This is a genomic window from Streptomyces sp. NPDC093225, assembly GCF_044753805.1.
Lineage (GTDB): Bacteria > Actinomycetota > Actinomycetes > Streptomycetales > Streptomycetaceae > Streptomyces.
The window spans coordinates 1-54,499 of record NZ_JBIVNX010000042.1 but is presented as its reverse complement, the minus strand read 5'-3'; the positions used below and the strand labels follow the sequence as shown (position 1 = coordinate 54,499).

General features: G+C 72.0%; 58 protein-coding genes and 5 pseudogenes (1 of these 63 cut by a window edge). 34 read left to right on the top strand and 29 right to left on the bottom strand.

Annotation, left to right across the window (positions count from 1 at the left end; translation table 11 throughout):
- The 5 genes from ACIQCH_RS29610 to ACIQCH_RS29590 all read right to left on the bottom strand — a co-directional run.
- Positions 1-488 carry the 5' portion of an NmrA family NAD(P)-binding protein gene (locus ACIQCH_RS29610; RefSeq protein WP_402585869.1) on the bottom strand. Its footprint begins 379 nt before the window's first position, so only the first 488 of its 867 coding nucleotides appear in the window; it begins with the start codon at positions 486-488; its stop codon lies beyond the left edge, outside the window.
- Positions 485-976 (bottom strand): hypothetical protein, encoded by a 492-nt coding sequence (locus ACIQCH_RS29605; protein WP_402585868.1) that lies wholly within the window; start codon positions 974-976, stop codon positions 485-487. The genes ACIQCH_RS29610 and ACIQCH_RS29605 overlap by 4 nt, the downstream gene beginning before the upstream one ends.
- 132 nt (positions 977-1,108) lie before the next feature.
- The gene (locus tag ACIQCH_RS29600; RefSeq protein ID WP_402585901.1) at positions 1,109-1,603 is read right to left on the bottom strand and encodes a MarR family winged helix-turn-helix transcriptional regulator; all 495 of its coding nucleotides are present in this window, start codon (positions 1,601-1,603) and stop codon (positions 1,109-1,111) included.
- A gap of 60 nt (positions 1,604-1,663) precedes the next feature.
- Complete coding sequence (locus ACIQCH_RS29595) at positions 1,664-2,122, bottom strand: VOC family protein (protein ID WP_402585867.1); 459 nt, start codon at positions 2,120-2,122, stop codon at positions 1,664-1,666.
- A 75-nt stretch (positions 2,123-2,197) separates the two neighbouring features.
- Positions 2,198-3,115, bottom strand: a complete 918-nt coding sequence (locus tag ACIQCH_RS29590) for an oxidoreductase (protein WP_402585866.1) — start codon at positions 3,113-3,115, stop codon at positions 2,198-2,200.
- Between the two features lie 118 nt (positions 3,116-3,233).
- Between ACIQCH_RS29590 and ACIQCH_RS29585 the strand changes: the two genes are divergently transcribed.
- On the top strand, positions 3,234-4,184 hold the full coding sequence (locus tag ACIQCH_RS29585) for a helix-turn-helix domain-containing protein (protein ID WP_402585899.1): 951 nt from the start codon (positions 3,234-3,236) through the stop codon (positions 4,182-4,184).
- A 59-nt stretch (positions 4,185-4,243) separates the two neighbouring features.
- Positions 4,244-4,678 carry a VOC family protein gene (locus ACIQCH_RS29580; RefSeq protein ID WP_402585864.1) on the top strand — a complete coding sequence of 145 codons (435 nt, stop codon included), beginning with the start codon at positions 4,244-4,246 and terminating at the stop codon, positions 4,676-4,678.
- Between the two features lie 93 nt (positions 4,679-4,771).
- Here ACIQCH_RS29580 and ACIQCH_RS29575 read toward each other — a convergent pair whose 3' ends face one another.
- Positions 4,772-8,389, bottom strand: a complete 3,618-nt coding sequence (locus tag ACIQCH_RS29575) for a hypothetical protein (protein WP_402585862.1) — start codon at positions 8,387-8,389, stop codon at positions 4,772-4,774.
- Positions 8,390-8,657: 268 nt separating this feature from the next.
- Here ACIQCH_RS29575 and ACIQCH_RS29570 point away from each other — a divergent pair, with 268 nt between their 5' ends.
- From ACIQCH_RS29570 to ACIQCH_RS29560, 3 genes and pseudogenes are all read left to right on the top strand, one after another.
- Entirely contained in the window at positions 8,658-8,885 is a 228-nt protein-coding gene (locus tag ACIQCH_RS29570) for a hypothetical protein (protein ID WP_402585860.1), read from the top strand.
- A gap of 76 nt (positions 8,886-8,961) precedes the next feature.
- Entirely contained in the window at positions 8,962-9,612 is a 651-nt protein-coding gene (locus tag ACIQCH_RS29565) for a lysophospholipid acyltransferase family protein (protein WP_402585858.1), read from the top strand.
- Between the two features lie 121 nt (positions 9,613-9,733).
- Positions 9,734-9,991, top strand: a pseudogene (locus ACIQCH_RS29560) (SDR family NAD(P)-dependent oxidoreductase); the annotation flags it as partial.
- 16 nt (positions 9,992-10,007) lie between these two features.
- On the opposite strand, the gene ACIQCH_RS29555 reads toward ACIQCH_RS29560, so the two are convergent.
- The 5 genes from ACIQCH_RS29555 to ACIQCH_RS29535 form a co-directional block, all read right to left on the bottom strand.
- Positions 10,008-10,376, bottom strand: coding sequence for a hypothetical protein (locus ACIQCH_RS29555; protein WP_402585856.1), 369 nt, complete (start codon positions 10,374-10,376; stop codon positions 10,008-10,010).
- Positions 10,339-11,628 (bottom strand): CHAT domain-containing protein, encoded by a 1,290-nt coding sequence (locus ACIQCH_RS29550; protein WP_402585855.1) that lies wholly within the window; start codon positions 11,626-11,628, stop codon positions 10,339-10,341. Before ACIQCH_RS29550 ends, ACIQCH_RS29555 begins: the two co-directional genes overlap by 38 nt.
- Positions 11,625-14,165, bottom strand: coding sequence for a hypothetical protein (locus ACIQCH_RS29545; protein ID WP_402585854.1), 2,541 nt, complete (start codon positions 14,163-14,165; stop codon positions 11,625-11,627). Before ACIQCH_RS29545 ends, ACIQCH_RS29550 begins: the two co-directional genes overlap by 4 nt.
- Positions 14,166-14,327: 162 nt before the next feature.
- Positions 14,328-15,068 (bottom strand): class I SAM-dependent methyltransferase, encoded by a 741-nt coding sequence (locus ACIQCH_RS29540; RefSeq protein ID WP_402585852.1) that lies wholly within the window; start codon positions 15,066-15,068, stop codon positions 14,328-14,330.
- A gap of 189 nt (positions 15,069-15,257) precedes the next feature.
- Positions 15,258-16,118: a peptidoglycan-binding protein gene (locus tag ACIQCH_RS29535; protein ID WP_402585850.1), complete on the bottom strand. Its 861-nt coding sequence runs from the start codon at positions 16,116-16,118 to the stop codon at positions 15,258-15,260.
- Positions 16,119-16,485: 367 nt separating this feature from the next.
- Between ACIQCH_RS29535 and ACIQCH_RS29530 the strand changes: the two genes are divergently transcribed.
- Entirely contained in the window at positions 16,486-17,196 is a 711-nt protein-coding gene (locus ACIQCH_RS29530; protein ID WP_402585848.1) for a ribonuclease H, read from the top strand.
- A 109-nt stretch (positions 17,197-17,305) separates the two neighbouring features.
- Here ACIQCH_RS29530 and ACIQCH_RS29525 read toward each other — a convergent pair whose 3' ends face one another.
- A complete protein-coding gene (locus ACIQCH_RS29525; protein ID WP_158939573.1) occupies positions 17,306-17,473 on the bottom strand; it encodes a hypothetical protein in 168 nt (55 codons plus the stop codon).
- A 201-nt stretch (positions 17,474-17,674) separates the two neighbouring features.
- On the opposite strand from ACIQCH_RS29525, the gene ACIQCH_RS29520 reads away from it, so the two are divergent.
- On the top strand, positions 17,675-19,045 hold the full coding sequence (locus ACIQCH_RS29520; RefSeq protein WP_402585845.1) for a pentapeptide repeat-containing protein: 1,371 nt from the start codon (positions 17,675-17,677) through the stop codon (positions 19,043-19,045).
- A gap of 84 nt (positions 19,046-19,129) precedes the next feature.
- Here ACIQCH_RS29520 and ACIQCH_RS29515 read toward each other — a convergent pair whose 3' ends face one another.
- The gene (locus tag ACIQCH_RS29515; protein WP_402585843.1) at positions 19,130-20,053 is read right to left on the bottom strand and encodes an oxidoreductase; all 924 of its coding nucleotides are present in this window, start codon (positions 20,051-20,053) and stop codon (positions 19,130-19,132) included.
- An 83-nt stretch (positions 20,054-20,136) separates the two neighbouring features.
- Here ACIQCH_RS29515 and ACIQCH_RS29510 point away from each other — a divergent pair, with 83 nt between their 5' ends.
- Complete coding sequence (locus ACIQCH_RS29510) at positions 20,137-20,763, top strand: TetR/AcrR family transcriptional regulator (protein ID WP_402585841.1); 627 nt, start codon at positions 20,137-20,139, stop codon at positions 20,761-20,763.
- 231 nt (positions 20,764-20,994) lie between these two features.
- Here the strand turns inward: ACIQCH_RS29510 and ACIQCH_RS29505 are convergent, their stop codons facing one another.
- The 3 genes from ACIQCH_RS29505 to ACIQCH_RS29495 all read right to left on the bottom strand — a co-directional run bounded on the left by ACIQCH_RS29505 (position 20,995) and on the right by ACIQCH_RS29495 (position 22,103).
- Positions 20,995-21,462: a hypothetical protein gene (locus tag ACIQCH_RS29505; RefSeq protein ID WP_402585839.1), complete on the bottom strand. Its 468-nt coding sequence runs from the start codon at positions 21,460-21,462 to the stop codon at positions 20,995-20,997.
- Positions 21,463-21,480: 18 nt separating this feature from the next.
- Positions 21,481-21,702 carry a hypothetical protein gene (locus tag ACIQCH_RS29500; protein WP_402585837.1) on the bottom strand — a complete coding sequence of 74 codons (222 nt, stop codon included), beginning with the start codon at positions 21,700-21,702 and terminating at the stop codon, positions 21,481-21,483.
- Between the two features lie 95 nt (positions 21,703-21,797).
- A complete protein-coding gene (locus ACIQCH_RS29495) occupies positions 21,798-22,103 on the bottom strand; it encodes a hypothetical protein (RefSeq protein ID WP_402585835.1) in 306 nt (101 codons plus the stop codon).
- 29 nt (positions 22,104-22,132) lie between these two features.
- Here ACIQCH_RS29495 and ACIQCH_RS29490 point away from each other — a divergent pair, with 29 nt between their 5' ends.
- The 6 genes and pseudogenes from ACIQCH_RS29490 to ACIQCH_RS29465 all read left to right on the top strand — a co-directional run bounded on the left by ACIQCH_RS29490 (position 22,133) and on the right by ACIQCH_RS29465 (position 25,383).
- Positions 22,133-22,339: a hypothetical protein gene (locus ACIQCH_RS29490; protein WP_402585833.1), complete on the top strand. Its 207-nt coding sequence runs from the start codon at positions 22,133-22,135 to the stop codon at positions 22,337-22,339.
- 6 nt (positions 22,340-22,345) lie between these two features.
- Positions 22,346-22,546: pseudogene (locus ACIQCH_RS29485) on the top strand (helix-turn-helix domain-containing protein); the annotation flags it as partial.
- Positions 22,547-23,018: 472 nt separating this feature from the next.
- Entirely contained in the window at positions 23,019-23,624 is a 606-nt protein-coding gene (locus ACIQCH_RS29480) for a hypothetical protein (RefSeq protein WP_402585831.1), read from the top strand.
- A gap of 132 nt (positions 23,625-23,756) precedes the next feature.
- On the top strand, positions 23,757-24,449 hold the full coding sequence (locus ACIQCH_RS29475) for a hypothetical protein (RefSeq protein ID WP_402585829.1): 693 nt from the start codon (positions 23,757-23,759) through the stop codon (positions 24,447-24,449).
- Entirely contained in the window at positions 24,446-24,940 is a 495-nt protein-coding gene (locus ACIQCH_RS29470; protein WP_402585827.1) for a MarR family winged helix-turn-helix transcriptional regulator, read from the top strand. The genes ACIQCH_RS29475 and ACIQCH_RS29470 overlap by 4 nt, the downstream gene beginning before the upstream one ends.
- On the top strand, positions 24,937-25,383 hold the full coding sequence (locus ACIQCH_RS29465; RefSeq protein ID WP_402585825.1) for a MarR family transcriptional regulator: 447 nt from the start codon (positions 24,937-24,939) through the stop codon (positions 25,381-25,383). The genes ACIQCH_RS29470 and ACIQCH_RS29465 overlap by 4 nt, the downstream gene beginning before the upstream one ends.
- A 111-nt stretch (positions 25,384-25,494) precedes the next feature.
- Here the strand turns inward: ACIQCH_RS29465 and ACIQCH_RS29460 are convergent, their stop codons facing one another.
- Together ACIQCH_RS29460 and ACIQCH_RS29455 are read right to left on the bottom strand one after the other, a co-directional pair.
- Complete coding sequence (locus ACIQCH_RS29460; RefSeq protein ID WP_402585823.1) at positions 25,495-26,370, bottom strand: alpha/beta fold hydrolase; 876 nt, start codon at positions 26,368-26,370, stop codon at positions 25,495-25,497.
- 1,046 nt (positions 26,371-27,416) lie between these two features.
- Positions 27,417-28,448, bottom strand: coding sequence for a medium chain dehydrogenase/reductase family protein (locus ACIQCH_RS29455; protein WP_402585821.1), 1,032 nt, complete (start codon positions 28,446-28,448; stop codon positions 27,417-27,419).
- 125 nt (positions 28,449-28,573) lie between these two features.
- Here ACIQCH_RS29455 and ACIQCH_RS29450 point away from each other — a divergent pair, with 125 nt between their 5' ends.
- Complete coding sequence (locus ACIQCH_RS29450; RefSeq protein ID WP_402585820.1) at positions 28,574-29,236, top strand: TetR/AcrR family transcriptional regulator; 663 nt, start codon at positions 28,574-28,576, stop codon at positions 29,234-29,236.
- Between the two features lie 223 nt (positions 29,237-29,459).
- The gene (locus ACIQCH_RS29445; RefSeq protein ID WP_402585818.1) at positions 29,460-30,698 is read left to right on the top strand and encodes a cytochrome P450; all 1,239 of its coding nucleotides are present in this window, start codon (positions 29,460-29,462) and stop codon (positions 30,696-30,698) included.
- Positions 30,699-30,799: 101 nt separating this feature from the next.
- Here the strand turns inward: ACIQCH_RS29445 and ACIQCH_RS29440 are convergent, their stop codons facing one another.
- The 4 genes and pseudogenes from ACIQCH_RS29440 to ACIQCH_RS29425 all read right to left on the bottom strand — a co-directional run.
- Positions 30,800-32,203 carry a cytochrome P450 gene (locus ACIQCH_RS29440; protein WP_402585816.1) on the bottom strand — a complete coding sequence of 468 codons (1,404 nt, stop codon included), beginning with the start codon at positions 32,201-32,203 and terminating at the stop codon, positions 30,800-30,802.
- Between the two features lie 346 nt (positions 32,204-32,549).
- Positions 32,550-33,605: a cell division protein ZapE gene (gene zapE, locus ACIQCH_RS29435; protein WP_402585814.1), complete on the bottom strand. Its 1,056-nt coding sequence runs from the start codon at positions 33,603-33,605 to the stop codon at positions 32,550-32,552.
- 358 nt (positions 33,606-33,963) lie between these two features.
- Positions 33,964-34,923 (bottom strand): NAD(P)H-quinone oxidoreductase, encoded by a 960-nt coding sequence (locus tag ACIQCH_RS29430; protein ID WP_402585897.1) that lies wholly within the window; start codon positions 34,921-34,923, stop codon positions 33,964-33,966.
- A 96-nt stretch (positions 34,924-35,019) separates the two neighbouring features.
- Positions 35,020-35,287 (bottom strand): annotated as a pseudogene (locus tag ACIQCH_RS29425) (type 1 glutamine amidotransferase domain-containing protein); the annotation flags it as partial.
- An 11-nt stretch (positions 35,288-35,298) separates the two neighbouring features.
- Between ACIQCH_RS29425 and ACIQCH_RS29420 the strand changes: the two are divergent.
- Together ACIQCH_RS29420 and ACIQCH_RS29415 are read left to right on the top strand one after the other, a co-directional pair.
- Positions 35,299-35,427: pseudogene (locus tag ACIQCH_RS29420) on the top strand (IS110 family transposase); the annotation flags it as partial.
- Between the two features lie 92 nt (positions 35,428-35,519).
- Positions 35,520-36,098, top strand: coding sequence for a TetR/AcrR family transcriptional regulator (locus ACIQCH_RS29415; protein WP_402585812.1), 579 nt, complete (start codon positions 35,520-35,522; stop codon positions 36,096-36,098).
- 294 nt (positions 36,099-36,392) lie between these two features.
- Here ACIQCH_RS29415 and ACIQCH_RS29410 read toward each other — a convergent pair whose 3' ends face one another.
- Positions 36,393-36,530, bottom strand: a complete 138-nt coding sequence (locus tag ACIQCH_RS29410; RefSeq protein WP_402585810.1) for a hypothetical protein — start codon at positions 36,528-36,530, stop codon at positions 36,393-36,395.
- A gap of 449 nt (positions 36,531-36,979) precedes the next feature.
- Here ACIQCH_RS29410 and ACIQCH_RS29405 point away from each other — a divergent pair, with 449 nt between their 5' ends.
- The 7 genes from ACIQCH_RS29405 (at position 36,980) to ACIQCH_RS29375 (ending at position 39,775) form a co-directional block, all read left to right on the top strand.
- On the top strand, positions 36,980-37,216 hold the full coding sequence (locus ACIQCH_RS29405) for an aldo/keto reductase (RefSeq protein ID WP_402585895.1): 237 nt from the start codon (positions 36,980-36,982) through the stop codon (positions 37,214-37,216).
- 493 nt (positions 37,217-37,709) lie between these two features.
- Positions 37,710-38,009, top strand: a complete 300-nt coding sequence (locus tag ACIQCH_RS29400) for an actin-binding ADF family protein (protein WP_402585808.1) — start codon at positions 37,710-37,712, stop codon at positions 38,007-38,009.
- Between the two features lie 264 nt (positions 38,010-38,273).
- A complete protein-coding gene (locus ACIQCH_RS29395; RefSeq protein WP_402585806.1) occupies positions 38,274-38,405 on the top strand; it encodes a hypothetical protein in 132 nt (43 codons plus the stop codon).
- An 84-nt stretch (positions 38,406-38,489) separates the two neighbouring features.
- A complete protein-coding gene (locus ACIQCH_RS29390; RefSeq protein ID WP_402585804.1) occupies positions 38,490-38,687 on the top strand; it encodes a type II toxin-antitoxin system prevent-host-death family antitoxin in 198 nt (65 codons plus the stop codon).
- 35 nt (positions 38,688-38,722) lie between these two features.
- Entirely contained in the window at positions 38,723-39,091 is a 369-nt protein-coding gene (locus ACIQCH_RS29385; RefSeq protein WP_402585802.1) for a DUF6247 family protein, read from the top strand.
- On the top strand, positions 39,088-39,411 hold the full coding sequence (locus tag ACIQCH_RS29380) for a hypothetical protein (RefSeq protein ID WP_402585800.1): 324 nt from the start codon (positions 39,088-39,090) through the stop codon (positions 39,409-39,411). Before ACIQCH_RS29385 ends, ACIQCH_RS29380 begins: the two co-directional genes overlap by 4 nt.
- A 154-nt stretch (positions 39,412-39,565) precedes the next feature.
- Positions 39,566-39,775 (top strand): hypothetical protein, encoded by a 210-nt coding sequence (locus tag ACIQCH_RS29375; protein ID WP_402585798.1) that lies wholly within the window; start codon positions 39,566-39,568, stop codon positions 39,773-39,775.
- Between the two features lie 720 nt (positions 39,776-40,495).
- On the opposite strand, the gene ACIQCH_RS29370 is transcribed toward ACIQCH_RS29375, so the two are convergent.
- Positions 40,496-40,879 carry a hypothetical protein gene (locus ACIQCH_RS29370; protein ID WP_402585796.1) on the bottom strand — a complete coding sequence of 128 codons (384 nt, stop codon included), beginning with the start codon at positions 40,877-40,879 and terminating at the stop codon, positions 40,496-40,498.
- Positions 40,880-41,573: 694 nt separating this feature from the next.
- The gene (locus ACIQCH_RS29365; RefSeq protein ID WP_402585794.1) at positions 41,574-42,002 is read right to left on the bottom strand and encodes a hypothetical protein; all 429 of its coding nucleotides are present in this window, start codon (positions 42,000-42,002) and stop codon (positions 41,574-41,576) included.
- Between the two features lie 543 nt (positions 42,003-42,545).
- Between ACIQCH_RS29365 and ACIQCH_RS29360 the strand changes: the two genes are divergently transcribed.
- The 8 genes from ACIQCH_RS29360 (at position 42,546) to ACIQCH_RS29325 (ending at position 49,903) form a co-directional block, all read left to right on the top strand.
- On the top strand, positions 42,546-43,295 hold the full coding sequence (locus tag ACIQCH_RS29360; RefSeq protein ID WP_402585792.1) for a transposase family protein: 750 nt from the start codon (positions 42,546-42,548) through the stop codon (positions 43,293-43,295).
- 346 nt (positions 43,296-43,641) lie between these two features.
- The gene (locus ACIQCH_RS29355) at positions 43,642-44,286 is read left to right on the top strand and encodes a hypothetical protein (protein ID WP_402585790.1); all 645 of its coding nucleotides are present in this window, start codon (positions 43,642-43,644) and stop codon (positions 44,284-44,286) included.
- Between the two features lie 1,112 nt (positions 44,287-45,398).
- Positions 45,399-45,815 carry a hypothetical protein gene (locus ACIQCH_RS29350; RefSeq protein WP_402585788.1) on the top strand — a complete coding sequence of 139 codons (417 nt, stop codon included), beginning with the start codon at positions 45,399-45,401 and terminating at the stop codon, positions 45,813-45,815.
- 468 nt (positions 45,816-46,283) lie between these two features.
- Positions 46,284-46,505: a hypothetical protein gene (locus ACIQCH_RS29345; protein WP_402585786.1), complete on the top strand. Its 222-nt coding sequence runs from the start codon at positions 46,284-46,286 to the stop codon at positions 46,503-46,505.
- 362 nt (positions 46,506-46,867) lie between these two features.
- On the top strand, positions 46,868-47,065 hold the full coding sequence (locus ACIQCH_RS29340; RefSeq protein WP_402585784.1) for a hypothetical protein: 198 nt from the start codon (positions 46,868-46,870) through the stop codon (positions 47,063-47,065).
- A 920-nt stretch (positions 47,066-47,985) separates the two neighbouring features.
- Entirely contained in the window at positions 47,986-48,267 is a 282-nt protein-coding gene (locus ACIQCH_RS29335) for a hypothetical protein (protein ID WP_402585782.1), read from the top strand.
- Positions 48,267-48,758 (top strand): hypothetical protein, encoded by a 492-nt coding sequence (locus ACIQCH_RS29330; protein WP_402585780.1) that lies wholly within the window; start codon positions 48,267-48,269, stop codon positions 48,756-48,758. The genes ACIQCH_RS29335 and ACIQCH_RS29330 overlap by 1 nt, the downstream gene beginning before the upstream one ends.
- A 926-nt stretch (positions 48,759-49,684) precedes the next feature.
- Positions 49,685-49,903 (top strand): hypothetical protein, encoded by a 219-nt coding sequence (locus ACIQCH_RS29325; RefSeq protein ID WP_402585778.1) that lies wholly within the window; start codon positions 49,685-49,687, stop codon positions 49,901-49,903.
- Between the two features lie 224 nt (positions 49,904-50,127).
- On the opposite strand, the gene ACIQCH_RS29320 is transcribed toward ACIQCH_RS29325, so the two are convergent.
- Positions 50,128-50,280 (bottom strand): hypothetical protein, encoded by a 153-nt coding sequence (locus ACIQCH_RS29320; RefSeq protein ID WP_402585776.1) that lies wholly within the window; start codon positions 50,278-50,280, stop codon positions 50,128-50,130.
- Between the two features lie 163 nt (positions 50,281-50,443).
- Between ACIQCH_RS29320 and ACIQCH_RS29315 the strand changes: the two genes are divergently transcribed.
- Positions 50,444-52,174 (top strand): hypothetical protein, encoded by a 1,731-nt coding sequence (locus ACIQCH_RS29315; RefSeq protein WP_402585774.1) that lies wholly within the window; start codon positions 50,444-50,446, stop codon positions 52,172-52,174.
- 95 nt (positions 52,175-52,269) lie between these two features.
- On the opposite strand, the gene ACIQCH_RS29310 is transcribed toward ACIQCH_RS29315, so the two are convergent.
- The 3 genes and pseudogenes from ACIQCH_RS29310 to ACIQCH_RS29300 all read right to left on the bottom strand — a co-directional run bounded on the left by ACIQCH_RS29310 (position 52,270) and on the right by ACIQCH_RS29300 (position 53,004).
- The gene (locus ACIQCH_RS29310) at positions 52,270-52,506 is read right to left on the bottom strand and encodes a hypothetical protein (RefSeq protein ID WP_402585772.1); all 237 of its coding nucleotides are present in this window, start codon (positions 52,504-52,506) and stop codon (positions 52,270-52,272) included.
- A 254-nt stretch (positions 52,507-52,760) separates the two neighbouring features.
- Positions 52,761-52,850 (bottom strand): annotated as a pseudogene (locus ACIQCH_RS29305) (transcriptional repressor NrdR); the annotation flags it as partial.
- A 67-nt stretch (positions 52,851-52,917) separates the two neighbouring features.
- On the bottom strand, positions 52,918-53,004 hold the full coding sequence (locus ACIQCH_RS29300) for a hypothetical protein (RefSeq protein WP_402585893.1): 87 nt from the start codon (positions 53,002-53,004) through the stop codon (positions 52,918-52,920).
- Between the last annotated feature and the right edge of the window lie 1,495 nt (positions 53,005-54,499).

Here is a 54,499-nt window from a genome sequence, read left to right as displayed (position 1 = left end):
AGCGCGCCGTGCACGACCCCGGCGGCGGCGATGCCGGGCGCCAGGAGCAGCAGCTTCTGCATGAAGGCGTACGGCCGCAGCACGGTGGCGGTGACGCCGCAGGACCGCAGCCGCTCCTCGACCAGGTGGTGGCCGCGCGAGACGGCGACGGGGGAGTCCGGTTCGGCGGCCGGCGCGGAGACCTTGACGATGTGCGCCACGCCGCAGTCGACGGCCGCGTCGATCGCGTCGAGCTCGTACCGGACCTGGTGCGGGCCGTTGGCCATGGTGAGGAAGAGCTGGTGCGCGCCGCGGAAGGCCGCCCGCAGGGACTCCGGATCGGCGGCGTCGGCGGGGAGGGCCGTGGTCCGGGCGAGCGTGTGCGCGTCGAGGGCGGAGGTCAGGCGGGCGGGGTCGCGGCTCAGGGCGCGGCTCGGTACGCCGAGGGCGGCGAGGCTGCGCAGGGTGGCGCCGCCGGTGGCGCCACCGGCGCCCATGATGACGATCATGAAGTTTGCCTTTCGGGTCGGGGCGTGACGGGGAGTCGGTGCTGCGGCGCGCGGGCCGGGCCGCTCCCCCGCCGGCGCCAGGTGGAGATGGCGGTGGCGATCGCCGAGGAGACCGGCAGGTCGACCGGTAGCCGGCGCGGCCACGGGCTGTCGGCGAGGGCCGGGACGTACGGCAGCCAGTGGGCGGCGGCGAGGCCGACGGCCAGGCCGAGCGCCGCGGCGGTCAGGCCCGAGGCGGCGGCCGCGAATGCGCGCGGGGTCCGGGCGGGCCGGGTGCGCAGGGGGCGGCGCCGCAGCGCGGCGCCGAGGGCGGCGGTCACCAGGGCGGAGGTGCCGCCGATGGTGGTGAGCGCCGCGACCACCAGCTGCGGCTGCCCGGTCACGGCGCCGCCGAGACCGGCCGTCGCCGCGGGCATGGCGTACGCGACCAGGACCTCCCTCCACGGACTCGGGGGCGGGGGAGCGCCGGGAGCCTTCCTGCTCGTCATCAGTCGTCCTCTCGAACAAGGTCCTTAGCCACCTCACCATTGATGATTAGGTGCCTAACTATTGGGGGGAAAGAAAGGGCGAGCCGCGGGCGGCCCGCCGGGACGGGGTCGGTCGTCGCGTCGGTCGTCGGGTCAGTCGTCGGTGAGCGCGTCGATGCCCGAGACCACCCGGGCGAGCAGGTCGAGGAACGTGGTGCGCTCCTCGGGAGACAGTCCGCCGACCAGCCCCTGCATCCGGGCGAAGTGCTCGGGCGCCAGCTCGCGCAGCGTGCCGGCCCCGCGCGCGGTGAGGATCACCACGCTGCCGCGCCCGTCCTCCGTGGACGGCCGGCGGGCCACCAGCCCCTCCTGCTCCAGCCCGTTGACCAGGCCCGTCACGGTGGCCCGGGACACGCCGAGGCTCGCCGCGAGCTGGGACGGCGACTTCTCGCCGTCGTGGTCCTCCAGGTCGGCCAGCAGTCGGTAGCGGCCGGTGGAGAGGCCGAAGCGGCCGAAGTGCACCTCGCCGGCCTGCCCGATCCGGGCGCCCGCCGCCATCAGCCGCGCCGCGACCAGCACCGCCTGCGGATCGGCCGTGAGGCCGTAGCGGGCGATCTGGCGGCGAGCCTGGTCGAGCGTGGGCGCCATGGGGTCGGCCTCGGGATGCTGGGTCACGAGGAATAATATGGCGCCTAAGTACATCTCCGGTCAAGGACCGCTGCCGCCGAAGTCGGGGAGGGTGATCGAGCCGTCCTCGTTGAAGGGGATCCCGGGATTGTGCGCGATCTCCCAGGCATGGCCGTCGGGGTCGACGAAGGCGCTCGAGTAGAACCCGACGGTGTTCACCGCCCCGGGCTTGGTGACCGTCCCGCCGGCCCGTGCCACCACCGCCAGCAGGGCGTCCACCTCGGCCTCGGAGCGGACGTTGTGCGACAGGGCGATCCCGCCGAACCCGACCGCCGGCACGGGCCCCGGCCCCGGCCCCGCCTCCAGTCCGCACTCCCGCGCGAGCTTGCCGCGGTCCCACAGCACCAGGCCCAGGCCGCCCGCCTGGAAGAAGACCGTCTCCTCGACCTCCTGCCCCCGCCAACCCAGCGCGCGGTAGAAGTCCTTGGCGCGGGCGAGATCCGAAACCCCCAGCGTGACCAGGGTGATGCGCTGCTCCATGCGGTCACGGTACGCCCCGGCACGAGGCCGGGAGGCGACCGCGGAGGCGTGCCGCGCGGGCGCCGTGCCGGGGCATCAGGCCCGGCCGCGGTGGACCGCCTCGAGCCGGGCGAGTTCGCCGTCGGTGAGGCGCAGGGCGCCGGCGGCGACGTTGGCCTCGAGGTGGGCGGGGTCGCCGGTGCCGGGGATGGCCAGCACGTGCGGCCCCTGGTGCAGCGTCCACGCGATGCGGACCTGGGCCGGCGTCACGCCCCGCGCCAGGGCCACCGCCCGGACCGCCTCGTGCTCGCGCCCGGTCGCCCCGGCCTGCCGGCCGTCGGCCGCGAGCGCGTAGAAGGGCACGAAGGCGATGCCCTGCTCGCCGCAGTGGCGTACGAAGGCGTCCTGGTCGGGGCGGACCCCGAGGCCGTACATGTTCTGCACGCACACCACCGGCGCGGTCTCCCGCGCCTCGGCGAGCTGCTCGGGGGTGACGTTGGACAGGCCCAGGTGCCGGATCAGCCCCGCCTCCCGCAACTCCGCCAGTACGCCGAACCGCTCGGCCACCGAGGCGGACCCGACGACGCGGAGGTTCACCAGGTCCAGGTGGTCGCGGCCCAGCTGGCGCAGGTTCTCCTCGACCAGCCCGCGCAGCTCACGCGGTCCGGCGTGGGGGAGCCAGGCGCCGGACGGGTCGCGGGGCTGCCCGACCTTGGTCGCGATCACGAGGTCGTCCGGGTAGGGCGCCAGCGCCCGGTTGATCAGCTCGTTCGCGGAGCGCAGCGGGGAGAAGTAGAAGGCGGCGGTGTCGATGTGGTCGACGCCGAGTTCCACGGCGCGGCGCAGGACGCCGATCGCCTCGTCGCGGTCGCGCGGCGTCGCACCGGGCACGAGTGCCGTGCCGGTCTGCGGCAGGCGCATGGCGCCGAAGCCGATCCGACGGACCGTGAGGTCACCCAGCGTCCACGTGCCCGATGCCGCTGCGGCGGCGGTGTTCGTCTCCAGGACAGTCATGCCGGAAGGATCTTCAGACGGTACGCTCGGCGCCATCGATTCAGGTGGACGCGAATCCTCGACCGAGCGGACGGACCCGGTGGCGGAGCTCTCCTTCTCGGCGGGGGACCTCGCACGGATGCGGTTCGTCGTCTCCCCGATGTGGCAGGTCGGGACGAGCTTCCGGCTGCTCCGCACCGGGGCCGCGGACCCGGTGCACCGCCGCTGGCTCGAGCAGGTACGGCACCGGCTCGCGGTCGCCGGGCTGGACCGGGGATGGCTGTCGGAGCTGATACCGCCCTCCGGCTACGTCCCCGACTTCCTCAACCCCGCACCGCCCGGCCCGGCCCCGACACCGGCCGACGAACTGGCGACGATCACGGCGACCCCGCCCGAGCGGCTACGGCGGGACCTCGACCACCTGCGCCACCACCGGGGCGCCCTCGGCGACCGGCTCCGCGCGCTCCACGCCGACCCGCGCCGCCTGGAGCAACTCGCCGAGGAGATCCAGGCGTACTGGGAGCTGGCCCTCGCACCGTACTGGGCCCGCATCCGGGCGCTGCTCGACGCCGACGTCCGCCACCGCGCCCGGCAGGTCGCCGAGCAGGGAGCCGGCCACCTGTTCGACGACCTGCACCCGCTGGCCAGCTGGCACGAGGACGTCCTGCGCCTGGTCCGCCGCCCGCACACCCTGTCCCGGGCGACCGCGGGCAGCGGACTGCTGCTGGTCCCGTGCGCCTTCAAGGGCCCGGGCCTGTCGACCCGGGTCGCGCCCCCGGACCCGCCCCAACTCGCCTACCGCGCCCGCGGCACCGGAACCCTGTGGGAACCCCGGCCGGCCACCGGCACCGCCGCCCTGGCAGCCGTGCTGGGCCGCACCCGCACGCTGCTCCTCACCACGCTCGACGCACCGGCCACGACCACCGAACTGGCCGCCCGTACCGGCGCCTCCATGGCGGCCGTCTCCCAGAACCTGTCCGCCCTGCGCGACGCCGGCTTCGTGACCGCCCACCGCACCGGCCGCACCGTCCTGTACGCCCGTACGAAGACCGCTGATGCCGTCCTCGCCGCGCAGGCCGCCCCCTCCTGAACCGTCGACGCGACGAGCGGGCGAACGAGCGGCCGGATCACCCTTGTTAGGGTGCGCGGATGGCATCGATCAAGCAGTTCCAGGTCACCTTCGACTGCGCAGTGCCCGAGCGCGTGGCCCGCTTCTGGTGCGAGGTGTTGGGGTACGTCGTACCGCCGCCACCGAAGGGCTTCGCCACGTGGGACGACTTCGACCGCGCGCTGCCGGCCGAGCGCCAGGGGTCGGCGTTCGCCTGTGTGGATCCCTCGGGCGTCGGCCCGCGGCTGTTCTTCCAGCGCGTTCCCGAGGGCAAGTCCGTCAAGAACCGGGTGCACCTCGACGTGCGGGTCGGCACCGGACTCGTGGGCGAGGAGCGCCTGGCCGCGCTCGAGGCCGAATGCGCGCGCCTGGTCGCGCTCGGCGCCGTGCAGGTACGCCTGCTCCGGGCCGACGGCGTCAACGAGTCGTGCATCGTCATGCAGGACGTCGAGGGCAACGAGTTCTGCCTCGACTGAGCATCCTCCGGAAGACGCGGGCGCGGACGCCGACGGGTACCCGGAACGCGGGACGGCGAGCACTCTCGCCGTCCCACCCCCCGGCACGCCCCGTCAGGCCAGGAGCGCCGTCACCGGGGACATCGCGTCCCACCCCGGGTCGCGGCCGGTCAGCCGCCGTACGACCCGCTCCCACGCCTGCGGATCCCTGCCGAGGCGGCGCTCGACCAGGTCCGCCAGGGCCTCCAGAGCGGCGGCGGCTTCCGGCGGGGCGTCCGCGCGGAGCCGCGCCGAGCTCAGGTAGGACAGGACCAGCACGGCCGGGGCCGCCACCTCCAGCAGGTCGCGGGCGCGGAGGTGGCCCGAGGCGAGCAGCCCGTCGAACTGCACGACCAGCGGGGCACGGGAGAGCCCTCCCAGGCCGAAACGGCTGCGGGCCCGCGTGAATTCGGGCCCCTCGGGCAGTCCGTCGGGTCCGGGCTCCGGCGCCAGCTCGGGATGGCGGAGCCGGAGCTCGAGGGGCGCGTCCGGGCTACGGACCAGCCACTCCCACTGCGGCAGCGGATCCTTCGCGTGCTCGGTGGCGAGGACGTCCCAGTCGGGGGCGTGCGGGAAGATGCGACGGTACGGGTCGGCCCCGGTCCCGGAGGCGGCACGCAGCTTCGCGGCGAGCTTGACCGGGTCGATCTCGAGGGCGAGGCGGGCCCGCACGACGGCGGCCGGGTCCGCGGACGCCAGGGCCTTCGCGCAGAGTTTCGTGGCCGCCCGGCCGAGCACCCCGCGCGCCACGAGCGCGGCCAGCCGGTCCCGGCCACCGAGCTCGACCAGGTGCAGGCAGCCGGTGAGCTGCTGGACGAGGTTCAGCTCGGGCGAGCGGGTGAGCACCACCTCGATCAGGTCGGGCTCGGCCGAGGCCAGCCAGCGCAGCGACCCGGCCGGCTGCCCCCACGGACCGTCCGGCATCCGTTCCAGGACCAGCTTTCCCAGCTGCTCCGAACGCTCCGCGCCACCGGCCCGGGAGCGGCCCACGATCCGCCGGCGGACCGGCTCGGGGGCGTTCTCGGCGAGCAGGAAGTGGTCGACCTCGGGATCGCCCAGGTCGGCCAGCCGGTCCGCGGTACCGGCGGGCAGGCGCCTGGTGCCGGCGGCGAGGACGTACATGGCCTTGGGGTCGCGCCCGGCCAGCAGCCGGTCCAGCACGGTCCGCGGGGTCCGCTCGTGGCGCAGCAGGTACGCCGCCAGCAACCAGGGCCCGTCCGGGCCCAGGCGGGGCAGGACCGCGTCGACGGTGTCGGCGTCCGCCATGCACAACATCGTGCCGATGGGCCACAGCCACAGGTGGCTGCCGCGCCCGCTCTGCCGGACCGCCTCCTCGGGCGTGGCCGGCAGCGGCGTGGGCTGCCCGTACTTCCACCGCCCCAGCGGCCGCCGCGCCGTGGTGGCCGGCGCCCCGGCCCCGGCGGTGCGCGCCTCGCCGGTCCCGGCCCGTGCCCCGATGCCGTCCGTCTCATCGGTCCCGGTGCCGTCCGACTCCCGGCACCGGGCCAGCCGCACCAGCTCGGGCCAGGTGAGTCCACCACGGCCCGTGTCCCAGTCGCCGCCGCCCGCGGCGGCCACCGTCCCCGCGAGCCGCAGCCAGGCGTCCGGGTCGGCGCCCAGCTCGGTGCGCAGCAGGCGGGCGACGCCGGCCCGCCAGGCAGTGGCGAAGGCCTGCCGCCGCCAGTCGCCCGGCAGTGGGAGCAGGCACTGCGCCGGCAGCCCGTCGAGCAGGTCCGCCACCGTCAGGATCCCTTGCTCGTACGCGACGGCGACGGACCGGGCGGTGGAGGGCGTGAGACCGGGGAACTCCGCCCGCGCCCCTTCCCGGGTGGGCGCGACCGACCACCCGCGCGTGTAGGGCGGCCGCACCCCGTGGTCCGCGCACGCCTGCGACAGCCACCGCGGGGTGGCGAGGCCGGGCGCGTCCTCGTCCCCGTGGGCGGCGAGGAAGAAGAGCACGCCGGGATCGGTGGGAGCCGGGGCCCCGCCGCCGGCGAGGCAGCGGCGCAGGACGTCGAGGGCGGCCAGCGCGGCCCGCTCGTACGGGGTGCGCGGCCGCTCGGGCGCCTCGGCGGCCGCAGCCGTACCCCCGTCGTCCGGGGCGGCGGACGCGATGCCGCCGTCCGGGGCGGCCTCGGCCTTCCCGGCCTCGGTGATCACCTCGTGCAGGGTGCCCCCGTGCCGGGGGAGCAGGGCCTCGAACGCCGCCCACGCCTCCGGGCGTTCCCCGAGCGCGCCCTCGGCCAGCTCGGCGAGTCCGGCCAGGACCGCTCCGCCCAGCAGCTTCCGCCGGGCCAGCGCCTGCAGTGCGCCCACGGCGTGCACGGCGGGGCGGGCGGTGGAGACCAGGTCGGCCGGGTCGAGCAGGCCGGCCGCCGCCATGCCCTCCGCCCACAGCGACGCCCTGTCGTCGAGCGTCTCGTCGGCGAGGCGTCGCGCGGGCGGGGTGGTGTTGCCGGTGCGTCGTCCGCCGCCCTGCCACGGGTCGTTGAGCGTGCTCAGGCGGAAGGCGAGGCGCTGGGCGTCGTCGGCGTCCTCGTGGCGGGCCAGCTCGACGGTCGCCTTCGGCATGAAGGGGGTCTTCGCGTGCGCCTCGGACAGGGCCCGGAGGTCGTACGCGTACGGCTCGGCCAGCAGCACGCGCAGCGTGCTCGTGCGCCGCGTGGCCGCCAGCAGCGCGGGCAGCCGCGCGGGGTCCCCGTACGGTTCGCAGCGGGCGCGCAGGGCCGCGAGCGCCGCCCCCGTACCGTCCTCGGCCGCAAGGGACTTGGTGACGCGCGAGCGGACCGGCGGGGTCAGGTGCGCGCGCACCGCCGGGTCGTCCACCAGGGCCCGCACCGCGTCCGGGCCGGTGCGCTCCCAGACCCTGACCAACGCGTACTGCTGCGCGACGCCGCGGGCCCCGGCCACGGCCCGGGCCGTGAGACCCGGGTCGCCGGACACCAGCAGCGGCGCGAGCCAGGTGCTCGGCAGCTCGCCCGCCGGGTCGGTGAGTTCGGCGTACAGGCCCTCGTCCATGGGGAGCTCGTCCAAGCGGCCCGCCAGGGTGCGGCGCAGCGTCTGGGTGGCGCGCGGGTTGCGGTAGACCGCGGCCCCGACCCGCGGGTCCCCCGTACCCAGCAGCCGGGCCAGCACGCGGGCGTCGAGCCGGGTGTGGCGGGCGAGCGCGGTCCTGGTCCGGGTGTCGCCGTGCCCCGTGACGGCGTCGGTGAGCACCGGCCCGGGGACGGGCCCGGTGGCGAGCAGCAGCTCCAGGGTGTCGTCGGGGAACACGGCGAGGGCCGCGGCCGCGTCCTGCGGCACCGCGTGCTCCAGCAGCAGGGCGAGGGTGGCCTGGACGCTGCGCGGCGCCGGCGCGCGTATGACGTCCGGGGCGGCGGGCGGCGCGGGCGGCGGTACGTCCGCCAGCAGTTCGGGCAGGGTCGTGCGGTGGGCGGCGAGCGCGTCGTGAACGCCGAGCCACCGCCCGGGGGAGCCCGCGAGGTGGTCCCGTACCAGGGCGGCCAGCCGCCGGGCGGCGTCCTCGTCCGGTCCGCCCGCGGCGGCGACGGCGGCCGCGACGGTCCGGGCGGGGCGCGCCTGCGCGACCGCCCGCGCCGCGGCGCCCGCGGCCACCGGGCGGGGCTCCTCACGGGGCAGGGCGAGGAGGTCCCGCAACGTCCGCGCGGTCGAACTGCTGTGCGTGGTGCTCATGGACGCCATGGTAGGAACCGGGTCGGACATCACCCTCCGACGACCGGCGCGGCCGCGATGCGGCGGTGAACTCCCGCCACCCCGAACCGGTGTGACGGCACGGCGGGCCCCGCACTCCCCGGTACCGGCCACCGCGTTCCCCGAAACCCGTCCGGGTGGTCGCACGCACCGAACACCGCCGCACGGGAGTGTCATCGTCCCGCCCCACCCACCCGGCTCGATCATGTCGTGCCATGTCACCTCGTGAACTCCGCCGGACACGGTCCTCGTGGCGCCCCTGGGCACGTACTACTGGCTGGAGACACAGGCTCCGCCCGGGTACGACCTCCCGGTGAACCCGGAGTTCGGCCCGCTCACGCTGTCCGCGGAGAACGTCGAGGACGGCGTGACGCTCACCGCCGAGAACTGGCCCGAAACCGCTCCGCCCTCCCCCGGTGACGACCCGTCCGGTCGGACGCCCCCGCTGCCGGCTGAGCACATGAGCCCCCAGGAATGAGTACGCCGCCCCACGACCCGGTGCCGGCCGGCCGGCGACGATGACGGCGACCACACCATCAGTTCGGGAGCCGTCCATGCTCAGCCGCTTCGCCCACACCGTCGTGCCCGTCTTCGGCCGTCTGTCGACGAGCACGGACACCGGCTCCGCACCGGCACCGGGCAGCATCCTCGCCGCCAACCACACCTCCCTCGCGGACCCCGCCGTCGTGCTCGCCGCCCTGCGCCGCCTCGGCATCCAGCCGGTCGTCATGGCGGCCGCCGGCCTGTGGCGGATCCCCGTGCTCGGACGCGCCCTCGCCCGAGAGGGTCACGTCCCCGTGCACCGCGGCAGCCGGGACGCCGCAGCCGCCCTGGACGTGGCGGCCCGAGCCCTGCAGGAGGGACGCCACGTCCTCATCTACGCCGAAGGAGGCCTGCCCCGTCGTCAGGACGCCGGCGAAGCCGCCCCGGGCACCTTCCACACCGGCCTGGCCCGGCTCGCCCTGCGCACCGGAGCACCCGTCGTGCCGGTCGGTCAGGCCGGGGCCCGCCGACTGACCTCGGGCAGCGGGCCCAAGCAGCTCGCCGGCCTCGTGACGGCCCCCGTACGCCGCCCCAGGCTGCACGTGCACGTCGGCAGGCCGCTCGTCCTGACGGACGACCTCACCACCAGCACGGCGCGCGCCCGTTCCGCGGTGACCGCCGCATGGCGGACGGCGGCCGTGCAGGTGGACTGCCGGCCCTGACGGCGCGTGCCCTCACGGCCGGACCGCGAGGCCGTCCAGGGTGAGGTCGAGCAGGCGCTCCGCCTGCTGCCGGTGTTCGGCACCGCCCGAGGCTGCGCGCACCCCACGAGGAGGGCTGATCATGTCGGGTATCCGGGGCAAGGTCGTCGCGATCACCGGCGCCAGCAGCGGCATCGGCGCGGCGACCGCGACCCACCTCGCCGAGCAGGGCGCCCGCCTCGTGCTCGGAGCCCGCCGCGAGGACCGGTTGAACGCCGTCGTCGACACCATCACCGCACGGGGCGGCACCGCCACCGGCGTCCTCGTCGACGTCACGCGCCGCGAGGACCTCCGGCGTCTGACGGACACGGCCCTCGACCGGTACGGCCGCCTCGACGTCCACGAGTGGTCATGTGCTACTCGGGGGCCCGGCGGGTGAACGTGAAGGTCAGGCTCGACGAGCCGGCGAGTTCCCCGCCGGAGCCCAGGAGGGAGATCTGGCCCTTCGCGCTGACCTCGGCGCTGATGGTGACCTCGTTGAGCTCGAAGTCCCCGCAGTGGGCGGGCAGCGACCCGATGACCGACCGCATCGAGTCGAGGAAGCCGGTGACCCGCTCCTGGAACACCTCGAGCGGGACCTCGGCCCGGCCCAGCCGCCATTCCTGAGAACGCCGGAACAGGGAGCGGTCGTCGCCGTCCTCCAGGCCGATGACGCGGATCACCGCGGGCTCGTCGGGCTTGGGCCGGTCAGGGAGCGGGGACTCGGTTCGCTGGGAGATCGACATCTGCATCCTCCGTCGGTTCGGTGCGGACATGGAGCTGTGGATCCGCGTAGGCCGCGTACGCGATGCCGAGCGGATTCCCGTACGTGTGCAGCAGGCTGTTGCGGGCCTCGAACACCGAGCGGCCCAGGGGCAGGCGACGGAGCAGGAACCGCTCGTACAGCGCCTGCGAGAAGGCCGCCGCCACCTCGTCCGGCACCTCGATCTCACTGCCGATGAAGCCCCGGTTCCCGTTGGTCAGGAAGAGGTGCGGGAAGGAGAGGGAACTGGTCGCGTGCATGCGCGCCGACCCGCAGGCGTTCATGACCACGAGCGGCATCTCGCCGCCCTCGTGCCCGGGCCGGGACTTCAGCGCGACCAGGTCCTCCGCGATGGTGCCGAGCTTCACCCGGAGGTCCCGGCCGCCGCCGTGCAGCTCGATCTCGTTGTCGAGGGGGCTGTCGAGCGTGGCGTAGCAGTGGCAGGCGAAGTGCTGGATCTGGTCGGGCACGGCCCGGACCTCGCCGGCGAGCGAGCGCCGGGGGTCGAAGATCTGCTCGGCCAGGGTGGCGGCCCCGGTGGCGGCCCCGGTGTCGTCGCCGGGGTACGGACCGTCGACCTCGACCCGGTCCGCCACCGCCGCCGAGGTCAGCCAGTCGAGTTCCCGCCGGGCCCCGGAGAGCAGTTCGTGCCGCAGGAAGCGCAGCGGCAGCCGTCCTCCCGACGCCGGCCGCAGCGAGAGCCCCGTGGGTACCGGGGCGGGCAGCAGCGTCCGCTTGACCACGCAGGAGAAGCCGACCAGGTTGCGGCACTGCGCGACGAGCTCCGCACGGTCGGCCGGCACGGTCGGGTACATCTGGTGGAGGGGCAGCAGCTCGAGGGGGAGGAAGCAGTCGCGGTCGCCGACGCACTCCACGAGCGGAGGGGGCAGCACCGGGTTGCGCCCGACGGGCAACGCGGCGTTCCAGAAGGCCTGGAGGCCCTGGATCACCCCGGTCTCGAGGCCGAACAGGAGGAAGACGAGCCCACGGCCGATGCGGTGCAGCACGTCGAACACCTCGGGGACGTCCCCGTCGTCCACCGCCAGGCCCGGCAGCACGTCCTTGAGTCCCAGCAGACCGGCGTCGAGGCGGCGCCGGGCCACGTCCATGACCCCCGGCTGGGGCAGGGTCATCCGCAGCGGCGGTGTCCCGTTGCGGGCCTGGAAGACGACCTGGGTGGTCCGAGCGGTACGCCGCACCCGGACGGTGACGTCCGCCGGCTGGCTCCCCGTCATCCGGAGTCCTGCCCGCGAACGTCGCCCCCGGACCGCGCCTCGGAGGCCTCGCCAGGACGGACCCCTCCGGGACGGACCTCTCCGGACAGGCCCCCCGACGGTCCGCCGGACAGCTCGCCGCCGGCCCCCGCGGCACCGGCGCCGGGGCCGGCGGCCCGGACCGCGATCGAGACGGCGATCACCTGGACGAGCCGGCCGGCCTGGTAGAGCTGGAACCACACCTCGTGCAGCCCCTCCTCCTCCGGCAGGGGGAAGCGGAACACCGTCTGCGCCTCCCGCTCGGTCCGCAGGGTCCGCCGGTGGGGGCTGGGAGCGAGCGTCGGGCTGTCGACCAGCGCGTCGAACTCGGCCTCGGGCACGTCCCGGCCGCCCTCGATGTGCACCGGCTCCAGGACGAAGAACTGCCGTTCGGGCGCGATCTGCTGGGCGGATCCCGCATCCCGGCCCCGCGGGTCGCGCACCACGAACAGCACCAGGCCCAGGCGCTGCCCGGGGGACGCCACGACGGTCGTGCCGTGCGCGAGCCCGCCGGACGCACCGCCGGCCGCGGCCCCGCCGCCGACGACCTCCTGGCCGGCGTCGAGCTGGAGGGCGAAGTAGCCGGTGAAGTTCGCCAACGGCGGCCCGGTGACGGCCTCCTCGATGCCCGCCCGCAGCACCTGCTGGAGCTCCCGGGCCGCGTTCCGGTGCAGGTCGGCCACCTCGCGCCCGAGACGTTGGCCGACCGCCGCCGACGTGCGCCGGGCGACCTCCTCGGCGAGCCGGGCCAGGTCGGTCGCGCCGAGCAGGCCGGGGCCGCCCCGCCGGGCCGGCGCCTCGTGCTCGTCCCGCAGTGCGGCGCGCACCCCGCGCACCACCTCGGCCGACACCTCGGACACCAGCGCCTCGCGGTCGGCGCCCGACACACCGGCGGACACCGCGTTCTCCGGAGGCCCGGGCGCGGCGGTCCGTACGGCGCCGGTCCGGGCGAGCGGCCGGTCGTACTCCCCGACTCCCAGCAGCGCGGCGCTCTGCCCGAGGAAGTCGGCGTGGTTGTCCGGCAAGGGCAGCCGCAGGGCCTCGGCCAGGTCGAAGCGGTACACGTCGACCGCGTCCGCGCGGTGCTCGTACGCCGCCACGACCCGCCGACGGCCCGCCACCACCGCGGCCAGGGCGATCAGGAGCGGACCGAGGACCAGTACCACCAAGGAGCCGCTCGCCGGCCGGGGCCGCACGAGGACCTCCGCCGCGAACACCCACGCCACAGCGGTGCAGACGGCGCCGGCGGCGGTGGCGCGCAGCAGCGCGACGGCCCGGCCGAGGCGGCGGGCCTCGTGCCGTACCCGGGGCGGGGCCACCAGCGCGATCCGGGGCCACACCCGGTCGACGGCCAGACCGGTGGCGAACGCCGTCTCCACGACGGCGGTGTCACCGGCAGCGGGGCGCAGCGGACGCACCAGGAGCCCGGACGTCCGGACCGCGGCGCGGTCGTGGCCGAACTCCGTCCTGGCCGCGGCCTCGATGCGGCGCGCGCGTGCCCGGTCACCCTCCCGGTACGCCCGCTCCCGCCCGTACCCGTCCCACCCCGCGCGCCGGACCACGTCCCGCAGGGCCCACTCGCGCTCCTCGAGCCACTGCGCCTCACGCCCCCTCGGCGTCCGTCCGGACGGGTCGTCGTCGTGGTGCGCCACCACATGGCGCCGCAGGTACGCGGCGGCCTTCTCCGCGATCCCGGGTGTGCACCCCGGACGCAGCCAGCCGAGCAGCAGCGCCTGGAGCACCCCCAGCACGGCGGCGGCGACCGCGAGTTCCCCCGCCCCCACCAGCAGTGCGGTCGGACCGGTGCCCGGCCGGTGCTGCGTGCCGTCGAGCGCCGCCCAGCCGAGGGACCCCAGGGGTACGACGAGACCCGCGGCCTGCGCCCACAGCGGGACCACCGCTCCCGGCGGAGGCGGCCCGGACGGCTCCGGGAGCGTCCTGCGCGGGACGGAGAGCCGGACGTGCGGGACCGACCAGTCGTTCACGACCCACAGGGCGCCGAGCGTCCCGGCCAGCCCGAGCCCGCCCACGAGCCAGGCGGCGAGGACACGGCCCTCGCCGGCGAGGGCGGCCACCACCAGGGCCAGCGGCACCGCGAAGACCAGCGCCAGCAACCAGCCGGGACGTCCGTACAGGTCGTCCTCGACGCCCAGCCAGAAGGTGACCGCGAACAGGGCGGCGGCGGGTACGGCCACCCACCCGGCCCGCTGCGGGGCCTCGCCCGTCGTCACGTGGAGGGCGAGCCAGCCGAGCAGGACACCGGACAGGACGACACCCGCCACGACCAGGTGCCTCTCCTGGTCGTCCATGGAGTTGTGCCGGATGACCAGTCTCACCAGGGGCACCAGCAGCACCGCCGCGCCCGCCCCGGCGAGCCACGCCCACCCCGTCCGGCCGTCGAGGGCGAGGACGAACGCGAGCCGAACGAGGCCGGCCTCCGACAGCACCGCCAGGGCCCCGACCAGCACGCCCTTGGCCAGGGTCGAGGCAGGCCCTCGCCTCTTCGGGCCCGAAGCCATGCCGTCCCCCGTCCCCGCCGGGCGTCGCCCGACCGCCCGGCCAACCGTGCTGCCAGTATGGGTGGTTGACGGACGGCCGGTGGCGGGATCGGTGGAGGTCCACCCGACGTGACGACGGGCGGGCCCGCCCCCGAGGGGCCGGGCCCGCCCGCAACCCGTCGCTCAGGCGGTGCAGCGGATCATGGTCAGCGGTCGGTTCGCGGCGTACTGCTCCCAGTACTCCGCGCCGAACTCCGCCACGCCGGCCTCCGAGACGTCCAGCCGGACCCACTCGATCCCGGTGAACCCGGCCGCCTTCAGCGTCTGCTCGTACGTCTCCTTCGACGGCACCGTGGCCTCGAACGAGACCGGCGGCTCCAGCAGGGCCGTGAGCCGGATGCCCCGGCCGATCTCGTTGTCCTTGCCGGTGGACTCGCACAGGAACCCGTACTTGGCCAGCGACGGGCCGTCGAAGTCGAAGTCCGGGTTCTGCACGAACAGGTGGAACGCGCCGCCGGCGACGAGGCTGCGCCGGATGTTGCGCATCATCAGTTCGATCTCGGCGACCTCGTTGGCGTAGTTGAACGCCTGGACGGCCACGGCGACGTCGAAGGGCTCGTCGAACGACCGCAGCGTGGCGGTGTCGCCCACCTCGTAGTCGATGCCCAGGGGCTCCGACCGCTCGAGGGCGTCGGCCGCGTCGATCATCGCGCCGGAGATGTCGAACCCGAAGACGCGGGACGCGCCGCGCCGCTTGAGCTCGCGACTGTAGAAGCCGGTACCGCAGGCGATGTCGAGCACGGACTTGCCGGTGACGTCTCCGACCAGGGCGAGGAAGCCCGGCACCTCGGCGTAACGAATGACCGGCAGGGTCTTGAAACCTTCGAAGGCTTCCCCGATGCCGTCGTACAACTGACCACTCATCGTGGTGGTTCCCCCTCGATTTGTGGCGTCGGCCCTCACGATGAGCCGCGGCCCTTGGGGGAAGTCTCTGCCGTCTACGATCGGACTTCGTACTGGCTGAAGATCCAAAAAGTCACTCCCCGCGATGTAGGGAGATCTCCCGGGTCGGGTCCGGACGGTACGGGCGCCGTGGGCCTCGCCCGGGTGCCCCTACACGCGGGGGACCTGGAGCTTGTTCCAGCTGGTGCGGCCCGGGACACCGTCCGCGTCGTCGCCGGAGTAGCCGAGCTTGCGCTGCCACGCGGCGTAGCTGGCCCGGTCGCCGGAGCCCCAGACGTCGACGTTCGTGTGCGTCCGGTACCGGTCGCAGCCGACGGCGACGAGCCGCGCGTGCATGGCGGCGATGACGGGCGAGCGGCGGCCGGGGACGAAGAAGCCGGAGCCCGGGAACGGCTCGTGGGTGGGCCTGCCCGGCGCGGGCACGTCGGCGAAGTCGGGCCAGGACCCGGGATCCGTGTGGTCGTTCTCCGGGACGTGGGCGTGGGCGTACCAGCCGGCCTGCCGCTCCCAGACCGACTCGTCACGGTGACCGGTGAAGGCCGTCGGCTGCCCCATGGGCCAGACGTTCGGCACGCCCCACGAGTGCACCCACTCCCGGAGCGCGGCCCAGCCCGTGCAGGGCGCGTCCCGGAGGCGGGCGTACACCGTGCCGTCGACGCGGCAGTACGGGAAGAAGAGCGCCTCGATCTGGAGGACGACCGAACCGGCCCGGTTGGTGCGCGTCCCCCCGGCCCGGTCGACCAGGCTCTTCGAGCGGGAGTCGGCCGGGTGGAACTGGGTGAGGCGGCCCGTGAACGGGTCCCAGAGCAGGTGCGGCGCGGCGGCCTTCCCGTCCGGGTTGCGGCCGAAGTAGGTGACGAGGTTCTCGTAGGGGACCAGGTCGGCGGGCTCGGCCGCGCTGGCGTTCCTGTCCCACGTCACGTGGGCCACGGCCTTCGCGGGCCCGCCGTCGGTGGGGGCGTGGTCGCCGATGTCGAGCCGGGTCGCCCCGGGCATCCAGAGGTCGGGCAAGGGAGTCTCCTGGGCGTGACCGTGCCACTGGCATACGCCGGGGCCGGGAGGAGCGAGGAACGCCCGCCGATCCGCGGGCGGGCGGCGTGGATGCGGGAGCCGGTGGGGTGGGAGCGGCGGAAGGCGGCCGTCGGAGGCCGCGCGGCAGGGGCCGAGACGCCCGACGACGCGGTCGTCGACTCCGATGCGGATGCCGCTGCGGTCGATCTGCCCCCCGACGGGCCGGCTCATGTCCGCTCGACGAGATCTACGTCACCGACCTGGAGTGCGGAGGGCGCCGGTGTGCGCCGGAGCCTCCGGACGGCCCCGGAGGCGCGGGCCGCCGCTCGGGCGCGGGGCGGTGTGCCGGGTAGGGCATGATCGGGGGATGTCCGATCTCATCATCGCCGCTTGTGACGGGGCGGCCAAGGGAAACCCGGGCCCGGCCGGCTGGGCGTGGGTCATCGCCGATTCCGAGGGCCGCCCCGAGCGCTGGGAGGCCGGCCCGCTCGGCCACGCCACCAACAACATCGGCGAGCTCACCGCCCTGCAGCGCCTGCTGGAGGCCGTCGAACCCGGCACGGCGCTGCAGGTCCGGATGGACTCGCAGTACGCGATGAAGGCCGTCACGCAGTGGCTGCCGAACTGGAAGCGCAACGGCTGGAAGACGGCCGCGGGCAAGCCCGTCGCGAACCGGGAGCTCGTCGAGAGCATCGACGAGCTGCTCTCCGACCGGGACGTCGAGTTCCGCTACGTTCCGGCGCACCGCGAGGACGGCGACCACCTCAACGCGATCGCCGACCAGGCCGCCAGCGACGCCGCCACCAGCCAGGAGGCGGCCGGCACCGCACTGGGCACCTCCGAGATCCCCGTACCGGCGCCGAACCGCACCGCCCCGCCCGCCCGCCGCAAGCCGGCCGCGGCCGCCCGCCGCACCAGCTCGTCCAACGGCTCCGACGCACCGGTCATCAAGGCCAAGTTCCGCGGCACCTGCCCCTGCGGACGGTCGTACGCCGCCGGCGAGAACATCACCAAGCTGGGCACCCGCTGGGGCCACCCGGAATGCCGCGCCACGCTCCCCGGCGCCGCCCCCGCCTGACACCGGCGCCCCCGGCGCGAGCCGGCCGCCCGGGTCGGGGTCCCGCCCACCGGGGACGGGGCCGGCCGGTCGCCCCCACCGGCCGGCCCCGCCTCACCTCCGCACGGCGTCAGGCAGCGGACTCGGGGTCGGGCTCGGCGTGGCGCAGACGCTCCCCGCACCGCGAGCACCAGCCGGCACGGCTGCGGTTGGAGTTGCCGCAGCCCGCGCAGAGCTTGACGTGCGGATGGATCTCGGTGTGGGTCTCGGTCTCCTGGCCCATCGGGTCGTTCGGCATGGGGAACCCCTTCCGTGATCGGTGCGTGGCGCCAACGTAGGGGATCAAGGCCCCCTGCAGGAGGTGAACGCACGGACCGCCCCCGGAGTCGGCACGATCGCGCCCGTCGTACGGCCCGTGGCCAGGGGGAACGGGCGGGAGTCTCGTGCGCGGCGGCGCGTTGCCGCCGTCGGCGGAGGCCGGTGGTGCTGTGGTGGAGGGGTGAGAGAACCTCGGCCCCGGCGCGGACCGGAACAGCAGCGCGGCCTGCACCTGTGGCCGATCCGCAGGGTCCTCGTGCTGGCCTTCGCCGGCGCCGTCGTCGCGGGCGCCGCGGTCTTCTTCGTCGGATACCGGCTGCTCGACGTCCCGGGACTGGCGTCCGAGCGGCGCACCAGTACCTTGTTCGACCTCGCGAAGCTGTCCTTCGGCGTGGTCGCGGGCGCCGGCGCCCTGGTCGCCCTGGTCGTGGCGTACCGGCGCCAGAAGGTCAGCGAGGACGCGGTCGGGCGCGAGAAGGCGCGCCTGCACAACGAACGCTTCACCCATGCCGTCGATCAGCTCGGCAGCGCGTCCGAAGCCGTGCAGCTCGGCGCCGTGCACGCGCTGGCCGGCCTGGCCGACGACGCCCCCACCCGTGACGTGCGCCAGACCTGCATCGACGTGCTGTGCGCCTACCTGCGTCTGCCCTACACCGCCGAGGCCGACCTCCCGGAGGGCGACGCCCGGGCCCGGCACGGCTACCTGGCCCTGCGGGAGGTCCGGCACACCGTCATCCGCCTCATCCGGAACCACCTCCGGCTCGCCTCCGACCATCCGCACTCGTGGCAGGGCCACCAGTTCGACTTCACCGCCGTCACCTTCGACGGCGGGGACTTCTCCGGCGCCGTCTTCTCCAGCGGTACGGTCAACTTCTTCCGGGCGGAGTTCTCCGGCGGCAAGGTCAACTTCTCCGGAGCGACGTTCTGCGGCGGCAAGGTCGTCTTCCGGGACGCGCGGTTCTCCGGCAGCCTGGTCAACTTCTACGGCGCCGAGTTCTCCGGTAGCCGGGTCGACTTCTGCGACGTGCGGGTTCCCGCCGGCAGGGTCACCTTCCGCAACACGAGGATCTCCGGCGGCATCATCGACTTCCGCGACGCGGAGCTCTCCGGCGGCACCGTCAGCTTCCGTGGCGCGGAGATCTCCGCAGGGCGGGTCAACTTCTCCAGCGCCGGGTTCACCGGCGGCACGATGGACTTCCGCGGCACGAGGTTCGCCGGCGGCACGGTCAACTTCTCCCGAGTGAGGTTCGCCGGCATCCAGGTCGACTTCTGCGAGGCGGAGGTCTCCGCGAGCTCGGTGACCTTCCTCGAGGCGAAGTTCTCCGCCGGCAGGGTCACCTTCCGGTGCACGGACTTCTCCGGTGGCACGGTCAACCTGGGCGCAGTGTTCGACCGGGGCACGGTCACCTTCTCCGGAGCGAACTTCTCCGGCGGCACCGTCGACCTGTCGACGGCGAGCGGCGTCCCGCCCACGGGCCTGCTCCCGGACCACCGGCAGCCCCTCCCCGCCGGCCTCACCCTCCCTCCCGCCTGGTACCCACCGCAGGCCTGACGAGGACCGTCGCCGGTCACCCGATGCGGCCCCTGCCGTGGACGTCGGTACGCCGACCGGGAACGGGTGCCCGCGGACCGGGCGTCACGCCCGCGGCGAGCCGTCGCCCAGGTCGGGGAAGCGGACGCCGGTGAGCTGCTCGGAGAGGTCCCACAGCCGCCGGGCCCGCAGGTCGTCCTGCGCGTGGGCGCTGCGCTGCGCCGGGCCGGGGTGGCCGCGCAGTTCGCCGCGGCCGTCGGGCCCGGTGTAGCTGTCGCCGGGCAGGGGCTGCGTGGCGGCGTAGAGGGTGGGCAGCGCACCCATGGCGTCGGACTGCGCCATCAGACGGTTCGTGACGGCCAGCATCAGGCGCTGGACGGCGCCGGCCGAGCGCCCCTGCAGGTTGGTCGCGGCGTAGCCGGGGTGGACGGCGTGGGCGGTGACCGGGGACCCCGCCTCGGTCAGGCGGCGCTGGAGCTCGCGGGTGAAGAGCAGGTTGGCCAGCTTGGACTGCTGGTAGGCGCGCCAGGGGCGGTAGTCGCGCTCGGAGTTGATGTCGTCGAAGTCGATGTCCACGCCCGGTCGGCGGTGGGCGTTGGAGGCGACGGTGACGATCCGGTCGGTGATGTGCGGCAGCAGCAGGTTCGTCAGGGCGAACGGCCCGAGGTGGTTGGTGCCGAGCTGCATCTCGAAGCGGTCGACGGTGCGCGCCTCGGGGACGGCCATGACGCCGGCGTTGTTGACGAGGACGTCGAGGGGGCGGTCCCAGCTCGCGGCGAAGGCGCGGACGGAGGACAGGTCGGCCAGGTCGAGGTGGCGTACCTCGGTGCTGCCGGCCAGTGTGGCCGCGAGGCGCGCGCCGCGCGCGGTGTCGCGGACGGCGAGGACCACGTGGGCGCCGGCCCGGGCCAGCTCCTTCGCGGTGATCGCGCCGAGGCCGCTGGTGGCCCCGGTGACGACGACGGTTCGGCCGGCCAACGAGGGCAGGTCGGCGGCGGTCCAGGCGGTGGTTTCGGTCGGTGCGCTCATGGATCCAGGCTGACACCGGCACTAGCATGTTGTCAACGACAACATAGTTTCCAGTGGCAACATTGTGGCGGTAGTATTCCGCCATGCAGGAACGCATGCAGGAACGCAGCTACCACCACGGCAACCTGAGGACCGCCCTGCTGGAGGAGGCGGAGCGGTCGGTCATCGCGCACGGCGTCGCGGCGCTGTCGCTGCGCGAGCTCGCCCGCGGGCTCGGGGTCAGCCACGCCGCACCCCGGCGGCACTTCCCGGACCGGGCGGCCCTGCTGGACGCCCTGGCGCAGCGCGGGTTCGACACCCTCGGCGAACGGCTCGCCGGGGCGATGGCGGCCGCCGGCCCGTCCTTCGAGGCCCGGCTCCGCGCGATCGCCCAGACGTACGTCGCGTACACCGCGGGCCGGATGCCGGTCGTGGAGCTGATGTACGCGAGCAAGCACGCCGCGGAGACCGAGACCGCGGCCGCGCCGGCCGCGGCGCGAGCCGCCTACGCCGTCCCGTACGCCGTGATCGAGGAGGCCCACCGCGACGGCGAGCTGGCCGACGGCCAGGACCCGCAGGCCGCAGCCCGCCTGGTCTTCGCCGCGGTGCACGGACTGGCGGTCCTGCTCAACAGCGGCATGATCGCCCCCGCTGACGTCCCGGCCACGGTGGACACCGCGGTCGACGGCCTCCTGTCGGGCCTGGGTTCCCGTACGGGCCGCCCCGCCTGATCCCCACGCCGGCAGACCGTGCGACCGGCGTCCCCCACGCCGCCGCCCCTACACGCATACGGAGCGGAGGCGTCGACGTGGGGGACGGACCCGATCAGGGGCGCGAACGGACCGGCACACGGACGGTCGGCGCCTTCCGGGGTGACCACACCCCGGCTCCGCCGTCGGCCCGCACCCCGGCCCCCGCCCCCGGCCCCGCGTCCGACGCGGAGCGGCCACGCCCGACTCGCCTCACTCGGCCGCGGCCATCCACTCCTCCAACTGCTCCAGGGTGGTGTCCGGATCCGCGACGAGCTCCGCGAGCCGGTCGTCGCGGGGGTTGAGCGTGGAGACGGCCGGGCAGCGGTGGCAGGCGTCCACGCCCGCCTGCCCCCACCACTTGCAGCGCGGACGGAGGTGGCACCGCGGTACGGCTCCGCCGGCCTCGGGCACCGGCAGGGTCTCGATGCGGTCGATCAGCCCGCAGGCGTCGCCGACCCGGTTCGCGCACTCGGACACGCAGTGGGAGGCGAACCGCAGCACCCGGTTGGGGGCGATCCCCTCGGGGATCGTGGCCAGGACGTCCGCCGCCGGAACCGGTTCGGCCAGATAGACGACCTGCCCGTTCTCCCCCGACCTGACGCCCAGGACGACCGACTCCGGACGATGTGCTTCACCGCTGGGGCACCAACTGACCTGCTGCTCCGCGGAGTCGTCCACGGTGTGCGCCTCCACCCGTCAGGCGGACGTGCTGTCGGCGCGCTCGGGGTTGGTGACCGCGCCCAGGATCGGGCCGCCCGTGGTGCCGCTCTCCAGCTGGGCGGCGGCGACCGCCTTCTGGATGTGCGAGGAGAGCTGCTGCGCGTCGATCCTCTGAGCCGCGTGGGCGGTACCACCGACGGCGAGAAGCCCCGTGATCAGCGCCGCCGTGGCCGCAGTCGTCCGCAGGCTCTGGTTCATGCCGTGCCTCCTTGACGTTGTCGTCGCAACTGACAGAGGCGACCGTATGTATCAACTCCCTTCTGCGGAAGGTACTTTGGGACTGATTTTTTTCGTCACGGACCAGCGGCGAGGAGGCGTTCTGCCCCCGCGAACCGGGCGCCGCCGACGAGTCGTGATCGACGGCGAACGGCCGTGCGCCTCCGACCGGTGCCGTCTGCGTGGAGCTCTGGGACGACGAGCAGCCCGTCCAGCGGTGGCCCCTCGTCGATGCGGTCGTGGCGGCCCGTCAGCCCCACCCGGCCGACCCCGCGCGGTACGACGTCGTACTCGGCGCCGGCGTCCGGAACGACGCGCGCCGTGCACCGGCGGACGTCGTGGAGGATCCGGAGGGCCGGCTCTCCTACTTCGAGGAGCCGCATGCACCCGACCGCGTAGGAGTCCGAAACAGGTGGACGAGCCGGTGCGGATCCGCATCGTGGTCGTCGTTCTGGTGCTCATCGCGACCGTCGTGCTCGTCCGCCACGGCTACGAGGCCGGCAGCGCCCTGCCGCTGATCACCCTGGCGGGCGGCACCGCACTGGACCTCGCGCGAGGCCTGCTGGCCCCGGGCTCCCGGCCCGTACGGGTCCGCCGCCGCTCCACGGCCGGGGAGTGAGGAGAAATGTCGCGCGGACGTCCCGAGAAGCCGGTCGACGAGACCGTCCCGGAACTGGCGGAGCTCGCCACCCGTATGCGTGCCGTACGGCACGGAGCCGGGCTGACCCTCCAGCAACTGGCCGGAGTCACCCACTGGAGCAAGGCGATGCTCCGGTCCGCGACCACCGGTACGACCCTCCCCGGCTGGCGCCTGGTCGAGGACTGGGCGAAAGCCTGCGACCCCGAGACCAGCCTGGACCTGTGGCGCGGCCGGTACGCGGCGGCCAGCCGCGCACACCGCGCCCATCACCGCCCCGACCAGGGGCAGGACGCCGCCGCCGGCGAGGTTCTTCATGGACCCGGCACCGCACCGGATGCACCTGGTGAAGCCGGGAAGGGTGCGCCCCCTGCGCTGCGGGTCGCCGCCCGGCACACGCTGGCCTCTGGCCTGCCGTTATGGAACCTGCGCAGCGACGCCGGAGCCCGGGACGGCGTCGGCCCGCTGCCGGTGCGGTTTCTGCCGGCGCCCGTCGACCTGATGGACCGTCCGCCACCCGTCGACTCCGCGGGCGCTTCGGCGACCTGCGGGCCTGTTCACGCTCCTGCCGTCCCGACGCCTGGTCATCCTCGGCTCCAGGGACAGCGGCAAGACCGAACTCGCGGTCGAGCTGGGCAGGTCCCTCCGGAGCGGCACGGCCGTGCCGCTCCGGATGTCCCTGGCCGACTGGGACCCCCGGTACGGGACCCTCCTGGAGTGGATGGCGAGCGCCCTGCCGTACGCCTCCGGGGAACGCCTCACCGCCGAGCGGCTGTCCGGTGTGCTGGACGCGGAATCCACCAACACGCCCTTGGCGCGCAGCAGCGGCATCATGGTGTGCCCGCTGGAACCGGAAGACCTCGAAGCGTGGCTGCCCCGGACCGACCGAAGCGCCGATGCGGCGCTCGTGCGCGGCACATGGGAGCCCGTGCTCGCCGCCGACGACGCGTCGGAGCTCTGGGATGTGCTGTCCACCCCGTCCATGGCCTGTGCCGCCCGGCAGGCGTTCAGCGACGGACGAGCGGACCCGGCAGACCTGCTGGGCAAGCCGCGCCACGCCGTCGAACGCCAGATCATCGAGTCCGGCCACCTCCCCGCCGTCGCCAAGCGCGCATGTGCGGTCGGCTACTCGCCACCCTTCACCGCCGAGCGCTTCCAGGCGTCGTTGGCACTGTTCCTCCGCCAACCCCCGCGCCCCGACGGAAGCCGCACGTTGGGCGGAGTCGGCTGGCAACCCCCCCCAGGCGGCCCTACCTCACCGGACTGATCGCCGCCCTGGCGTTCTTCTACACCTGGGCGACTCTGGCCGAGGAGTCCATCAGCTCGGCGGGGGAGTACCCCGGCGGTCTGCAGGTGCGGGTGGTGCCGTACGCCGTGGTGGCCGCCGTCCTCTCCCTGCTTGCTCTGCTGCCTGATCACCCACTACACCGGTGGGCCCAGCACCGTCGTACTCGGTCCCGTCCTCGGCGTGTACGCGGTGGCCTTCATCGGCCGGGCGGTGCTCACGGACACCAACCCCGGGCGCCACTCGCCGGACCGGTGCCACCGCTGGTTCCGGCGGCGCCACGGCACGGGGATGACCATGGAATCGCTCCTGTCGTTGCCGACGGTCGGCGTGTCGCTGACCTGCCTTCCCTTCACGCTCGAACACGACACCTCCGAAGCCACCGCCCTCGTCGGCACCTCCGCCGTCCTCGCGACGGCCCTGCTGCTGGCGATGGTCGCCGGCACCCTCGCGGCCCCCAGCTGGGCATACGTCTACCTCGACCGCGACCGCGACCGACGCACGGAGCTCACCGACCTCGGTGCCACGCTCAAGGCCGCACCCGAACAGAAGTTCCTGACGGTCGACGACGGGGCGTACCACTTCACCGACCCGGTCCTCGCCCGCCACTACGCCGGGACGCCCCCGCGCCCCGAAGCCGCCCTGGCCAGGGCCTCGTACCGGCGCGGCCAGCGAACCCGATCCCCCTCTCGGTCCTGGCCACCGCACACCGCGGGGGCCAGGACCGAGGCGCGTCCTGCGCTCGCTGCATCGAGCGAGCCAAACAGTAGCCATGTACATAGTAGCCATGTACTCTATTTTCCATGAGCAAGGGCACCCCGGGCCCCACGCCCGGCTTCCTGGTATGGCGGCTCGCCAACAAGTGGCGCGTCGCGGTCGACCGCGCACTGGCCCCACTGGGCCTCACCCACGCGCAGTACTCGCTGGTCGCCTCGCTGCACGGCATGCGGGGCGCCGGTGAGCGGCCCAGTCAGCGCCGGCTCGCCGACCACACCGGCCTGGAGGCGCTGTACGTCTCCAAGCTGGCCCGCGCCCTGGAGTCGGCCGGACTGATCGAGCGCACCCGCGACCCCCGCGACCCGCGCGCCGTACAGCTCGCCCTCACCGAACAGGGCCAGGCCGTCACGCAGCAGGCCGTCGAGGTGGTCCAGCAGCTCCTCGAGCAGCTCCTGGAGCCGCTCGGCGGCCTCGATGCCCCGCGGACGCAGGCGTTCACCGACGAGCTGACCGCCCTGCTCGACGCACCTCTCGTCCCACCCGTACCGAACGACCAGAACACGAAGGGGACATCGCCATGACCACCAACACCGCACCCGTCGCCGATGCACGCGCCCTCGGCCTGGCCCACTACGCCGCCCGCGGCGTCCTGGAACACCTCCTGTCCCAGCACGGCCTCACGTTCCAGCAGCAGGTCGTCCTGCGCGCCGCCGTCACCGCCGACGTCCCGCAGACACCGGACGGCCTCGTCACCCAGGTCCAGGGCTCCCTCAAGACCGATCCCGCCGAGATCCGCACCGTCCTCGACGAGCTGCTGGCCCGGCAACTCCTCGCCGCGGACGGGAAGCACCTGCGCGCCACGGACGCCGGCCGCCACCTGCTCACCTCCGTCGGCGCCGACACCGCCCCCGTCACCGCCCGGATCTGGGGCGGGATCCCCGCCGAGGACCTGGCCGCCGCGGGCCGCGTCCTCGCCCTGGTCACCGAACGCGCGAACACCGAACTCGCGGCCCTCACCAGCTGACCGGACCGCCCGCTCCGCCGAGCGGCCCGCCGACGGCAGCCGTCACCGGGCGCCCTGCGCGTGGCAGGACGGGGCGTCACCGGGGCCCACGACCTGACGCGAGGTGCGGTGTCAGGGGTGGAGTCGGGCCACCTGCTCCAGTTCGTCCGCCAGTAGGGCCGGATCGCGCGGGCCGATGTGCGGGGCCTCGAGCGACCGTACGCGGAACGGGTTGTCCGGGGTGAGCTCGTCGGCCTCGTGGATCATGAGGTCCTGGAGTGCCGGGGGGAGCGTGCGGTCCTCGGTGAAGCGGATGAACGTGCGCGGGATCCTGCCCCACGTGTCCGGGAGGCCGCGGCCGTCGGCGGCTCCGATCGCGGCCGACTCGTCCGGCTCGAGGATGTTGAGCAGGGTCCGGACCTCGGTGTCGGAGTAGCCGGCGGCCATCGCCTCTTTGGCGATCTCGAAGAAGGCCGGGTCGTTGCTCCGCCAGTTGACCCGGGTGACGCCGAGCTCCGGCGGGGTCGGGACGGGAGTCATCTTGAACAAGTGGCTCGTCGCCGCCTCCGGGGTCGCCAGCAGCTCGTTCGACGAGGCCCGCTTGGCCGGACACAGGGCGGAGACGTACACCAGGTGTGAGATCAACTCAGGTACCAGGTTGGCGACCGCGTTGAGGGTGACGCCTCCCATGCTCTGGCCGGCGAGGACGACAGGGCCGTTGCGGTGTGCCCGCCGCACCACGGACGCCACGTGCGCGGCGCAGTCGGCCAGGGTCGTGCCGGCGAGGGGAGAGGGCTCCGTTCGCAGTCTCTCCAGGTCCTGCGGCGCCTGGTACGAGAGGGGGAAGTACGCACCGGGCCCGTGGCCCGGCAGGTCCACCGCGACCACGCGCTGCCCCCGCAGACCCAGTTCGGCCGCCACCGGGGACCATCCGTAGGCGTTGCTGCCGGCTCCGTGGACGAGGACGAAAGTGACCGGGCGCTGACCCGCGTGCATTAAGTTACTCATGAGTAGATCGTATGTTCCCCCTTCGTCGAGCGCCAGATGGTTCCCGTAGCACCCGGCCGACCTGGCCGAACCCCGCTACGACGTGCCCGCCCTGGGCCGAGCCTGTCAAGTCTCGAGATTCCGTGTCGTGACGCCATGGACTTCCCAGGCCCTACTGGGAACTCGGGCGGGCTCGTACCCGGCAGCAGGAAGCGGCTCCTGCCGCACAAGTGCCTTCCGCCGCCGAGCCCGCGAAGCAGCGGGTGCGGCGCCGCTCAGGCGTCCACCCATCCGCCGAAGGAGAGACTTCCATGCTCCGCAGACCCGGTACGCACCGTTTCGTCCTGCTCACCGCTGCGACGGCCCTGGCCGCCGGAACCACCCTGCTGTCCTCCAGTGCATTCGCAGCACCGGTCCGGGCGCCCGCCAGCACCATGCCCACGGCAAAGGCTCACGGTGGTCATGGCGGCCACGACAAGCACAAGCCGCCGAAGCCTCCGGCTCCGGATATGCGGCCGTGTACGACGGCCAGTACGCCGTGTGATCAACCGCCTTCGGACAACACGCCGCCGAAGCCTCCGGCTCCGGATATGCGGCCGTGTACGACGGCGAGCACGCCGTGTGATCAACCGCCTTCGGACAACACGCCACCGAAGCCTCCGGCTCCGGATATGCGGCCGTGTACGACGGCCAGTACGCCGTGCGATCAACCACCCTCGGACAACACGCCACCGAAGGGACTCGACGAAGGCGGGTTCGGCACCACCGCCGGGGACGGCACGACATAGTCCAGACTCCTTCTTTCCGGTAGCAGCAACGGCCCGCTCGAACCGGAGCGGAGCCGACCATGACCCGGCGGAGTGGCTCCCGCCGTCTGTGGACGCGTCGTGCAGCACGGCGCTGACCGGACCGCGACCGAGCTCCGCCGGGTCCTTCCCGTACGCGAGGCCGAGCGGGACCGGCACTCGACGGCGCAGTCGGCCGCGGCGGACGGCGAGTCCGCGCTGATCTCCGCGGTCCGGGCCGCCACGGAGGCCGGGGAACCCGGGAGTCAGGGAGTCAAGGAGTCAAGGGGTCAGGACGACCTTGCCGGTGACGGTGCCGGACTCCGCCAGGTTCAATGCCTCGGCAGCCCTGGCGAGCGGCAGTTGGGCGGCTATCCGGGCGGTGATGTCGCCACGCTGGAGCGCGGCGAAGACCTCGGCGAGGTCGGTCCGCAGCCGGGCGCGGAAGCGGTCCTTGTTGAACGCCCGGCCCGCCCAGATGTTGTAGAAGTACGCCCGGCGGCCGTTGGGCAGGGCGTTCCAGAGCCAGGTGCGGGCGAGGATCTTCAGTACGGGCATCTGCTTGGAGCCGGTGTCGTCGCGCGTGGAGGCACTGCCGTAGGAGACGAGCGTGCCGCCGGGGGCGAGCAGGTGCCAGGAATCGACGACGCTGCGGCCGCCGACGTGGTCGAAGACGGCGTCCACCCCGCCGGGGGCCAGCTCCCGGGTCCGGGCCGCCACGTTTCCGACGCGGTAGTCGATCGGGGTGACGTCCAGCTCCCGCAGCGCCTCGTGGTGGCGGGCGGAGGCCGTACCGATCACCTTCACGCCGGCCGCGCGGGCGAGCTGGACCAGGACGGAGCCCACGCCGCCGCTGGCGCCGTGCACCAGGATGGTCTGCCCGGCGCGCACCCTGGCCGTGCGGTGCAGCATCTGCCAGGCGGTGATGCCGTTGACCACGACGGTCTCCGCCTGCGCCGGGGTCAGGCCGTCCGGCACCTCGACCGCGTCCTTCGAGTCGACGAGCACGTGGCTGGCCCAGCCGCCGACCTTGACCAGCGCGGCCACCCTCCGGCCGGCCAGCTCCGGGGCGACTCCCCGGCCGGTCGACAGGACACGGCCCACCAGGTCGTACCCGGGCACGAACGGGAACGGCGGCTGGTCGTAGTACCGCCCGCGGCGCATCTGCTGCTCGGCGAACGAGACGCCGGTCGCCTCCATGGCGATCACCAGCTGTCCCGGGCCGGGCTCCGGCACGGAAGCGCGGCGGATCTGCAGGTCTTCCGGCTCCACGATGCCCGGAAGGACGATCTGGACGAGGCGTTCGTTGCTCATGTCACTCACTCGTTCCGTAGATGGCTTCTCGTTCGTTAGAAGTTATAACCCACCCACTGCGCGAGAGTCAAGAACCTTCGTGATAGCTTCTAACTAACGGACGGGCGAGAGAGCGGAGACAGGCCGTGACCGAGCAGGACGCGAGGACTCCCAGGGAGCGGTACCGCACCCAGGTGCGGGAGGAGGTCAAACAGCGCGCGTGGGAGCAGATCGCCACGGCCGGGGCCTCCGCGCTGTCCCTCAACGCCATCGCCAAGCAGATCGGCATGAGCGGACCGGCCCTCTACCGGTACTTCGCCAACCGCGACGAGCTGATCAGCGAGCTCATCAGGGACGCCTACCGCAGCCTGGCCGACACCTTCCACGCCCGCGCCGAGGCCGGCGCCGACCTGGGCGACCTCGCGCACGCCCTGCGCGCCTGGGCCCTGGCCGACCCCCAGCGCTACCTGCTCGTCTACGGCACCCCCGTGCCCGGCTACCAGGCCCCCGAGGACACCACCCGGATCACCGCGGAGATCATGGCCGTCCTCCTCGACGCCTGCGCCGCCGAAGAGCCCCCCGCCGGCCCCCCGTCACCGTTGGAGGCACACCTGGAGGCACACCTGGCCGAGCACCGCGACTGGGCCCCGCAACACCCGGGCCCGGCGTCGACCCTGCACCGCGCGCTCATCTTCTGGACGCGCCTCCACGGCCTGCTCTCCCTCGAACTCTCCGGCCACTTCACCGGCATGGGATTCGACCCGGCCCTGCTCTACACCGCGGAGGCGGAGGCCCTCACGGGCCACTGACCGCGCCCCCTCCGCCGACATCCGCGGGCGGGAGACCACCCTCACCCACGCATGCGCGGGCGGGACGGTCAGCCACGTCATGCACCGGTCCCGAACCAACCCGGCAGCCCTTCACCGACGGCCTGTCGAGCAAATGATCATCTGTTGGCACACTGTCCCTGCCGCTCGCCGTGGAGCGGCCCGCAAGAGGCAGAACCACACCCAGATCTGTTGGAGCACACCCGTGGACTTGTCCCGTCCCGTCCTCACCCTGGACCCGTACGCCGACCCCGTCGAAGAGGCTCGCGCACTGCGCTCTCACGGCTGCCCCGTGGTCCCCGTACGACTGCCGGGCAAGCCCGAGGTGGCCGCCTGGGCCGCGGTCGACCACCAAGCGGCCCGCGAGGTCCTCCGCCGCCACGAGGACCTGACCAAGGACCCCTCCGCCTGGCCCGCGTTCACCGCGGGCGAGATACCCGACAGCTGGCCCCTGCTGCCCGTCATCGCCGGTGGCGGCTTCCTGCACGAGGACGGCGAGGCCCACCGCCGCCACCGCGGCCTGGTGACCGCCGCGTTCAAGCGGATGTCCGTCGCCGAGCTCAGGCCCGAGATCGAGCGGATCGCCGACGAGCTCCTCGACTCCCTGGCCGCCCGCCCCGACGGCGCGATCGACCTGCGGGCGGCCTTCGCCGCCCCGCTCCCGATCCGTGTCATCTGCAGCGTCCTCGGGGTGCCCACGGACAGCCTGACCGGGCTGAAGGCCGCCTTCGAACAGCTGGTCACCCCGCCCGAGCACGACGACGCCATCCCGGCCGCCCAAGCCGAGATCGCCCGGGTCCTGGGCCGGCTGATCGCGGACAAGCGCACGAACCCCGGTCCGGACCTGACCACCCGGCTCATCCAGGCCTGCGAGGAGGGCGAGCGCCTCACCGAGGCCGAGCTCGTCCAGACCGTGTTCCTGCTCATGATCGCCGGGCACGAGACGACGATCAACGTCGTCGCCAGCGCCATCCACCGCCTCGCCGAGCAGCCGGCCGTGCTGGCGGCCGTGCGCGCCGGGGAGGTGGGTTGGGACGCCGTGGTGGCCGAGACCCTGCGCCACGACCCGTCGGTGCGCTACGCCCTGATGCGGTACGCCACCCGCCAGGTGGAGATCGGCGGGGTGACCATCGAGCAGGGCGACCCGGTCATCGTGGCGACCCTGGCCGCCGGCCGGGACCCGGAGGTCCACGAGCGCCCGGACGACTTCGACCCGTCCCGCCCGACCGCGGCCGCGCACGTCGCCTTCGGCCACGGGGTGCACCACTGCGTGGGCTCCGCCCTGGCCCAGCAGGAGGCCGCCATCGCCCTGGAGCGCTTCTTCGCCCGCTTCGACGTGCGCCTCGCCGCCCAGCCCGAGCGGATCCCCTCCATCCCGATCCACGGTCCGCAGGCCCTCCCCGCCCACCTGGCGGCCCGCACACCGGGGCACCAGCACGCGTAGCTCGTAGCTCGTAGCTCTGCGGGCGCGGGCGCGGGCGCGGACGTGAGCGGGGCCCGGCCGTCGACGCCGACGGCCCGCGCCCCGTCGCCGTGCGAGCCGGTTCAGCTGCGACGGCCACCCAGCAGGCCGGTCAGCCACCCCCAGCGGCTGCGCCGAGGGCGCGCCGCCACGGGCGGTGCCGTCGGCCGCACCGGGGGTTCGGCGGCGGCCGGTGCCGGGTCGCCCGCTGCGGCCGGTGCGGCCCGGTGGGGGGTGAACTCGACGGGGAGGGACGCGAGGGGGCTCGAGATGAACCCGACCTCGACGGGCAGGTCGGCCCCCGGCACGGCGAGGCGGAGGCCCGACAGCTCGGCCAGCAGGATGTCGATGCCGGTGTCCGCGATGGTGCGGCCGATGTCCATGCCCGGGCACTCGTGCCGACCGCCGCCGAACGCCAGGTGGGAGCGGTTGCCGTGCATGGGGAGGGACAGGTCGGCGCGGACCTGCGGATCCCGGTTGCCCGCGGCCAGGGAGAGCAGGACCATGTCGCCGGGCCGGATGTGCTGGTCGCCCAGCATGACGGGGGCCACCGCCCAGCGGTTCGGGATCAGGGTCAGCGGCGGCGCCTCCCACATGACGTGGTCCAGGGCATCGGGGAGCGTCAGGGAACCGCCGGACAGACTGCCGTGGAAGCGCTGGTCGGTCAGGACCACGCGCAGCGTGTTGGCGATCAGGTTGACGGTGTTCTCGATGCCGGCCACGAGGGCGTGCCGCAGGTGCTCCTCGGCTTCCACGTCGGTGAGCGCGGACTCGTGGGCGAGCAGCCAGCTGGCGAAGTCGTCCCCCGGGGTCCGGCGCTTGGCCCGCACCAGGTCGCGCATGGTCTCCACCACGAAGGTGTTGCTCGCCAGGGCCGTTTCGGTGCCACGCACCATGTCGCGGACGGCTCGCCCGAGCGGGAGTGCCAGTTCGGCGGCGATGCCGAACTGACGGGTGAGGACCATGGCCGGCAGGGGCTCGGCGAAGTCCGCCACCAGGTCCGCACGGCCACGGACGGCGACCTGCTCGATCAGGTCGTTGGCGAACCGGGTCACGTACCGGCGGATGCCGTGCCGGTTGAACCGCTCCAGGCCGTAGACGACGGAGTCCCGCAGCCGCGCGTGCGCCTCCCCGTCAGTGAAAGCGATCAACGGCTGGTACTGCGTGAGCGGCAGCAGCGGGTTGTCCGCGGTCAGACGTCCGTCCTTGGCAGCGGTCCAGTTCCGGGAGTCGCACGAGAACTCGTTCGGGTTGCGGAGCACATGGAGGATCTCGTTGTAACCGACGACCAGCCAGGCCTCCAGGTCCCCGGGAAGGAGGACGGGAACCACGGGACCGTGCGCCGCCCGCAGCTGCTCGTAGAGATCCTGCGGGGCGACATCGGACTCCAGCAGCCGTACGGGTCCGGCGCCGCCGGCATGCGCAGGGCACCCCGGCGGCGGCGCGGCAGCAGACGGGGGCTGTATGGGGTGCGGCGAGGTGGTCAACGAGGCCTCCGGGGGTGCCGGCCCTGACCGCGGTCGTGCACGGAGCGGCTGGTCAGGCCGACGAAGACGGGCAACAGCGGACGCAGCATATCCGCGGCCACGAAGGCTACCTGCAGGCAGGGACCGACTGCGGCCGGTCAACACCACACGGCGTAGCACCCGATGACGCACTATCAAGCCGCCGCCACCTCCGGGAAACCACGGGATTCGGCCAGGCCGACCACCCGATGCCGTTGGTCGTCGAGCGGGCCGCCCCGGCCCGGGGCGGCAGCGGCTGCCCACGTTCCCCCTCGGCATCGAACGGTTCACGGCGACGTACCACCACTCCGTGAGCCACGACCAAGAATCAAACAAATCCTGGGCGGTCGGCCCGCCGGAGCATCGCCAGCCGGCTCGCCGTGCGGTCCAGGTCGCGGGTCAGGGCCCGGCCGGCGGGGAGGGCGGCCAGCGGGTCGGCGCCGATGAGGACCAGCCGCAGGTCCCGGTCGCAGGCGACGTCCACGAGGTTCGCGAACCGCTGCCGCCCGTCCGCGGAAGCCTCGGGCAGCGGGGGTACGCCGTCCAGGACGAGGGTGGCGAACCGTTCGGCGAGGGCCAGGTAGTCGGGGACCGCCGTCGGCGTCTCGCACAGCGCGTCGAAGCCGAGCCAGACGAGGTCGCCGCGCACCGCGCGGGCCGGCAGCTCCCGCAGGGCGGCCCGGACAGCAGTGGCCTCCGCAGGTGCCGGCGCGGTGAGGCCCGCCGTCTCCAGGGCGGTGTCGTCCGGCGGCAGGCACAGGCCCGTCGCGAACCTGCGCCCGCCGTCCGCCGCCCCGGGCGCCGCGAGCCGGCGGAAGTCCACGGGGCCCGTGACGTCCAGGACGTCCATCCGCTCTTCTATGAGCTTGATGGTCGGCTCGAACAGGTGGTGGTAGAGCGGGTCCGGCATCAGCCCGGCGGGCGGGTAGTTGGAGGTGGTGACCAGGGTGATCCTGCGGTCCAGCAGCGTGCGGAAGAGGCGCGCTATCAGCATCGCGTCGCCCGCGTCGTGCGCGTGGAACTCGTCGAAGACCAGCACCCGGCTGTCCCCGATCAGCTTGTCGAGGGCACCGTCGACGGCGCTCTGCCCGTCGTGGCGGGCACCCGGCCCGGCCACCCCGGCGTGCAGCCGCCGGAAGAAGTCGTGGAAGTGCAGACGGCGTTTGCGCGTGTCGAGCAGCCCCTCGTAGAAGGTGTCGACCAGCCAGCTCTTCCCCCGGCCCACCGGGCCCCAGACGTACAGGTCGCGTGGCGGCTTGGGGAAGGTCCAGGCCGGCCGGGCGAGTTCCCCCGCCAGACGGGCCAGCCGCTCGACGGCGGCCTCCTGCGCCGGGGCGACCGAGAATCCGCGCCGCGCCGCAGCCCGATGGAAATGGCTGCGCATGGCCTGGTCATGCTTGTGCACCGGGAAGCCCATCCGTTCGTTGCGCCGCGTTCCGTCCGGGCGTCGGCGAAGAGACCGCGCGAGCGCCCCTGCGTCGGCCTCCGACAGCAGCAGGAAGTCACTGCTACCGTTCCCGACCCGGCAACCGGGAAAGGATCATGATCGCACCGGCAGGGCCACACGAAAAGAGCCTTCCGCCGACGGAGAACGCAGGGGCCGCAGCATCCGCACCGCGTGTTCCGTCGGAAGAGCGGGCCCTCGCGGCGCTGTGCGTACGGAGTTGCTCGCCGAGTCGGGAACCTGGACGGCGCCTGCCCTACCTGTCACCGCGACGTACCCGCACACGAACCAGCCTGACCTAGTCGTTCACCAGCAGGATCTTGCCGATGTGGCCGCCCGCTTCCATGAGCCGGTGGGCCTCGGCGGCCTCGGCCATCGGTACGGTCTGGTCGATGACCAGCTGCACGGCCCCGCTCTCGATCATCGGCCACACCCGGTCCTGGACTTCGGCGACGATGGCGGCCTTCTGCTCCTCGGAACGCGTGCGCAGGGTGGTGCCGTGCACGGAGATCCGCTTGAAGACGACCTCGGCGAGGTTGAGCCGGCCTTCCAGTCCATTCTGCAGGCCGATCACGACCAGGCGGCCGTCGGCGGCCAGGGAGCGGACGTTGCGTTCGAGGTAGTCGCCGCCTACGACGTCGAGGATTACGTCGTAGGGGCCGTACTCGGTGAAGTCCTCCGCGCGGTAGTCGATCGCCACGTCGGCGCCCAGCTGCCGGGCCCGGGCGGCCTTTTCGGGGCCGCCGACCGTGGTGACGACACGGGCTCCGAGGGCTTTGGCCACCTGGACGGCCATGGTGCCGACTCCGCCCGCCCCGCCGTGCACGAGGAGGGTCTCGCCCTTCTTGAGGCCCGCGGTCATCACGAGGTTGGACCACACGGTGGCGGTGGTCTCGGGAAGGGCGGCGGACTCGGCCAGGCCGATCCCCTTGGGCACGGTGAGGAGCTGCCCGGTGGGGACGGCCACCTTCTGCGCATACCCGCCGCCGGTCAGCAGGGCGCAGACCTCCTCGCCCACCTGCCAGCCGCTGACCCCCTCCCCGAGGGCGCTGATGCGTCCCGAAACCTCCAGCCCCGGGTACGGGGAGGTTCCCGGGGCTCGCGGGTAGAGCCCCCACCGCTGCATGACGTCCGCCCGGTTCAGGGCGCTGGCCACGACGTCGATGACCACTTCGCCGGCGGCGGGAGCCGGGTCCTCGACGTCGGTCCATTCCAGGACCTCGGGGCCGCCGGGTTCCTTGATCGATACAGCCTTCACGTCACTCCGTTCACCAGAACAGCCAGGATCGAATGTTTGCAGCACATACATTAGGGGTGGCGTGTGTGCAGTGTCAACATTCTTGTCGTCGCCGGGCAGGCGCTCGGACGATGCCGCGTTCTGGCCGGCGTACAGGTTGCGGTCGGCCACCACGTAGGGCCATCGAGCAAGCGGTGCCGCTCTCCCGCAAGCGGTCCTCCACCAGCCACTTCGCCGTCCTGCCGAAGCTGTTGAGCTTCTCCTCCAGGACCGAGAGCGCCGTCATCCGGCACCCGGCGAACGGCCGTGATCCGCCCTCATCGTCCGACGCGAGCGCCGCCGCCGGCGCATGGCACGGCAGTGCCATCGGCCTGCCGGACGCAAGGGCCCCTCCACCGGACCGTGCCCCAGGGCAAGCGCCACACCCAAGCCCTCGTCCGCCTCGCCCGACGACGAGCCGACGTCCTCTTCGCGATGCTCCGAGACGGCACCTTCCACCGACCCCAGCCCACCCCATCGGCTTGACCGAACGGGGCCCCGTCTCGATCGCCTAGAATGTGCGCATCGTTTACATGACGTGACGACATGCGCGTCCCGAACAGGAGGGAGCGCGACCCGTGCCGTCGCAGCAGACCCACACGTATCACCATGGCGATCTCCGCTCGGCCTGCCTGCGCGCCGCCAGGGAACTCCTCGAGGAAGACGGCGGCGCAGGGCTGTCCCTGCGCGCAGTGGCCCGAAGTGCCGGCGTCTCGGCCACGGCGCCCTACCGCCACTTCACGGACCGTGACGCACTCGTCTCCGCAGTAGCCGCAGAGGGGTACCGCGAGCTCACCGAGCACCTGACCGCGGCCCATCCTGCACCCTCGACGCCCGACGAACTGGCTGCGGTGGCGTCCGCATACGTGCGGTTCGCCCTCGACCACCCCGGACTGTTCCGGGCGATGTTCGCCGAGCCCTGCGACCCGACCAGCGGGGAACGCGCCGCCGCGGCCGCGGCCATCCGCGCGTACGTCCAAGACGTTGCCCAATCGGCCTTCCCCGGGCGGGACCCAGCAGTCCTGTCGGTCACCGTGTGGGCCCTCGTCCACGGCCTGGCGTTCCTGTACCTGGACGGCAAGCTCGACCCCTCCGCCCCTGAAGCGGTCGCCGCACAGGTCGGTGCCGCCATGCACGCACTGAGCAGCGGGCTCTGATCACGTGTGAGTCGGGGGCGTGGTGGCGGGGCTTGGGCGTCATGGGTGCGTGACGGAGTTCCGGCCTGGTGACAGCATGGTTTCTGGCTCTGTGATGGCTGTCATGGCTTGACCAAGGGGCTGCCATGAGCCGATGGCAGGCGCGACCGCGGCGCGAGGAGTTGCTGCGCTGGGCGTTGAGCAGACTCGGCAGCTGGCGGGACCGGTCCTGCGGTCTCGAGACAGCGTGGTGTCGCGGGTCAGTGAAGCTGAGCAGTCGTCATGCTTTTGACCGGGGTTGTGCAACGTGCAGTTTCACCGGGCGCCGACAAGCTGCACAAGCCGACGCTGGCGCAGGGAGTCCTCGTCCTGGCTGGTCAGCAGGCCGTTGCCGAAGAACTCCCGGACTCCCAGGTAGAAGGGGTTGTCCTTGGGTAGTTGGCCGACTCGCATGGCCGCCCCCTCGACTCCGTACCGACGGGTGAATGCTGCCGCCCGGCGCCCCGACCTGCAGGCGTCTACCCGCCATCTGGCCGAACACCGACCCCCGTCAGCCAGTCGGCGACCGCCGCCGCGATGGGCTGCGCCAGGGGAAGGAGAGCATCTCGGTGGGCAGCACGGTGCAGGGCCGTCCTTCGGCGCGGGCCCGCTCGGCGACTCGTCCGCGGCCTGCTGCGACGCTCCCGAGAAGGCCGCGCCGCGCAGGTCGGGGCGCTGTTCCGGCGTGATGAAGCTGCCCAGCCCGGCCAGCCGGGCCTCGACGGCGCTCAGTCGCTGTTCGAGCGAGGAGTGGCCGCCGACGGGGCCGGGAGGACCGACGGGCGGCCTTTCGGGGACGTGGACGTCCACGATGTCCTTCAGCTGCTTGCCGTCCAGGACGAGGTCCTTGCTGAGCTCCTTGCCTGCGCCACCTCGCCATCGAGGCCGGCTGCCCGCCCGCGCAGCTGGCCCTGGCCTGGCTCCTGGCCCGCCCCGAGCAGATCGTCCCGCTCCCCGGAACCCGCCGACGCACCCACCTCGACGACAACCTCGCCGCCCCGTCCGTACGCCTGACCCCCGACCAATGCCGGGCCGTCAGCGAGGCCGTCCCCGAAGCCTTCGGCGCCCGGGTTCCAGACCTGTCCCGGCTGGAGCAGTAGGCACTACGCCGCGGTCGGGCGCCCATGGCCGCCACGCGCGGAGGTTCACGCGCGAGACGTCAAGGACGCGCTGGTGTCCGGGCGGCAGTGCGGGCAGGCGGGCACACCGTCCGCCAACAGTCAACGCACCTCCTCCGCGGCCGCAGGTATACAGCGCTTGCGGGTCACCGATTCGAAGCTGTTCCTCGAACAGCACGGCGACGGCCGTCGCTACCAGCGTCGCGACTACGCTGCCACGCCCACTCTCTGACCCCGGTCGCGGCCTGGGCCGCGTTTCCTGGTGATCAAGGATTCGTTGACTTCTTCGTGCCGAGGGGCCGGGCATGGTCCTGTGGGCGGTTCCATGGCACTGGAATGTCTCATCGACCAGGGAGAACGACTGTGGGCAGCAGCGGTCTGAAGATCGCCGACGATGTCGTGCTGGAATTCAAGAAGCTCAAGGTCAGGAAGATCAATTACCAAGCTGTGCCGCCTGAGTGACGACTACGCCGAGGTGGTCGTCGACAAGAGCGGCACGCTCGACACCTACGACGCGTTCGTGGAGACGCTGCCTGAGAACGAGCCCCGGTACGCGATCCACGACTTCGAGTACCGGGCCGCGGATGGGAGCCAGGCCCGCAAGATCGTGCTGTTCAGCTGGCTTCCCGAATCCGCCCCGATCAAAGCGAAGATGGTGTTCGCCTCCACGAAGGCAATCTTGAAGCAGGCTCTGGACGGCATCGCGGTCGAGATCCAGGCGACCGACTACAGCGACTTGGACGCCGACGAGGTGACGGCCCGCGTGGACCGCTAGGCAGCGCCACCGGCCGCGCGGGGGTGTGGGCCGTCACCCGCGCCGGGTGGCGGCCCACACCCACCGCTCATTGGCGGCAGGTCCGGACAGCCGGCCCACCGCCGCGCCACCGTCACACTGCTGAAAGCGGTTGGCCCTTCCGTGGACCGGGCCGTGCGCATCGCCCGGGCCGGCCTGATCTCCCCGGTCGCCGCCCTCATTCGCCGGGCCGGCGATCGGTTGGGTGAGAGGGCGGCGGTGACGGTGGCGGCGCTGAAGTAGTGGATGCGGGTCGCCGGCGCCGCGTTCGCCCCACCGCTCGGCGGCTATCCCGCCCTGTTCGCGCTGCTCGTCGCGCTGTCCGTCACCGCCGCTGCCACGGCCTTCACCGCCCGCCTCACACGCGGACCTGAGTGATCCCCTGAAGCCGGCGGGCTGCCTGCTCCGGGTCATCGGGCCATGGAACTATTGCAACTATGATAGTTGGGGTAGTTTGGTGGGATGGAGCCGAAGACGTACTCGACGATCGACCTCCGCAAGCAGATGGGCGAGATCCTCGATCGGACGCGGATCGCGGGGGAGCCGGCCGCGATCACCCGCAAGGGCAAGACCCTGGCCTACCTCGTGCCTGCCGAGTGGTTCGAGCAGTACATGGCGCAGCAGACCTCTGCCCCCGGCGCCGGCCAGGACGCGGCCTGAAGTCGCATCGCAGGCAGAGCAGGAGCCCCCTCGACATGACAGCGCAGCCCATCCACTACGACGGCCCCGGCGGCAACCAACCCCGCCGGGTGCCACCGATGCCCGAACGCACCCCGCAGGCGTTGCGCCTGGCGATCCAGGAACACGCACCCCACCTGCTGCCGGACTTCGAGACGCACTGGCGCCGCGCGATCGGCGACGCCTTCAACCTCACCCCGGTACCGGCGTTCATGCGCCTGTGGTGGACCCAGTACGCCATCGCCCGCGACCCCGGCCTGGAAGCACACCTGCGCGATCTCGAAGCCCGCGCCGCGAAGTCCGAAGACCCTGAGGAGTCCGCCCGGCTCCTGGCCGAGTACAGCCGGCTGCGCCGCCAGGCGGCTGCCGTGGAGCCCGGCCGGTGACCGATGAGCTCCCACGCCCGCCCTGGAAGATGGACTGGACGGCTGAGGCGCTCCAGGAATTCGAGACTATGCCCGAAGACGGCAAACAGTTGGTGCTGTCCGCCCGCGCCGAGCTGATCACAGCCGAAGACCCCTACTACCGGGGCATCGACGCCGATGTGTCCCTGCCGCACTGGATCACCGTGCGCCCTCTGGCCTCGACCAGCCCGGGCGGCCCGCACATCGCCGACCTCGCCGGCGGCCGCGGCTGGCTCATCTTCACCTTCATCCGCCGCCGGGCAGACCCTCAGATCACCGTCACCGACGCGTTCTGGGCCTGACAGACCAAGCCCCCACCCCCTCTGCTGCCCAGCCCAGGCGACCCTGTCACGATCCGCGAGTGTGCGGACCGGGACAGCCAGCGCCTGGTCGTTGAGGACGGCCAGATCAAGGTCCAGAGCAACCCTCGACACCTCGGCGCCGAAGTGCGTGGACATGCGTAACCGCGATACCGGCCAGCAGGCCCACATCTGGACCTGCGCGGCGCCGGGGGCCAACGCCAACCAGCAGTTCCGCATCCACAACGGCCAGATCAAGGTCACCGACACCCTCACCACCGCGCAGCCGATGTGTCTGGACTTCGGCACCGCCTTCCACGACGGCGACCCGGTCGCCCGGCTCGGGCTCAGCCCAACCGGAAACTGACCCCAGGACGAACCCGGGTCGGTTCTGGCCCAACTCCTGGGCTGCGCTGCGCGCAGGCAGGCCACCAGCGACGGGCCGCCGGCTCACGGTCGCGGGGCGCGGTGCTCGACCGTGAGCGGCAGGCGCGCGGCGAGGTTGTCGGCATCTACCCCTCCCTGCTCATGGTGCGCTCCTGGACAGCCCCGAGGCGATCATCGGCGCGGTCACCGGCACCTTGGCCTGCCCGCAACTCTCATCCTCGGCCGCCACGACCAGACGGGCTTGCTGTGCGCGATCGGCCGCACGGTCCCGCTGCGACAGGGCCCGCCAGGTCGCCGAGCACCTGGCCGCCGCCGGCCCCGCCCATCCGTGGACGGGGGTGCGGTTCGCGGCGTCGTGGGGATCACATGACGTCCTGGACGTCGTCCTCGTCCGCCCGGAACTGGTTGCGGAGATCAGCGCCGACCGTGCCGTCGACCGGGGCGGGGTCTTTCGACACCCGCTGCGCTTCAAGCGGCTGCGCCTGGCCGTGACGGCTGAGGACGTGCCGCGGTTGGGCCGTGGAGGTTCCACATGCCGCACATTCCCGCTGGTCACAGCCTCTGGTGAACTCCTGCTCGAAGGAGTGGTCCGAGCACCAGGGGTTCGGCCTGAGGGGCTGGAAGGGGCAACGGCAGGTCAGCCAGGACGAACAGGCTTACCCAGAAGATCTGCACCCGAACTAGGTTCACGTCGAGAGCGTCAGCACTTCTCCTTCCGCGCCTGCTGGATCAGCGGCTCGGCCTCGTCCAGCGTGGAGGTGACCTGCCAGGTCTCGGCCGCCCGGTGCAGGATGTCGGCGAACTCCTGGTAGCCATGGTCCTGTTGAGCCGCGTCGGCGGCGCGGTTGGTCGCCGTGTTCAGGTACTGCTCGGCGGTCTGGTAGTAGGGGTCGGTCAGATTTGACGGCCGGGGGCGGGCGAGTTGGTCGGTCAGCTGCTGCAGCGAGGCGCAGGCGGACTTGGCAAACTCGCGCGCCGCCACCGTGGCCTTGGAGGGCGTCGAGCTGCAGGCCGTCAGGGAGAGGGCGGACGCCAGCAGCAGGGGCAGTGACAGGCGAAGTATCAGCTGACGTCGACTGGTCACGAGCCGAGCCTAGTTAGTGCGACACCGCGTGTGAGTGTCACCGGGGTACCGCGGTTGTTGTTGTGGGTGGTTGGCAGTGTGGTTGCTGGTGAGGACGTCTTGATTCATTGGTGGTGACATAGTGGTGCGGTCTGTTCGGTGTCATCGGGGTGAGTGGTCGCTGGACAGTGGTGTGCGGTCCGTGTTGCTGTGGTTAGGGAGCCGGCTCTGGGGCCCCGGGGGTGCCTGGCCCGTGTCGCTGGTCAGTGAAGCTGCGCGGTCGTCATGCTTCTGACGCGGGGTTGTGAAGGTTGGTTGAGCGAGTTGCGGCTGTGCTGACTCACTGAGTCTGCGCAGAGTACGGGTGTGTCGGCCGTTTGGCCTGTGTACTTCCCTGGTCGGGGGTTGGTTGCGCAGATTGGTTGAGCACTGCGCGGTTTCACTGGTCCGCGACAGTGGACAGGCAGGGGGGAGACACTGGCACGCAGGTCGTTTTCCTGTATCTATCTGGAACTGATTTTGATGCAGATCCTGACTGTGGGGTGCGTCTGTCCCTTTGCTGGGCTGGTTGTCCTGTGCGGCCAGGGGTTGGGCTCGTTGGTACTCGTGGCCCTCGATGTGAAGGTTTTGTTTGTTCGATCGATGCGGAGATCGCGCAGGCGCACCTTGTAGTGTTCCGTCGGGCGCCGTGTCCGACCGTACGAGGCCGCAGCTGTCATCGCAGGGGCGCGTCCGGGGGGAGGCCGAAGTGCCGGCGGGCGGCGACGGCGGGGTCAGCCCACTTGGTGTGCATTAGGCGGTGCACCTCGTCTGTGGCCTGCTTCGACCAGTGGTTGTTCCAGGTCTTCAGTTTGTCGTCCTTAGGGTCGTTTTGGATGCTCGACTGGATCCGGTGGCCGTCCAACTCGACGATCCACTGGCCCAACTGGCCGAGGGTCCCCTTTACCAGTTCTGTACCCACGCGCTCAAACGCCGTGCAGTCGGCGAGCACTCCGGCGCGCGATATGCCCTGTGTCGGCATCGGGGTGACCTCGATGATGCGGACGTCGCAGAAGTAGCGGAGCTCCCACCCCGGCACCTCGCCGTAGTGCTGCGGAAGGGACCTCTGCTTGTTCAGGGTCGCGGCCAGGTGATCTTGAATCACCGGCCGCATTGTGCGGACGAACTCCGGGTCCAGGGGCGGGAGTGGCGGTGGTGCCACCGCATTGCATCCGGTCGACGCCAGAGCCAGCGTCAGCAGTGCTCCCCACAGTCCCGTTCCCCGTCTCATTCCCCTTCAGACGCGCCATGCCACTGCCTGGTTGCACACCCTTGCCTGATCCGTCCGCTGCTGCAGGGCAGTGGTCGGCCATTCTCGACAGAGGAGCCGAAGTACCGGAGAGCAGGACCAGTCCGGAGCAAAGCGGAGGACTCCGGCCGAAGGCCGGCACTAGCCAGGCGGAGCCGGGCAGCTCCTGGAGCGAAGCGGAAGGAGCCAGCCCCGAAGGGGCTACGCCCGAAGGGCCGGCCTTGATGATCTGTGTTTGTTTGTCGGTGGCGGTTCGGCGTTGTGATGTCAGTGAGCTCTTTCAGAGTGGCCACTGTTCGAGTGACCCAGGCCGAGTCGGGATGAGGACCGCAACGCACAAGGCTCCCGCGCCGTTGAGGGAGGTGTTCGAAGTCTCAACCCATCGGCACAGGAGCCCTGTTGGTTCCCCATCCTGCCGCACTCGACCTGCCGCACGCTCTGGTCGAGTGGGTATCCATGCTCATCGTCACCCGTGAGGGTGACCGCCGCTGTAAGCTGCCGCCTCACCAGCGTGCCCTCGCGGGCCTGGTCTATCTTCGCTGCCACGACACGCTCGCGCAGATCGCGGCCGGCTTCGGTATATCCGTCGGCACCGCCCACGCCTACGTCAAGGCCGTCGTCCAACACCTGTCCGGCCGGGCTCCCGGACTGCTGCGGGTCCTGCGCGAGACCGATCCCGACCATGTCCTGCTCGACGGAACCCTCGCCGAGTGCGACCGCGTCGGCGACAGCCGGGCCGACTTCTCACAGAAGCACCGCCGCCACGGCGTGAACGTGCAGGTCGTGACCGATCCCACCGGCAACCTGCTGTGGATCTCGCCGGCGCTGCCCGGCCGCACCCATGACCTGACCGCGGCCCGCACCCACCGCATCATCCGGATCTGCGAACGCCAGGGCGTTCCGATCCTCGCCGACCGCGCCTACATCGGCGCCGGCCCCTGGGTGACCACACCGATCAGACGGCTCCCGAACCGGGACCCCACCACGACCCAGCAGACGATCAACCGGGCGCTGTCAGCGGCACGGGCACCGGTCGAACGGAGCATCGCGAGGCTGAAGTCCTGGCGCATTTTCCGCCGGGCCCGCTGCAGCCCCAACCGCATGACCGCCATCGCCGCAGCCATCCTCACCCTGGAGCGTCAACGCTGAAAAGGCTCACTGTCCGATCCGGATGACGAGGATCGCCGTGCCTCGCGGGGCGGCCAGAGTGCCGTGGTCGGGCCAATCGCTCCGACGGCGCCCGGTGAATTTCATTCCCTCCTTGTGCTGCCCTCTCTTGCGATTCGGAGGCAGGAAATAGACGAGATGGCTTGTTTGCGATCAGTGTTGACGCTTCCGTTGAGGGGAATTTGAGGTTACGGCGTGACGTGCGGCACAGCAAGATCAAAAGAGTTGATGAGCCGGTCCTCGTGGAAGAGGATTACCGCTGTTCGAGCAATGCCCTGCGGTATCAGTTCCGCAGGTGGTGCTTAGGTTGATTTCCCAGGGGGATTTCATGGCTGGATCTATTCGCTCGCGTCGCGCGGCTGTGGCGGCTTCGTCTCTCGTGCTCTCGGTTGCATTGAGTGTCTTTACGGGATCCGGTGTGTCCGGGGCGGCTGAGGTTCCCGAGGGTGCCGCTATCTCCAGCGAGGCCTTGGCGGATGGGGAGTTCTTCGTTCCGGGCGCAGATGTGGTGACCAAGGTGGATCCGGAGCTGGTGAAGGACTCGGGCGAGGTGGCTGACCCGCTGCCGGATCCCTCTGGATTCAGCGGTGCGCGCTACTTGAAGAACGTTAGGACCCTTGGAAATGTCTGTGGCACTAAGCTGCTTCAGCAGACGAGCGGCCGCGGGAAGACCACTCTTGTTATGAGCTTTGATAAGGCTGTGGCTGCGACCACGAAGAGGGAAACCGCGATTGATCTGAACTGGGTTTCCGCCGGTGTAGGATGGGACGTCACCAAGAGCTACAACGTCAAGAATGAAACGCGGTACGAGGTTCCGGCGGGCAAGTTCGGTGTCATCCAGGCATACCCGTTCTACAGGATGCAGGTAGGTGACGTCTGGCAGGGGTTTAGCGGGGGCTCGGGTCGGCCGACGGGGTATCAGGCCTACGCTTACAAGCCGGTCGGCGTCTGCTTCAACCAGTACCTGCAGTGACGGGTTATTGAATCCACAGTAGGTGAGCGAGGGTGTGTGGTTCCGTGAGAAATGCTTGTTCTATGGCTCTCGGAGCCGCTCTTCTCCTTTCCGTCGCCGGCTGCGACAGCTCGGCACATGAGTCGGCAGGGGTCGATGTCAGTCAGGCCCGGCTCGCCAAGGTGGCGACCTTGCCTGTCGCCGGCGACCCCTTGGCGGACCTGGGCGACTCGCTGGCCGGGAGATCGCCGAGGGTTGTGGCCGAGGCGCGTGTCGGATCATCGCGTCTGGTCATCTATACGGGAGAGCGTGCATGCGGATTCATGGCCATGGCCGATACCGGGCCCGCGAAGTCGCTGATCCACCTCATCACGAAGTGGCCTGACAAAGGTGAGGGCGAGGCCTTGTATCCCGCGGGTCCGTACAACCGGACTACTGGGACAGGCGCCTCTAAGGTGTGGGCTTCTGTCGCCTGCAGCCCCAATGCCATGGTGATTGAGTACAGTGCCGGCCCTGGTGCGCCTCTCCAGGTGGCTGGGGCCCGTGGCCAGATGTCGATCACACGCATGCCAGGAAGCCCGTCGACCTGGACCTTCGTCATCGGGGATCCGAGAGCCCGGGCAGAGATCAGCGCAAGCCTTCCGACTCCTTGACCAGGGAGTGACGCGCTGATCATGTTCTTGGTGACGGGCCGCCGGATGCTCCGGCGGCCCGTCACATTCCCTATCGCAGGGCGCCTTCCGTGGGAGGTACTGGGCTGAGGTGCGCGAGCAGGCTGCCGCGGTGGCTCGGGTGGAGGCTGCCTGGCCGGAGGCCTTGGCCGCGTTGCTGCCGCAGTACCGGCCGGCGGTGCTGCGGGACGCGATCCTGGCCGCGCTGGACGGCGGGCGGACCGCCGAGCAGCTGGCGGCGCGGGTGGAGCGCCGGTGGTGGGCGCACGGCTACCGGGAGGCCCTGGCGGAGGGCGGGGCGGGCATCGGTTCCCCGGTCGGGGTGGCGGTGGGCCTGGTGCGCCCGTCGACGGACTGCCCGGACCCGATGTGCGAGGACGGCGTAACCATCGACCGCGGCACGGCCTGTGCGGCGTGCGAGCAGCGGCGGGAGGATCGGAAGCGGCCCGGCGCCAGGGCCTGGTGCCTGGTCCGCGGGAGGCCGGCCCGGCGCTGGTGTGGTGGGACTGCGAGGGCGAGGGCTGCGATGCGACCGGCCACGGCCCGCGGCCGCAGGACGGCCTGTGCGGGCGGTGCCGGGACCGGGCCGAGGCCGAGGCGATCGAGCGGGCCACGGCGGGACTGCGGGCGGCGGCCGAGGCGGAGTACGCCGCCCAGGCCGAGCGCGCGAAGGCGGCCGCGAAGTGGGCGCTGCTCCTCGAGGACGCCTACGCCGAGCACGCCGAGCGGGAGGCGGCCGCGCACGCGGCGGTCCGCGCCCGACGGCGGGCCGAGGCGGAGGAGACCCGGCGCCTGCGCGAGCAGCTGGCCGCGGAGCACCCCGAGTTGGCCGCCTACGCCCAGCAGCCGGAGGAACAGCCCGCCGCCGCCCCGTTCTAGCCGCGAGGTGCGGTTACCGGTTACCGGTTACAGCTGGGGAACACCGGTCTGACTGGGCCGGAGGGGTGCGAACCCGCGTTCTCTGGCCGGTAACCGGTAACCGGTAAGCCCCGGACGGGTGGCGGCGGCGTCCAGCCCCGGCGACCGGGCCTAACCAGGGCCGAAAAGGCCCTGCGTGGCCCTCTGGGCGCCTCGGAGGCGATTCCGGCCCCCCAGGTCGGAGCGATCTCTGAACGGCGCTCAGCGAGGCTTGTGGGGCCTCGGGTTGGTGGCGGGCCTCGGGTGACGACCGCTCAGACCCTGCTCGGCGGCCTGGTGGTCGGCCTCGGCCAGTGTCCCGCGCGGCGTGTCCCCGGCCTGTGTCCGACACAGGGACACAGGCTCTGACCTGGGCCGGGACACGGGTTCCCCCGGGCGGAGGTGTGTGTCCCGGGGCCGGGGGACAGGGGCGGTGCCTACGGTGGCGGAGTGGATCACCACTACGCGGAACGGCGGCGCGGGTGCCGGAACCTCCGGGACCCGCAGCGGGAGCTGGCCGAGCAACTCGCGGCGCGGGCGGACCGGCTGCGGGCCGAGGCCGGCCGGGACGGCGGAGACGGGCTGTCCGTGGCCGACGCGGTCACCCTGGCCGCCATCCAGCTCGGTCTGGAACCGCCCGCAGCCGTGCCAGCGCCCCGCGCTGACACCTGACACGTCAGAACGGCCACTGACCTGGGCACAGGGCCCCATCGGCGCGGGGCCGGCGGTGTCAGTGTCAGGTGTCAGACCGGTGTCACACGGGCCGCCGGCCGGTGTCACACAAGGCCGGTGTCACATCGCTGACCAGGCTCGGGACCACCGAACCCCCACCCCTGGCCGAGGTGTCACACAGGGGTTCATCACCGCCGCGGGGCTGATGAACGGCGGCGCCCGACACGCGCGCCTGTACGCGCGCCTCTGGCGTGTGTGGGGCTTTGGGTTGGTGGGGCCCAGGGGTGACGGTCAGGCCCTGTGGGTGGCGTGGGATCCGGCGAAACCCCTCTCGGATTGCTCGGCTCCGGAAGGATTGCCGTATGACCGGCAATCTTCCGCGCGACGACGCGGGTTTTGCTGCGGCCATGGCGGCCAGGCTTCTGCGCGATGTGGCCGAGGCTCTGGAGGACGGCAAGCCGTACCGTCTCGACGCTGGCCGCCTGCGCCGTGCAGCAGCCACCGTGGACGAGTTGGTTGCTCGGGACGCCCGCCAGGGTCGGGCGTCACCCGGGAACTAGGGTCGGGGGCAGCCCGTGCCGATATGGCGTGCGCGGGCGAGGCCCGGTGCCCGGACGCGTGTCGGGGGCAGTACCACCGGGCCGCCCCACACGTGCACGTGTGCACGGGCACCCTCGTGCACACGACGACCGGCCCCGGGCGGGGCCGGCCAACACGAGCCGTGCGTGGCCCGTGCCGCGCAGCGCGCTCGAGCCTGCCGCGCGTACCTGTCCATGGCGCGTTGCCGGGCGGGGCGCCTGGGGCTGAGGCGAGGGCATCCGCTCGTCGGTCGGAGCGGGGAACCGCAGGAGGCCGTGAAGGGCTCTGGGTGACTGCGTGCGGGCCGAACGCCCCGCCCAAGGGCCTTGGGTTACCGCGGCCTGTGAAAGGCCCTCAGGGGCGCCCATGCGGGTTTCGGGTCCTGTGGGTTGCCGGGATACGGCAAAGGCCGACGTACGCACCGCAGGGGTACGCTCATCGGCCGCCGCGCGGTCACGCGCCAACGTGACCTGCAATGTCCCTGGAAGTTGCCTTGGTTGGAGCCAGTAGCAGCAGGGCGCCTGTAAACGCGCACACGTGTCGGTTCAGGAGGTGCGCGCGTAACGAGGTTGAGACTACGGCCGCCCGGGCTGAGGTATCACTCACAGTTGCTGGGACAAAAGTCGGGCCAATGAATTTCGGCCGCCCCGGTAGCTGCATCATCGCAGGTCAGAGGCCGTATGAACCTTGCGATACGGATTTATTTTTTGGGACGGCTTCGGGGCCAATTCGGTGGTCTTGGCGAAGACGGGCTACGGGCTGAGAGGCTTGGTCGGCAGTGCTTCGTTCCGCTGCTCAGGTGACGCCAATCGCCTAGTGGGACACGGCCTGTTGGAGCCAGTAGCAGCCGGTCGGCGGCCCTTTTGGGGCCGTCGACCCTTACCCGTGAAGGGTGCCTGAATTGACCACGATCGACGGGGCCTCGGCCCCGGCCTCTGGCGTGCGCTTCGGCATGCCGCACGCCTTCGTGATCGCCGCCTACCTGGCGGCCGCCGTGCTCCTCAGCCGCATCGCGCACATGCCCGTGCAGGACATCCTCGTCCTGCTCGGGGGCGCCAGCGCGGTCAGTGTCGCCGTCCTGGTCGCCTCGAACGTCAAGGGTGGCAAGGGCGGTGGCGGCGGCCTGCTGCGGCGGCTGCTGAACGCCGCGCTCGGCGGGCCCGGCAGCGGGAGCGTGAACTAGTGGGCCGGCCGGGGCGCCCCGAAGCCCCCGTCGACCACACGATCCCCGAGCTCGGGGCGTTGGCCCAGTTCCTCCGCGACAAGCGGGGCAGCATCCCCTACAGCACGCTGGCCCAGCGCAGCGCGTGGGGGGCGTCGACCCTCAAGCGCGCCGCGTCCGGCAAGGCGCTGCCGACGTGGGACTGCGTCCGTGGCTACCTGGCCGCCTGCGGCATCACCAACGGCCCGGGGTACGACGACGCGGGATGGCTCTACATGTTTGCCTACGAGGCCTGCAAGCGCCGCCCCAAGCGCTGGGGTGCCGTACCGCGACCGGACCTCGCCGCCAGCGAGGCCGACCTCAGCCGTGCCCTGCGGGCGGCCTACGACGCCGCCGGGCGTCGGCCCATCCGGGACTTCATTGAGCGAGTCGGGGACTACCACCTGCCTCGCACACCGCGCACCGCATCATGCGGGGCCAGGCCATGCCGGTGGACGTGTCGCAGTACCTGAGCTTCCTTCAGGCCTGCCGTGTCCCTGGGCACGCGCTGCCGGCCTGGTTCGATGCCTGGTCTCGCATCCGGGGGCGCAGTCCCTTCCTCGAGATCCGGCGTATCAGTCCCCTCCTCGGCGGGGTCGAAGCTCTGTACCTCAAGTGGTTGGAGAATCAGAAGGTGTACCCGCTCGCCCGCTTGGTACCAGGGCACGAGGACCAGCGCCGCAGCCTGACCGACAAGCCGAAGGCGGGGCCGCCCAGGAAGGGGCAGCCCCGCCTTCGTTGTGCCCGCTGGCGCCCGCCCCAATGAAACCAAGCTCTTCCCCTGGCTATCGCAGGAAAGAGGTGTCGTCGCGGCTGGGGGCTTGCCCACGGGGGTTGACCTGCACAAACACGGGGTGTCCGATTTGGGAGGCTCCCACCTCCGGACACACCTCCGGTGCAACGCCTAGTGCACCTGTGCAGACAACGGTGGGGACACCTCCCGGTGCAACCCCCAGATTCCTGGCCGCGGCAGACGCCTCAGCATCGGGTCTGATCTTCGCCAGAGACCCTCTGAGGGAAGTAGTCGGCGGCCGACGCACCCCTTGACCACGGGTTTTGACCTGCGTATTTCTCGGTCAGGCTGGCGCCGGTGAGGCAACTTGTAGGGCCAGCTGTAAGGAAAGTTGTAGAGCAACTTGTGGGGCAAGTTGTATGACAAGTTGCAGGGCAAGCCGGCCGCCGGGCGGGCAAGCCCCGCCGGGGGCGGTGGGCAAGCCTCCCGTGCTGCTGGGCAAGCCTGGTGTTACCTCCGCCTAGACAGCCTGCTTTCAGGGCTCTTCGCCCTGGTCAGGGCAGGTAACAGCGGCGGGGTAACTGGACGGGCAACTGTGGGCAAGCCCAGCTTGCCCACGGGCTACTCCGGAGTGCGGGGCGTATTGCCCGGAGCGAGGCTGGGGGCATGACGGCGCGCTTGGTGATCTATCCCCCGGACGAGCAGGGCTGGCGGCGGGTCCGGTACGACGATGTCGCGATCGGCGTCGCGCACAAGCCGAGCGACATCCTTGTCTTCCTCGAGGCCGCCGGCATGGAGGACCTGGAGGCCTTGGACCTGACGGACCCCGCGCTGGTGGCGTGGCGCGGGGGAGGCCCAGAGACCTGGGCGGAGTCCCCGCCGTGACTGGCCGTCCTGCGTTTCCGAAGGCTGTCAAGGCGGCCGTAGAGGTCTGTCGGCGCGGGCCGTGGCGATGGCGGCCAGTTCGGCGGTGGGGCGGTCCCGGCGCTCTGTCAGCGCTGGCGCCGGGGGAGCGGTGCCCGAAGGCGATGCTTGATCATCCCGCCAGCGCTCTGGGCGGTGCCGGGCGCTCCCCCAAGGGGGATGTTCGGGCCCGGGGTGGTCCGGGGTCAGGTGGTGGTCTGGTCGGTGTGGTCGTTTCGGTTGCGGTTCTTGGTGCGGATCTTCTTGGCTGTGTATCCGGCGCCGCTGATGAGGAGTGTCGCGAGCACGTTGCCGAGCAGGTCGTGGCTGAGGAAGGCGTAGAGCGTGGACAGCGTCACCGCGGTCTCCCCGGGGGTGTCGTCGTTGGGTGTCGGGGAGAGGTTGGCCGCCCGACGGTTCGGTGTGGGGCGGGGAGATGACGTTTTGCCTGGTGGCAGGCGGTTTTCGTGTTGGACAGCGCATGGTCACGGCTGGACACGGGGCTGGGGAAGGGTGGGGGGGATGGCTCCGAAGCGGGAGATCCCGGAGGGCACGGCCGCTGGTGAGCTGGCCAGGTTCCTTGTGGGGCTGGTACGGCAGGCGACGGTCCGCGAGCTCGCGGACAAGTTCGGCAAGAGCCCCTCGACGTGGGGGAACTACCTCAACGGCGCGCAGCTGATCCCGCCGGACTTGCTGGGCCGACTCGTCGAGACGTATACGGCGCCTGGCCAGGCCCGGCAGGCAAAGGCGGTACGTGCGAAGGCGTTGTGGACCGATGCGGCCGCGGAACGCCGAGACGCTTCACCGGGCGGGGGTTTGGTGCGTCAGCATCAGCGCCGTGATGACGCGTTGCAGCAGGTGGTGAAGTACCGAGGGCTGGCGGAGAACGCCGAGAGGCACCTCAAGGAGCTGCGGCCGGCGCTTGCGTTGACGCAGAGCCGGTTGGAGAACGTGCAGCTTCAGTTGAGGCAGACCGGTGAGCGCGAGCGGGCACGGATTGAGCTGCTGTTGAGCCAGGCCAAGGAGCGGCTGGGCCGGGTGCAGCTGCAGCAAGAGCGCGCCCGCAGTCGCCGGCTGACGGCGGAGGAACAGCAGGACTTCTGGCTGGCGGAGGCAGCTGCTGCACATGAGGAGATCAACCGCCTCGAGCGGGAGGCGCGCGACCTGGCGGTGCCCGAGAGCTCGGTGGTGGAGCTTCCGTCTGAAGACGGCGACGACGCCAGCAGGAGCGACAGCGAGATCGACATTCTGCTGGAGCACATCGAGGCGGAAGGCCGCGAGGACGACGCACAGATCGAGCGCGACCTTGAGCCGGACAGTGTCGAGACGGAGCTTGTTACGGTCACCGAGGCCGCTTACGACGGCGGGGGACAGGAAGACGCCCCGCTCGTGATCGACAGCGCGAGTGTGCTCGAAGACCACGCTCGTGAGCCGCGGCCCGTTGAACAGACCCTTGTCCAACCCTTGTCCAATGCTCCCTTGGACAAGCCTTCTACCAGTACTGATACCGGACAAGGCCCAGTTGTACCACCGCCGCCACCGCCGCCCTCGGCGCGGGACCATCTTGAGGACAGGCCGCCCCCCGCCGATTTGCTGGACCTGTTGAGTACTGCGGACACGGCCGAGGATGTGGCTCGCGCGTTCTCGATCTTGTGGTCTCGCGAGGGAGGAGCCGATCGGTGGCCGGCTGCCAGGCTGGCTGCCGTGGCGTTCGGTCAGAGGCCGACCCAGTCCCAGCTAGCGGTTCTTTCAGGGTTGGGGGCAGATTTCCTCCCGGATTCGTTGGAGGACCTGGTGACACTGGTGCGGATACTGGGCACTCCGGAAGAGAGCCGCGCCTTTTACGAGGCGTACATACGCGTCTTCGAGCGAGCTCGCCCCTTGCTCGCCGCTCTCAGCCTCCGACCACCTGTACCGAAGATCTACAACGCGCTCTACGTGGTGTCGATCCCTGTGCTCTTCGCCATCCCCACAGGATTCGTGGCAGGCCTGCGCGCGGATCCCAACCCTGCAGGCTGGAAGCTCGTTGTCTACGCGGTTGCCGGCACGCTGGTGGCACTTGGGACGTGGATTCTGGAGGGCCTGTTCCGCGAGCACGTTGAGGGCAGGTTCAACGTCGACCCCAACGCCGACCCCGAGGGCGGATGGCTGAGAATGACCGCGACTTTGGCCTTCGTCCTGGGGCTGATCTTCTCCGCGGCGGGGTTCGACTACCCAGGACGATGGGTCGCGGAAGCAGTTGGCTTGCTGTGAACCGGTCCCGGTTCACAGGCACCTGCTGCCCTCTTCGTGGGGACCGGCTGCCCCTTCGTAGCCGGCCCCCGTCGTGCATGTGGTGCGTTGGTGCTTCATCGGCGGCGGAGCAGGTAGGGGACGACGACCGAGGTGTAGAGGGCGCCGGTGCCGATGGCGGCGGCAGCCGGGTTGGTCCAGGACGGGTCCAGGTGGACCAGCAGGCCGGCGCCGAGGGCGAGGAGGATGCCGAGGGCCAGGAGGAGCCGGTCTCGCTGGCGGCGTACGCGAGCGAGCTGCTGCGCGTCGGTCTCGGCGGCCTGGGCGGTCTCGGTGCGCTGGGTCGTAGACATGGTGGTCCTTCCGTAGCGGCCCGTCTCGGGTCCGGGGTGGGTGGGTGAGCGAGGGCAACTTTGAGCGCGCCGGCTGTGGTGGTCGAGCTCTCGCGAATATTCGTTCCGCGCCTGGTCAGAGGCCCTCGAGCGCGTCTGTGACACGGATTCGCGAAGGCTTGACAGGTCATCGGCCAGGGGGTGCTCGCCGTTGCGGGTTGAGGATGCGCCGCGCGGGGGTTAGCCCCGCAAGCCCCTCTCCAGCGCCTTCAACAGTTCTCCAGTGAGTCGAACGCCCGGTGGACCGACGCGAAGCGCAGGTACGCAACGAGGTCGAGCTCCTGCAGCGGGCCGAGTACGGCCAGACGCCGGAGACCCGAGGGGTGCTTACGTCAGCTACTACCGTTCAGCAGCCATGGGGAACCGACGGGATCAGAAGGGGTTCTGGCGGCGCCGACGCATCGCCGTTCCGTCGTCCGTGGCGCGGCTGTCGACGACTCGGCCGACGGGGCGCCGCACAGCGCCCGGTGAGCGTGGATCGGCTTAATGGAATTCCTTTCAGGGCCGAGCGGCATTTACTTTTTTGGATTTTTTTGAGGGTTATTCGACGGCTAGAGGATTCGTCGCTAGCGACGTGTGGAATTCCAATCTCATATCTGACGAGCTGTCAGTTTTGTGTGTTGTGGTGGTGGGTGGGGGGTGGTGGCCAGGGGGTGGGGCGTTGTGTGCCGCTGTGAGGGCCGTTCTCCTCGCAGGCAGTCACGAGGTGTTTCCGCAGGCTGTGGGGCCGTAGGCGGGGCTGTCGGGGGTGTTCGGGGGTGTATCCGTGGGGCCTGGTCCGGGTGAGCGGTCGCACGGCGTAGGCCGGGCCGGGGTCGGGGGAGGGGCCCCGCCCGTTCTCGGGATCCCACACAGTGCATCATCACCCCGCCCCAGAGGCTACGCTGACGTAGAGTCACCGAATCTAAAGCCGGGCTTCGGATTCGCGACCAGCCCGGCCACCCTCCCTCGTAGCCAGCCGCCCGCGCAGCGGGCCCGGGGCCGGGGAGCGAAGCGACCGGGCCCCCACCCTCTGATGATGTGTGTTTGTTTGTCAGTGGCGATTCGGCGTTGTGATGTCAGTGGTCGGGGGTGGGGTTGTCCCTGGTCGGAGCGGGTTTGAGGGCTGTTTTTCACTGACAGTGGTTGCCGTTTTTGTGCTGACGTTTTTGACGTATTGCCTGGTCGTTTTGGTGGCGTTTGGTATGACGCTGTTGCTGTTTGTGCTGGTGAGGGGCTTAGGCGTACGCGGATGGCGGCGGCGCAGTCGGCTGGTGCGCTTTCGTGCTGGCTGGTGATGAGGGGGTAGAGGGTGTTCTGGGGTGGTCGGTCGTTCAGTTGGTGGTAGTGGGTGGCGGGGGCGAGGAAGGGGTGGGTCTAGAGGGGGAGGGCGTGGGGGCGGTATCGGTGGTGTGCGGGGCTGTCGTGGGTCTTGATGAGCTTGTGGGTTTGGTTGATGTCGATGGCGCGGGATCAGGGTGAGGTGTTCGGGGCTGGCTCTGGTGCAGATGGCGGTGGCTAAGGCTGCGGCGTGCAGGGGGTGGGCGAGGGTGGCCAGGCGTGCTGTGAGCTCGCTGGTGGCTTCGTCGTGGTCGTTCGGCTTGTTTATAGGGGGTGTGGGATAGGTGAGTTCGGCTCCGTGGCATGGCTGGCGTGGCAGCCGGGGCGGACTTCGTCATCCGGTACAGCAGCACTGGTCGAGCCGTGTCAGGTGTTCGGGCACCCTCATGGCTCTGCAGGGGCAGTGCCATGCCCTTCCAGGGATGATCGGCAAGCGAGAGAGATGCAGGTTAACCCCGCGTCAAGGGTGCTGAGGGAGCATCAGCCCAGCCAGCCCCCCGGGGAGCCCTGCAGACCAGAGCCGACGCCAGCAGCACACTCGCGTCCCTGCTGCTGGCGCCCGCGTAGCGGGCTGGTCCTGGAGGCGGAGCCGGAAGGGCCTGGGGCGGGGGAGCGGAGCGGACCCGCCCAACGG

What these genes read in the sequence shown, in the direction of transcription:
- ACIQCH_RS29395 (WP_402585806.1), top strand. Translation starts at nt 38,274, where the DNA reads ATGCGGGTCGCCGGCGCCGCGTTCGCCCCACCGCTCGGCGGCTATCCC.
- ACIQCH_RS29390 (WP_402585804.1), top strand. Translation starts at nt 38,490, where the DNA reads ATGGAGCCGAAGACGTACTCGACGATCGACCTCCGCAAGCAGATGGGC.
- ACIQCH_RS29545 (WP_402585854.1), bottom strand. Translation starts at nt 14,165, where the DNA reads ATGGCTTCGGGCCCGAAGAGGCGAGGGCCTGCCTCGACCCTGGCCAAG.
- ACIQCH_RS29580 (WP_402585864.1), top strand. Translation starts at nt 4,244, where the DNA reads ATGGCATCGATCAAGCAGTTCCAGGTCACCTTCGACTGCGCAGTGCCC.
- ACIQCH_RS29340 (WP_402585784.1), top strand. Translation starts at nt 46,868, where the DNA reads ATGACCGGCAATCTTCCGCGCGACGACGCGGGTTTTGCTGCGGCCATG.
- ACIQCH_RS29585 (WP_402585899.1), top strand. Translation starts at nt 3,234, where the DNA reads ATGCGGTTCGTCGTCTCCCCGATGTGGCAGGTCGGGACGAGCTTCCGG.
- ACIQCH_RS29385 (WP_402585802.1), top strand. Translation starts at nt 38,723, where the DNA reads ATGACAGCGCAGCCCATCCACTACGACGGCCCCGGCGGCAACCAACCC.
- ACIQCH_RS29500 (WP_402585837.1), bottom strand. Translation starts at nt 21,702, where the DNA reads ATGAACCAGAGCCTGCGGACGACTGCGGCCACGGCGGCGCTGATCACG.
- ACIQCH_RS29550 (WP_402585855.1), bottom strand. Translation starts at nt 11,628, where the DNA reads ATGACGGGGAGCCAGCCGGCGGACGTCACCGTCCGGGTGCGGCGTACC.
- ACIQCH_RS29590 (WP_402585866.1), bottom strand. Translation starts at nt 3,115, where the DNA reads ATGACTGTCCTGGAGACGAACACCGCCGCCGCAGCGGCATCGGGCACG.
- ACIQCH_RS29460 (WP_402585823.1), bottom strand. Translation starts at nt 26,370, where the DNA reads ATGAGTAACTTAATGCACGCGGGTCAGCGCCCGGTCACTTTCGTCCTC.
- ACIQCH_RS29575 (WP_402585862.1), bottom strand. Translation starts at nt 8,389, where the DNA reads ATGAGCACCACGCACAGCAGTTCGACCGCGCGGACGTTGCGGGACCTC.
- ACIQCH_RS29605 (WP_402585868.1), bottom strand. Translation starts at nt 976, where the DNA reads ATGACGAGCAGGAAGGCTCCCGGCGCTCCCCCGCCCCCGAGTCCGTGG.
- ACIQCH_RS29465 (WP_402585825.1), top strand. Translation starts at nt 24,937, where the DNA reads ATGACCACCAACACCGCACCCGTCGCCGATGCACGCGCCCTCGGCCTG.
- ACIQCH_RS29325 (WP_402585778.1), top strand. Translation starts at nt 49,685, where the DNA reads ATGACGGCGCGCTTGGTGATCTATCCCCCGGACGAGCAGGGCTGGCGG.
- ACIQCH_RS29355 (WP_402585790.1), top strand. Translation starts at nt 43,642, where the DNA reads ATGGCTGGATCTATTCGCTCGCGTCGCGCGGCTGTGGCGGCTTCGTCT.
- ACIQCH_RS29530 (WP_402585848.1), top strand. Translation starts at nt 16,486, where the DNA reads ATGTCCGATCTCATCATCGCCGCTTGTGACGGGGCGGCCAAGGGAAAC.
- ACIQCH_RS29455 (WP_402585821.1), bottom strand. Translation starts at nt 28,448, where the DNA reads ATGAGCAACGAACGCCTCGTCCAGATCGTCCTTCCGGGCATCGTGGAG.
- ACIQCH_RS29600 (WP_402585901.1), bottom strand. Translation starts at nt 1,603, where the DNA reads ATGGCGCCCACGCTCGACCAGGCTCGCCGCCAGATCGCCCGCTACGGC.
- ACIQCH_RS29515 (WP_402585843.1), bottom strand. Translation starts at nt 20,053, where the DNA reads ATGAGCGCACCGACCGAAACCACCGCCTGGACCGCCGCCGACCTGCCC.
- ACIQCH_RS29510 (WP_402585841.1), top strand. Translation starts at nt 20,137, where the DNA reads ATGCAGGAACGCATGCAGGAACGCAGCTACCACCACGGCAACCTGAGG.
- ACIQCH_RS29495 (WP_402585835.1), bottom strand. Translation starts at nt 22,103, where the DNA reads ATGCGGCTCCTCGAAGTAGGAGAGCCGGCCCTCCGGATCCTCCACGAC.
- ACIQCH_RS29310 (WP_402585772.1), bottom strand. Translation starts at nt 52,506, where the DNA reads ATGTCTACGACCCAGCGCACCGAGACCGCCCAGGCCGCCGAGACCGAC.
- ACIQCH_RS29410 (WP_402585810.1), bottom strand. Translation starts at nt 36,530, where the DNA reads ATGCGAGTCGGCCAACTACCCAAGGACAACCCCTTCTACCTGGGAGTC.
- ACIQCH_RS29555 (WP_402585856.1), bottom strand. Translation starts at nt 10,376, where the DNA reads ATGTCGATCTCCCAGCGAACCGAGTCCCCGCTCCCTGACCGGCCCAAG.
- ACIQCH_RS29375 (WP_402585798.1), top strand. Translation starts at nt 39,566, where the DNA reads ATGCGTAACCGCGATACCGGCCAGCAGGCCCACATCTGGACCTGCGCG.
- ACIQCH_RS29525 (WP_158939573.1), bottom strand. Translation starts at nt 17,473, where the DNA reads ATGCCGAACGACCCGATGGGCCAGGAGACCGAGACCCACACCGAGATC.
- zapE (WP_402585814.1), bottom strand. Translation starts at nt 33,605, where the DNA reads ATGCGCAGCCATTTCCATCGGGCTGCGGCGCGGCGCGGATTCTCGGTC.
- ACIQCH_RS29595 (WP_402585867.1), bottom strand. Translation starts at nt 2,122, where the DNA reads ATGGAGCAGCGCATCACCCTGGTCACGCTGGGGGTTTCGGATCTCGCC.
- ACIQCH_RS29565 (WP_402585858.1), top strand. Translation starts at nt 8,962, where the DNA reads ATGCTCAGCCGCTTCGCCCACACCGTCGTGCCCGTCTTCGGCCGTCTG.
- ACIQCH_RS29315 (WP_402585774.1), top strand. Translation starts at nt 50,444, where the DNA reads ATGGCTCCGAAGCGGGAGATCCCGGAGGGCACGGCCGCTGGTGAGCTG.
- ACIQCH_RS29540 (WP_402585852.1), bottom strand. Translation starts at nt 15,068, where the DNA reads ATGAGTGGTCAGTTGTACGACGGCATCGGGGAAGCCTTCGAAGGTTTC.
- ACIQCH_RS29470 (WP_402585827.1), top strand. Translation starts at nt 24,446, where the DNA reads ATGAGCAAGGGCACCCCGGGCCCCACGCCCGGCTTCCTGGTATGGCGG.